Source organism: Amycolatopsis sp. NPDC006131 (assembly GCF_040614175.1).
Lineage (GTDB): Bacteria > Actinomycetota > Actinomycetes > Mycobacteriales > Pseudonocardiaceae > Amycolatopsis_E > Amycolatopsis_E tucumanensis.
Window position 1 is genome coordinate 1 of sequence record NZ_JBEXTX010000038.1, and the last position, 55637, is coordinate 55637.

General features: G+C 69.5%; 56 protein-coding genes, 2 tRNA genes and 1 pseudogene (1 of these 59 running past the window's edge). 22 read left to right on the forward strand and 37 right to left on the reverse strand.

What is annotated here, in order from left to right; genetic code table 11:
• Positions 1–98 precede the first annotated feature (98 nt).
• From ABZ215_RS20575 to ABZ215_RS20615, 9 genes are all read right to left on the reverse strand, one after another.
• Entirely contained in the window at positions 99–1346 is a 1248-nt protein-coding gene (locus tag ABZ215_RS20575) for an amino acid deaminase (protein WP_354950809.1), read from the reverse strand.
• 18 nt (positions 1347–1364) lie between these two features.
• Entirely contained in the window at positions 1365–2315 is a 951-nt protein-coding gene (locus ABZ215_RS20580; RefSeq protein ID WP_354950811.1) for a helix-turn-helix domain-containing protein, read from the reverse strand.
• Positions 2316–2352: 37 nt separating this feature from the next.
• Complete coding sequence (locus ABZ215_RS20585; protein WP_354950813.1) at positions 2353–3327, reverse strand: helix-turn-helix domain-containing protein; 975 nt, start codon at positions 3325–3327, stop codon at positions 2353–2355.
• Between the two features lie 106 nt (positions 3328–3433).
• Positions 3434–4528, reverse strand: coding sequence for a (Fe-S)-binding protein (locus tag ABZ215_RS20590; RefSeq protein WP_354950815.1), 1095 nt, complete (start codon positions 4526–4528; stop codon positions 3434–3436).
• Positions 4525–5907 (reverse strand): FAD-linked oxidase C-terminal domain-containing protein, encoded by a 1383-nt coding sequence (locus tag ABZ215_RS20595; RefSeq protein WP_354950817.1) that lies wholly within the window; start codon positions 5905–5907, stop codon positions 4525–4527. Before ABZ215_RS20595 ends, ABZ215_RS20590 begins: the two co-directional genes overlap by 4 nt.
• The gene (locus ABZ215_RS20600) at positions 5907–6755 is read right to left on the reverse strand and encodes a fumarylacetoacetate hydrolase family protein (protein WP_354950819.1); all 849 of its coding nucleotides are present in this window, start codon (positions 6753–6755) and stop codon (positions 5907–5909) included. Before ABZ215_RS20600 ends, ABZ215_RS20595 begins: the two co-directional genes overlap by 1 nt.
• Before the next feature lie 4 nt (positions 6756–6759).
• A complete protein-coding gene (locus tag ABZ215_RS20605; protein ID WP_354950821.1) occupies positions 6760–8241 on the reverse strand; it encodes a M81 family metallopeptidase in 1482 nt (493 codons plus the stop codon).
• Entirely contained in the window at positions 8241–8603 is a 363-nt protein-coding gene (locus tag ABZ215_RS20610; RefSeq protein WP_354950823.1) for a RidA family protein, read from the reverse strand. Before ABZ215_RS20610 ends, ABZ215_RS20605 begins: the two co-directional genes overlap by 1 nt.
• A complete protein-coding gene (locus ABZ215_RS20615; protein WP_354950825.1) occupies positions 8600–9880 on the reverse strand; it encodes an aspartate aminotransferase family protein in 1281 nt (426 codons plus the stop codon). The genes ABZ215_RS20610 and ABZ215_RS20615 overlap by 4 nt, the downstream gene beginning before the upstream one ends.
• A 309-nt stretch (positions 9881–10189) precedes the next feature.
• Between ABZ215_RS20615 and ABZ215_RS20620 the strand changes: the two genes are divergently transcribed.
• Positions 10190–10936, forward strand: coding sequence for an IclR family transcriptional regulator (locus ABZ215_RS20620; RefSeq protein WP_354950827.1), 747 nt, complete (start codon positions 10190–10192; stop codon positions 10934–10936).
• A gap of 8 nt (positions 10937–10944) precedes the next feature.
• Here the strand turns inward: ABZ215_RS20620 and ABZ215_RS20625 are convergent, their stop codons facing one another.
• The 9 genes from ABZ215_RS20625 to ABZ215_RS20665 form a co-directional block, all read right to left on the reverse strand.
• The gene (locus ABZ215_RS20625) at positions 10945–12540 is read right to left on the reverse strand and encodes an amidohydrolase family protein (protein WP_354950829.1); all 1596 of its coding nucleotides are present in this window, start codon (positions 12538–12540) and stop codon (positions 10945–10947) included.
• 10 nt (positions 12541–12550) lie between these two features.
• Complete coding sequence (locus ABZ215_RS20630; protein ID WP_354950831.1) at positions 12551–14500, reverse strand: family 20 glycosylhydrolase; 1950 nt, start codon at positions 14498–14500, stop codon at positions 12551–12553.
• A 76-nt stretch (positions 14501–14576) separates the two neighbouring features.
• Positions 14577–15494, reverse strand: a complete 918-nt coding sequence (locus tag ABZ215_RS20635) for a DUF4432 family protein (RefSeq protein ID WP_354950833.1) — start codon at positions 15492–15494, stop codon at positions 14577–14579.
• 47 nt (positions 15495–15541) lie between these two features.
• Positions 15542–16306: an SDR family oxidoreductase gene (locus tag ABZ215_RS20640; RefSeq protein ID WP_354950835.1), complete on the reverse strand. Its 765-nt coding sequence runs from the start codon at positions 16304–16306 to the stop codon at positions 15542–15544.
• A gap of 67 nt (positions 16307–16373) precedes the next feature.
• Positions 16374–17186, reverse strand: a complete 813-nt coding sequence (locus ABZ215_RS20645) for an ATP-binding cassette domain-containing protein (RefSeq protein WP_354950837.1) — start codon at positions 17184–17186, stop codon at positions 16374–16376.
• Between the two features lies 1 nt (position 17187).
• Positions 17188–18153: an ABC transporter ATP-binding protein gene (locus ABZ215_RS20650; protein ID WP_354950839.1), complete on the reverse strand. Its 966-nt coding sequence runs from the start codon at positions 18151–18153 to the stop codon at positions 17188–17190.
• Positions 18153–19007: an ABC transporter permease gene (locus tag ABZ215_RS20655; RefSeq protein ID WP_354950841.1), complete on the reverse strand. Its 855-nt coding sequence runs from the start codon at positions 19005–19007 to the stop codon at positions 18153–18155. The genes ABZ215_RS20650 and ABZ215_RS20655 overlap by 1 nt, the downstream gene beginning before the upstream one ends.
• Positions 19004–19930 (reverse strand): ABC transporter permease, encoded by a 927-nt coding sequence (locus ABZ215_RS20660; RefSeq protein ID WP_354950843.1) that lies wholly within the window; start codon positions 19928–19930, stop codon positions 19004–19006. The genes ABZ215_RS20655 and ABZ215_RS20660 overlap by 4 nt, the downstream gene beginning before the upstream one ends.
• Before the next feature lie 23 nt (positions 19931–19953).
• The gene (locus tag ABZ215_RS20665; RefSeq protein WP_354950845.1) at positions 19954–21576 is read right to left on the reverse strand and encodes an ABC transporter substrate-binding protein; all 1623 of its coding nucleotides are present in this window, start codon (positions 21574–21576) and stop codon (positions 19954–19956) included.
• A 411-nt stretch (positions 21577–21987) separates the two neighbouring features.
• Here ABZ215_RS20665 and ABZ215_RS20670 point away from each other — a divergent pair, with 411 nt between their 5' ends.
• From ABZ215_RS20670 to ABZ215_RS20690, 5 genes are all read left to right on the forward strand, one after another.
• Entirely contained in the window at positions 21988–23079 is a 1092-nt protein-coding gene (locus ABZ215_RS20670; protein ID WP_354950847.1) for a Zn-dependent alcohol dehydrogenase, read from the forward strand.
• A 66-nt stretch (positions 23080–23145) separates the two neighbouring features.
• Positions 23146–24204, forward strand: coding sequence for an SDR family NAD(P)-dependent oxidoreductase (locus ABZ215_RS20675; RefSeq protein ID WP_354950849.1), 1059 nt, complete (start codon positions 23146–23148; stop codon positions 24202–24204).
• Positions 24201–25343 carry a DegT/DnrJ/EryC1/StrS family aminotransferase gene (locus ABZ215_RS20680; RefSeq protein ID WP_354950851.1) on the forward strand — a complete coding sequence of 381 codons (1143 nt, stop codon included), beginning with the start codon at positions 24201–24203 and terminating at the stop codon, positions 25341–25343. Before ABZ215_RS20675 ends, ABZ215_RS20680 begins: the two co-directional genes overlap by 4 nt.
• Positions 25340–26518, forward strand: coding sequence for a UDP-N-acetylglucosamine 2-epimerase (neuC, locus tag ABZ215_RS20685; protein ID WP_354950853.1), 1179 nt, complete (start codon positions 25340–25342; stop codon positions 26516–26518). The genes ABZ215_RS20680 and neuC overlap by 4 nt, the downstream gene beginning before the upstream one ends.
• A gap of 11 nt (positions 26519–26529) precedes the next feature.
• On the forward strand, positions 26530–27561 hold the full coding sequence (locus tag ABZ215_RS20690; RefSeq protein WP_354950855.1) for an NAD(P)-dependent oxidoreductase: 1032 nt from the start codon (positions 26530–26532) through the stop codon (positions 27559–27561).
• 33 nt (positions 27562–27594) lie between these two features.
• Here the strand turns inward: ABZ215_RS20690 and ABZ215_RS20695 are convergent, their stop codons facing one another.
• The 3 genes from ABZ215_RS20695 to ABZ215_RS20705 are packed head-to-tail and all read right to left on the reverse strand — an operon-like array spanning position 27595 to position 30438.
• Positions 27595–28341, reverse strand: coding sequence for an SDR family NAD(P)-dependent oxidoreductase (locus tag ABZ215_RS20695; RefSeq protein ID WP_354950857.1), 747 nt, complete (start codon positions 28339–28341; stop codon positions 27595–27597).
• Positions 28332–29405 (reverse strand): beta-ketoacyl-ACP synthase III, encoded by a 1074-nt coding sequence (locus ABZ215_RS20700; RefSeq protein WP_354950859.1) that lies wholly within the window; start codon positions 29403–29405, stop codon positions 28332–28334. The genes ABZ215_RS20695 and ABZ215_RS20700 overlap by 10 nt, the downstream gene beginning before the upstream one ends.
• Positions 29392–30438: a nucleotidyltransferase family protein gene (locus ABZ215_RS20705; protein ID WP_354950861.1), complete on the reverse strand. Its 1047-nt coding sequence runs from the start codon at positions 30436–30438 to the stop codon at positions 29392–29394. Before ABZ215_RS20705 ends, ABZ215_RS20700 begins: the two co-directional genes overlap by 14 nt.
• Before the next feature lie 213 nt (positions 30439–30651).
• Here ABZ215_RS20705 and ABZ215_RS20710 point away from each other — a divergent pair, with 213 nt between their 5' ends.
• The 10 genes and pseudogenes from ABZ215_RS20710 (at position 30652) to ABZ215_RS20755 (ending at position 38985) form a co-directional block, all read left to right on the forward strand.
• Positions 30652–32031, forward strand: coding sequence for a hypothetical protein (locus tag ABZ215_RS20710; RefSeq protein ID WP_354711638.1), 1380 nt, complete (start codon positions 30652–30654; stop codon positions 32029–32031).
• A 104-nt stretch (positions 32032–32135) separates the two neighbouring features.
• A complete protein-coding gene (locus ABZ215_RS20715) occupies positions 32136–32900 on the forward strand; it encodes an alpha/beta fold hydrolase (RefSeq protein ID WP_354950863.1) in 765 nt (254 codons plus the stop codon).
• Between the two features lie 44 nt (positions 32901–32944).
• On the forward strand, positions 32945–33172 hold the full coding sequence (locus ABZ215_RS20720) for a hypothetical protein (protein ID WP_020419491.1): 228 nt from the start codon (positions 32945–32947) through the stop codon (positions 33170–33172).
• 36 nt (positions 33173–33208) lie between these two features.
• A complete protein-coding gene (locus ABZ215_RS20725) occupies positions 33209–33880 on the forward strand; it encodes a class I SAM-dependent methyltransferase (protein WP_354950865.1) in 672 nt (223 codons plus the stop codon).
• 36 nt (positions 33881–33916) lie between these two features.
• Positions 33917–34003, forward strand: a tRNA-Ser gene (locus ABZ215_RS20730).
• A gap of 199 nt (positions 34004–34202) precedes the next feature.
• Complete coding sequence (locus tag ABZ215_RS20735) at positions 34203–34463, forward strand: hypothetical protein (protein ID WP_017986316.1); 261 nt, start codon at positions 34203–34205, stop codon at positions 34461–34463.
• Positions 34464–34712, forward strand: a complete 249-nt coding sequence (locus tag ABZ215_RS20740; RefSeq protein ID WP_017986315.1) for a hypothetical protein — start codon at positions 34464–34466, stop codon at positions 34710–34712.
• A 7-nt stretch (positions 34713–34719) separates the two neighbouring features.
• The gene (locus ABZ215_RS20745) at positions 34720–37443 is read left to right on the forward strand and encodes an FtsK/SpoIIIE domain-containing protein (RefSeq protein WP_354950867.1); all 2724 of its coding nucleotides are present in this window, start codon (positions 34720–34722) and stop codon (positions 37441–37443) included.
• Entirely contained in the window at positions 37440–37796 is a 357-nt protein-coding gene (locus ABZ215_RS20750) for a hypothetical protein (protein WP_020419488.1), read from the forward strand. The genes ABZ215_RS20745 and ABZ215_RS20750 overlap by 4 nt, the downstream gene beginning before the upstream one ends.
• A 284-nt stretch (positions 37797–38080) precedes the next feature.
• Positions 38081–38985 (forward strand): annotated as a pseudogene (locus ABZ215_RS20755) (IS5 family transposase).
• Between the two features lie 8 nt (positions 38986–38993).
• Here ABZ215_RS20755 and ABZ215_RS20760 read toward each other — a convergent pair.
• Entirely contained in the window at positions 38994–39161 is a 168-nt protein-coding gene (locus ABZ215_RS20760) for a hypothetical protein (protein WP_237338389.1), read from the reverse strand.
• Between the two features lie 95 nt (positions 39162–39256).
• Here ABZ215_RS20760 and ABZ215_RS20765 point away from each other — a divergent pair, with 95 nt between their 5' ends.
• Positions 39257–39514, forward strand: coding sequence for a YbaB/EbfC family nucleoid-associated protein (locus ABZ215_RS20765; protein WP_020419486.1), 258 nt, complete (start codon positions 39257–39259; stop codon positions 39512–39514).
• Positions 39515–39550: 36 nt separating this feature from the next.
• Here the strand turns inward: ABZ215_RS20765 and ABZ215_RS20770 are convergent, their stop codons facing one another.
• Together ABZ215_RS20770 and ABZ215_RS20775 are read right to left on the reverse strand one after the other, a co-directional pair.
• Positions 39551–41932, reverse strand: coding sequence for an endonuclease/exonuclease/phosphatase family protein (locus ABZ215_RS20770; protein ID WP_354950869.1), 2382 nt, complete (start codon positions 41930–41932; stop codon positions 39551–39553).
• A gap of 124 nt (positions 41933–42056) precedes the next feature.
• Entirely contained in the window at positions 42057–42458 is a 402-nt protein-coding gene (locus ABZ215_RS20775) for a hypothetical protein (protein ID WP_020419484.1), read from the reverse strand.
• 226 nt (positions 42459–42684) lie between these two features.
• On the opposite strand from ABZ215_RS20775, the gene ABZ215_RS20780 reads away from it, so the two are divergent.
• Complete coding sequence (locus ABZ215_RS20780; RefSeq protein ID WP_354709153.1) at positions 42685–43152, forward strand: hypothetical protein; 468 nt, start codon at positions 42685–42687, stop codon at positions 43150–43152.
• Positions 43153–43203: 51 nt separating this feature from the next.
• Here the strand turns inward: ABZ215_RS20780 and ABZ215_RS20785 are convergent.
• The 4 genes from ABZ215_RS20785 to ABZ215_RS20800 form a co-directional block, all read right to left on the reverse strand.
• Positions 43204–43290: transfer RNA gene (locus tag ABZ215_RS20785), tRNA-Ser, on the reverse strand.
• 45 nt (positions 43291–43335) lie between these two features.
• Positions 43336–43548, reverse strand: coding sequence for a CsbD family protein (locus ABZ215_RS20790; protein ID WP_354950871.1), 213 nt, complete (start codon positions 43546–43548; stop codon positions 43336–43338).
• 50 nt (positions 43549–43598) lie between these two features.
• Positions 43599–44051, reverse strand: a complete 453-nt coding sequence (locus ABZ215_RS20795) for a nucleoside deaminase (protein WP_027932877.1) — start codon at positions 44049–44051, stop codon at positions 43599–43601.
• A gap of 1 nt (position 44052) precedes the next feature.
• Positions 44053–44535 carry a tRNA adenosine deaminase-associated protein gene (locus ABZ215_RS20800; protein WP_020419480.1) on the reverse strand — a complete coding sequence of 161 codons (483 nt, stop codon included), beginning with the start codon at positions 44533–44535 and terminating at the stop codon, positions 44053–44055.
• A 58-nt stretch (positions 44536–44593) separates the two neighbouring features.
• Here ABZ215_RS20800 and ABZ215_RS20805 point away from each other — a divergent pair, with 58 nt between their 5' ends.
• Entirely contained in the window at positions 44594–45820 is a 1227-nt protein-coding gene (locus tag ABZ215_RS20805; RefSeq protein WP_354950873.1) for a M20 family metallopeptidase, read from the forward strand.
• A 21-nt stretch (positions 45821–45841) separates the two neighbouring features.
• A complete protein-coding gene (locus ABZ215_RS20810; protein WP_354950904.1) occupies positions 45842–46795 on the forward strand; it encodes a prephenate dehydrogenase in 954 nt (317 codons plus the stop codon).
• A 3-nt stretch (positions 46796–46798) separates the two neighbouring features.
• Here the strand turns inward: ABZ215_RS20810 and ABZ215_RS20815 are convergent, their stop codons facing one another.
• Positions 46799–47113: an antitoxin gene (locus ABZ215_RS20815; RefSeq protein WP_354950875.1), complete on the reverse strand. Its 315-nt coding sequence runs from the start codon at positions 47111–47113 to the stop codon at positions 46799–46801.
• A gap of 91 nt (positions 47114–47204) precedes the next feature.
• On the opposite strand from ABZ215_RS20815, the gene ABZ215_RS20820 reads away from it, so the two are divergent.
• Positions 47205–47645, forward strand: a complete 441-nt coding sequence (locus tag ABZ215_RS20820) for an SRPBCC family protein (RefSeq protein ID WP_354950877.1) — start codon at positions 47205–47207, stop codon at positions 47643–47645.
• Here the strand turns inward: ABZ215_RS20820 and ABZ215_RS20825 are convergent.
• The 8 genes from ABZ215_RS20825 to ABZ215_RS20860 all read right to left on the reverse strand — a co-directional run bounded on the left by ABZ215_RS20825 (position 47642) and on the right by ABZ215_RS20860 (position 55118).
• Positions 47642–50224, reverse strand: coding sequence for a CHAT domain-containing tetratricopeptide repeat protein (locus tag ABZ215_RS20825; protein ID WP_354950879.1), 2583 nt, complete (start codon positions 50222–50224; stop codon positions 47642–47644). The genes ABZ215_RS20820 and ABZ215_RS20825 overlap by 4 nt on opposite strands.
• A gap of 43 nt (positions 50225–50267) precedes the next feature.
• Positions 50268–50750, reverse strand: coding sequence for a hypothetical protein (locus tag ABZ215_RS20830; protein WP_020419474.1), 483 nt, complete (start codon positions 50748–50750; stop codon positions 50268–50270).
• Positions 50747–51352 (reverse strand): sigma-70 family RNA polymerase sigma factor, encoded by a 606-nt coding sequence (locus tag ABZ215_RS20835; RefSeq protein ID WP_026153712.1) that lies wholly within the window; start codon positions 51350–51352, stop codon positions 50747–50749. Before ABZ215_RS20835 ends, ABZ215_RS20830 begins: the two co-directional genes overlap by 4 nt.
• A 104-nt stretch (positions 51353–51456) precedes the next feature.
• Complete coding sequence (locus tag ABZ215_RS20840; RefSeq protein WP_354950882.1) at positions 51457–51795, reverse strand: protease inhibitor I42 family protein; 339 nt, start codon at positions 51793–51795, stop codon at positions 51457–51459.
• A gap of 72 nt (positions 51796–51867) precedes the next feature.
• Positions 51868–52467, reverse strand: coding sequence for a hypothetical protein (locus ABZ215_RS20845; protein ID WP_354950884.1), 600 nt, complete (start codon positions 52465–52467; stop codon positions 51868–51870).
• 13 nt (positions 52468–52480) lie between these two features.
• A complete protein-coding gene (locus ABZ215_RS20850; protein ID WP_354950906.1) occupies positions 52481–53566 on the reverse strand; it encodes a C1 family peptidase in 1086 nt (361 codons plus the stop codon).
• 181 nt (positions 53567–53747) lie between these two features.
• Positions 53748–54473, reverse strand: coding sequence for an SGNH/GDSL hydrolase family protein (locus ABZ215_RS20855; protein ID WP_354950886.1), 726 nt, complete (start codon positions 54471–54473; stop codon positions 53748–53750).
• 9 nt (positions 54474–54482) lie between these two features.
• Positions 54483–55118 carry an NAD(P)-binding oxidoreductase gene (locus tag ABZ215_RS20860; protein ID WP_354950888.1) on the reverse strand — a complete coding sequence of 212 codons (636 nt, stop codon included), beginning with the start codon at positions 55116–55118 and terminating at the stop codon, positions 54483–54485.
• A 90-nt stretch (positions 55119–55208) separates the two neighbouring features.
• On the opposite strand from ABZ215_RS20860, the gene ABZ215_RS20865 reads away from it, so the two are divergent.
• Positions 55209–55637, forward strand: partial view of a TetR/AcrR family transcriptional regulator gene (locus ABZ215_RS20865; RefSeq protein ID WP_354950890.1) — the 5' portion only. 135 nt of this gene lie beyond the right edge of the window; the window shows 429 of its 564 coding nt (coding positions 1–429); it begins with the start codon at positions 55209–55211; its stop codon lies beyond the right edge, outside the window.

A 55637-nucleotide genomic window follows, 5' to 3' on the forward strand; every position in this document is an offset into this window, starting at 1 on the left:
CCACCCGCTACGACAAGTTGGCCACGCTCTACCGCGCCGCCATCCTCATCCACGACGTCATCACCTGGACAAAGACATTGTCAGACACGGCCTAGTTGTCAGAACAGGGTTTGCGCGACCCCGGTCAGCACATACCTCTCGTCGACGATCGGCACCACCCGCCACTTGTCCCACGTGGTGCACGGGTGCGAGATGCCGAACCCGATGCGGTCGCCGACCGCGAGATCACCTCCGCCGCGGAAGTAGGCGTGCTGGTCGTTCATCGCCGCCACCTCGCCGGGCGGCGCCTCCTCCACGACCGTCCCACCGCGACGGATCCGGTGCAGCGGCACCGGAAATCCGGAGTCCGTCCCGGCGTCCCGCTTGCCGAAGTCCACAATGGCCAGATCCGGTTCCGGTGTGGACAGCACCCGCGACCACAGTTCCAGACTGGACCGCAACGGCATCACGGCGTACTCGGTCGCCAGCAGCCGCCGGTACTGCTCGTAGCCCAGCGCGTCGTGCGTGACGTAGCACCCGCTCCGCAGGACCACGCGGATCGGACGGCCGTTCCGCCAGCTCCGGCTCAGCTCGGTGGCGACCAGTTCGGGGTACTGCGTGCCCCCGGCGGTCACGACGAACTCGCCGGCGACGGCGTGCCGCGCCAGCACCCGGTCCGCCAGTCCCGCCAGTTCCCGGAGCCAGGCACGCACGTCGCCGAGCAACCGCGCGCCGAGCGAACCGGGAACGACACCCTCGAACCCGCCGACCCCGGCGAGCTCCAGGTGGGAGGACGCCGCCACGCGCTCGGCGACCGCCAGGGCCGCGCCGGCGCCACGGGCGCCGGTCCGCCCGCCGGGCACGCCGAGTTCCACGATCACGGGCAACGGGCAGGTGCGCGACGCCCTGGCGAGCTCCTTTTCCAGCACCTCCACGCCCTCGACCGAGTCGGCGTAGCAGTAGCAGGTGAAGGCCGGATCGGCATCCAGCTCGCCGCTGAGCCACTCGATGGCGGCCGGGTCGCACAACTCGTTGGCCAGCAACAGCCGATCCGCGCCCAGTCCACGGAACGCGGCGAGCTGGGTGGGAGTGGCGAGGGTGAGCGCCCAGGCGCCGTGCTCGATCTGCGCCTGCGCGATCTCCGGGGACATGGTGGTCTTCACGTGCGGCGCGAGCGACAGCCCGTGCTGCTCGCAGAACTGCTGCATCACGGCGAGGTTGTGGTCGAGCCCCGGCTGCCTGAGCACCAGCAACGGGGTGGGGAAATCCGCGGCCAGCACCTCCCGCCCACGCAGCTCGTCGACCCGCGACCCCACGGTGGAGGGCGGGAAACCCTTGTGGTGGCTGGCGATGACGACATCAGGCACCCGAAGCGGCCGCAACAGTCACTCCGATCGGTAGAGGGTGTCGAGCGGGGTCTCGCCGAACCGCCGCGTGTAGTGCAGCCGGAACTGCTCGTCGTCCCGGAAACCGCAACGCCGGGCGGCGTAGCCGACGCTCACCCGCGGCGGACGTCCCACCAGCAGGATCCGCCTGGCCTGTTCCAGGCGCAGCCCCAGCCGGAAGTCCTGCGGCCGGCACCCCTCGTGGTGGCGGAAAACCCGCACGAACTCCTCCTCGGTGAGCCCGGAGGCACGAGCCAGCTCGGTCACGCTCACCTCTTTCACCGGGTCCGTCGCCCGCAGCAGCACCTTCCCGAAGTCGCTGGCGAGCGGGCCGACCTCGGCCGCGCGCGGACCGATCGACTCGCTGTACTCGTGCGGCTGGTGCCGCAGCAGCCAGTTCACGAAGATCTCGTCCGAATGGCGCGCGAACCGCGATTTCGACCGGCCGAAGAACTGCTCCGCGCTGGTGATGAGGGGCTGGCCGCGGCCGCTGAGCCGGGTGATCACCGGGTGGAACCGGATCGGGGCGTTCGGCCACCTGCCGGTGATCCGCGCCAGCCGGACGTGCATCGCTCGCTGCTCCACGCGCACGAGCTTCAGGTAGCAGTTCGCCCCAGCCTGGAAGCCGAAGGCGTCGGCGGGGGACGCGGTGACGACGTCCCCGGTGGCCGCCTCGAGGTAGGTCGAGCCGATCCGGAACACGCAGCGGCCGCTCACCACCATGGTGGTCGTGTACGCGGTGCGCGGAACACCGAGGCGCACCACGACGTCGCGGCCGTAGGTGACGGTGGCCGAGGTCAGCTGGTCGCCCTCGTGCCGGTGCATCCGGAGGTCCATCTCCCTCGGACCGCCCTCCGGCAGGAGTTCGTGCAGTCCGAGGACCGGCTCGGCGGCTTCGACGGCGAGGGCGGGGTCGGCGGTGCGGATGTAGGCGAAGTGGTAGCCGCTCATTGCTCGGGGTCTCCGTTCTGGATATGGCGGCGGGACGTCATCGGTGGAGAGTCTGGTCGGGAGTCTCTCCGAATGTCGCGGTGTACTTGCTGGCGAAGCGGTACTGGTCGCGGAAGCCCCAGCACCGGGCCACGTCGCTCAGGCGGATCTCCCCCGGGTGCCCGTCCTGCAGGAGGTGGTAGACGGCACGCAGGCGCTCGCGGCAGAGGAAGTCCGTCACCGGCAGGCCGCGGTACCGCTGGAAGCCGGATTCCAGCCGTCCGGGCTCCACCCCGAGTGCCGCGGCGACGGAGCACGACGTCCACTCCGCCTGCGGATCGGCGCGCACCAGCTCGGTCGCCCGAGTGACCAGCCGGGCGGGCGCGGGGTGGGCGGCGATCCGGGACAGCCGTTCCGAGTAGTTGTTGTACTGCAGCACGAGCAGCTTGGTGACGAGCCATTCCTCGAACTGCGCCGACCACGGGCTCGCGGTCCACTGCCCGTGCTTGCCGAGGGACCCGATCTCCTGGATCAGCGTCCGGTACCAGTGCCGCGGCGCCCCGCCGACCACGTCCATGCCCAGCTCGAACCTGATGGGGCGGTCGGGCTCGGCGCCGAGCAGGGCCCGCAGGATCCGCTCGACCAGCCCGGTGCCGATCTTGACGAGGACGAGTTCGGTGTCGCCGGTCAGCGACATCCGCAGCGCTTCTTCCGGGGAGCTCACCACGATGCGCTTCGAGCTCGCGGCGATCTGTTCGCGGCCGGACCGGACGACGCCGCTTCCCCGCAGGTGCGCCTGCACCACGAAGAAGTCGCGCGTGCGGCCGGGATCGACGAGCACCGGCGCGCCGTATTCCACGTAGTTCAGGAGAACCTCGCTCAGGCGCGTCGAGTTCATCCGCGCGTCGAGCTGGGCGGTCGGATCGAGCACGTCGAGGTAGTGCTCGCACAGCACCCGGGACATCAGGTCGCGGGTTTGGTCGAGGTCGTGGGAACGGAAGATCTCGTACTGCTCCAAAGGTCGGCTCAACATGATCTGCGTTTCGTCTCTGGGGACTGAATGGTCGACATCGCGGGCCCGTAGGGAGAACCAGATGTCGCAGAAACTGAAACTCTTGTTTCAGCGTCGCCCATAGTACTCAGCAGCCGCTTTCAGACAAGTCTGTCTGCCGATCCGGCCGAACCTGTTTCGCGGCGATCTCGAGCAGTTCGGCCAGGTGCACGGCCCGCACTCGCGAGCGCCGTTTCCGCAGGCCGGCACGCAGTTGCCGAAGACAACCGGGATTCACGGCGACCACGTAGTCCACCCCGGCCGCCTCGATTTCGTCGATTTTCGCCGCCAGAATCTTCGCGCTGTCGCGCGGCCGCAAGATCGAATAGGTGCCCGCCGCGCCGCAGCACGCGGCCGCCGACGGCAGCTCCACGTACTCCGCCACCGCCCGGATCAGCTCGCGCGGCTGGCGCCACACACCGAGCCCGTTCCGCAGGTGACACGAGTCCTGCAGGGCCACCCGCGCCGGGCGGCCGTCGACCGACAGCGTGCCCAGCGGCAGGACATCGGCTTCGACGAAGAACTCGCTCGCCTCGCGAACCCGCGGACGGCCGATGTGCGCGGCCAGGTGCGCGGCGCAGCCGCCGGACGTTGTCACGATCGTGCCGGGGAGGGTTTCGCCGAGCTCCTTCGCCATCCGCTCGCCTGCCGCGGAATCGCCGTTGTGCGCGTGCAGCGCTCCGCAGCAGCCTTGCCGCGGCGGCGCGGCCAGCCCCGGCACCAGCTTCCGCGCCGCGCGGGAAACCCGTGGGAACAAAGCACGTTCCGCGCACCCGAGCATCAGCGACGGCCCGTCCGCGCTCGCGGCCGTCCGGGCGTGCCTGCGCACCAGGCCCGGCAACCGGAGCAGCCACGGGCGCGCCATGGCCGCCATCAGCAACCGCGCCCGCAGCGGCCGCCGTCCGCCGCGCCACTGGTGGTCCCGCCACTGCTCCAGCAGGTTGCCGTACTCGACGCCGGCCGGGCACACCGGTTCGCACGCCCGGCAGCCCAGGCAGAACGACGCCTGTTCGGCGAGCGTGCCGTCGTCCTCCGGCAGTTCTCCCGTTTCCAGCGCGCGCATCAGCGAGATCCGCCCGCGCGGTGAGGACGCCTCCTCCCCCGTCATCGCGTACGTCGGGCATGCCGGCAGGCAGTACCCGCAGGAGATGCACCGGTCCAGCAACGGTTTCGAGAAGATCATGAACCGAGCTTCCCGGGGTTGAGCACGCCGGCCGGGTCGAACGCGCTCTTGATCCGGCGCAGCAACCCGAGCTGAGCCGGGCCGAGCCGCTCGGCGAGGAACGGCAGTTTCGCCGCGCCCACGCCGTGCTCGCCGGTGATCGTGCCGTCCAGCCGGATCGCGGTGCGGAAGACCTCGGCGAACGCCTTGTGCGCCCGCTCCACCGCGGCCTCGTCGTCCGGGTCCAGCACGCACGTCGGGTGCAGGTTGCCGTCGCCCGCGTGCCCGAACGTCGCGATCTGCAGGTCGAACCGCTCGGCGATCTCGTCGATCCGGCCGACCATCTCCGGCATCCGCGGCCGCGGGACCGTGACGTCCTCCAGGATCGTGAGCGAGCCGAGCCGGGACAGCGCGGGCAGCGAGCACCGGCGCGCGGTCAGCAGCGCCTCGGCACGCGCGATGTCCGCCGCCACCGTCACTTCGAGCGCCCCGGACTCGGCGCAGATCTTGCGCATCCGCACCATGTTCCCGGCGACCACCTCGAGCGGGCCGTCCTCGCCGAACAGCAGCAGCGCGCCTGCGTCCAGCCGCAGCCCGAGACCGGCGTACTCCTCCACCACGGCGACGCACTTGCGGTCCAGGAACTCCAGGGTGGCCGGCACGATGCCGGAGGAGATGATGGCGCCGACCGCCCTGGACGCGTCGGCGAGCGACTCGAAGTAGGCCACGCCGGTGTTGCTCTCGGCCGGCGCGGGCAGCAGGGCCACCGTGGCTTCGGTGATGACCGCGAGCGTGCCCTCGGACCCGGTGAGCAGCCGCGTCAGGTCGTACCCGGCGACGTCCTTCCATAGTCGGCCGCCGGTCCGCACGACCTCGCCGGTCGGCAGCACCGCCTCCAGGCCGAGCACGTAGTTGCGGGTCACGCCGTACTTCAGGCCGCGCAGGCCGCCGGCGCAGGTGGCGATGTTGCCGCCGACCGTCGCGGTCGTCCGGCTGCCGGGATCGGGCGCGTACAACAGGTTCCGCGCCGCTGCGGCGTCGGCGAGCCGGGCCGTGGTCACGCCCGGCTGCACGCGCGCGAGCAGCTCCTCGGAGCTGACCTCCAGGACCTGCGTCATCCGTGTCAGCGCGAGGATGATCCCGCCGCGCAGCGGAACGGTGGCGGCGCAGAGGTTCGAGCCGGATCCCCTCGGCACGACCGGGACGCGGTACGCGGTGGCCAGCTGCAGGACGCGGGCGACCTGGTCGGTGGTGGCCGGGAACACGACCGCGTCCGGCGGGTGGTGGAACAGCGGCGTCGCGTCGCGCGCGTAGACCGCGAGGTCGCCCGGCGCCTGGCGGACGTGGTCGGCCCCGACCACCTCGGCCAGGGCGGCGGCGAAGTCGCGGTCCAGTGCCATCAGGCCTGCCCGCACACGTTGCGCTGGCGGCCGAGCCCGACCACCTCGGTCTCCACGACGTCGCCCGGCCGCAGGTAGCCGAACCGCCCGGACAGCGCGACGCCCTCGGGGGTGCCGGTGTTCACGAGGTCGCCGGGCTCGAGCACGAGGAATTGGCTGAGGTGCCAGATGATCTCGTCGACCGTGAAGATCATGTCGGAGGTCTTCGAGTCCTGGCGCGGCCTGCCGTTGACCCACGACCGGAGTTCGAGCACCTGCGGGTCCGGCACCTCGTCGGCGGGGACCAGCCACGGCCCGAGCGGGTTGAACGTCTCGCACGACTTGCCCTTGGACCACTGCCCGCCGGGCCTGCCGAGCTGGAAGGCGCGTTCCGAGACGTCGTCGGAGGTGACGTACCCGGCGATGCAGGCCCGCGCGTCGCCGAGCGTTTCGAGGTACCGGGCGCGCTTGCCGATGACGACGCCGAGTTCCACCTCCCAGTCCGTGCGTTCCGAACCGCGCGGAATCAGCACCTCGTCGTACGGACCGACCACGGTGTTCGGCGACTTGTGGAAGAGGATCGGCTCGGCGGGCGGCGGGTCCCCTGTCTCGGCCGCGTGGGCGGCGTAGTTCTGCCCGATGCACAGGATGGCGCCCGGCCGGGCGATCGGCGAGCCGATCCGCACGCCGACGATGTCGATCTCGTGCAGGACGCCGTCGTCGAGCGCTTCTCGCACCCGCCGCAGCCCACCCCGCTCCAGGAAGGAGCCGTCGATGGCGTGCGTCAGCGGGGACAGGTCGTAGCGGCGACCGTCCTCCAGCACCACGGGGCGCTCCCGGCCGGGAGCGCCCACCTGCATCAGTTTCATCCGTCTACTCCGGGAATTCCGCTGCTTCGAAGGGGTACAAGGGCTTGCGCCGGTGCCGGTAGGTGAAGCGGTCGAGGTTCATCGCGGTGACGCCGTCGGTGTCGACGACGAGCATCAGCCGGGCGATCGCCCCGTACGCCGCGCGCGGCGAGTTCACGCCCTTGGCCACGACGATGTGGTAGCGCGCCGGGTCGACGCCCACGCTGAGCAACTGCTGCAGGCTGGAGTTCATGACCGCCTTGGAGCCGATCACGAGCGTGTGCCCGTCGACGGTGTCCAGGACGGCTGTCGGGCCCTGGTCGAAGAAGCGGAACCCGCCGTGCGTGGCGGTGGGCTCCTCGAAGCGGCCGTCGGACACGGTGCGGACCGTCCCGTGCACCGGCACCGGCCGCCCGGCGGAGTGCACGTGCTTCGCCCCCACGCGAAGGTGCACCTCGGCGCCCTCCCCGGCCTCGATGCACTGCCGCGCCGAGTCCGGATCCCACAAGGTCTGCACGAGCGGCGGAACACCCCGCCGCAGGGCCGCGTCGAGGATGACGGTGGAGTCCCCTGGCGCCCCACCACCGATGTTGTCCCCGACGTCCAGCAGTACGACCGGCCCCGCTGGTTCTCCTGCCGCCAGGTCCAGCGCCTCGTCCACCGTGCGCTCCCGCGCCTGCAGCTCGGCGCGGTGTTTCCAGACGTAACCGGCGAGTTCCTGTGCGGCGACCGCGGCCTCGAACTCGTCACCGTCGTGAATCGCGACGCACGACATGCCCATGTGTGGGACGTCCGCGTACGGGAACCCCTCCGAGACCCGGACCGACAGCATGCCGGGCCGGTCGCCGAGTTCGCGGGCCCTGGCCACGAGAGCCGCCATCGGTTGTTCGCTGGTGTCCTGCCTCGCGATGTTGACCACCAGCGGCAGCTGCACCAGCGCCTGACGTGGCCGGATCTCCCCCCTGGCCGTGGCGGCGATCAGCTCGGCGCACCGGACACCCTGCTCCCGCACGTCGACGTGCGGGTTCGTCTCGTACACCAGCGTCACGGTCAGCGCGTCCACCAGGCGCTGCGAGATGTTGGCGTGCATGTCCAGCACCGCGCCGACGGGCACGTCCGGCCCCACGACCTGCCGGACGCGCGCAGCGATCTCACCGTCGGCGTCCAGCACGTGCTCGGCCACCGCCGCGCCGTGGATGTTGAGCAGGACGCCGTCCCACGGGCCGCGCGCCTCCAGTTCGACCAGCATTTCGCCGAGCAGCCACTCGAACGCGTCTTCGGTGAAGGGCCCGGCGGGCGTGACGAAGGCGAACAAGATCGATTCCAGATCGACACCGAGCCGCTCGGCGGCCGAGAAGTACCCGCCCAAGGCGGTCGAGGAGTTCGCGTACTCCTCGACGATCTCCTGACCGCGCGTTACCCCGCCGCGTTCGAACATGCGCCGGTCAGCACGCAGCGGGGAGAACGTGTTGGCTTCGTGGAACAAGCCACAGGTCGCGAAGCGCATCAGTCCCCCGCGTAAGCGATCACGTCGAGCTCGAACTTGACGATGCCGCCGAGGCAGCTCGTCAGGGTCGTGCGCGCCGGGGCGTGGGGGAAGTACTCCGGGTAGATCCGGTTGTACTCCGGCAGGTCAGCCGGGTCCTCGACGTACGCGCCGACCTTGACCACATCGGACAGCGCGAGACCGGCCTGCGAGAGAACCCGCCGGACGTTGTCGATGGAGCGACGCAATTCCTCTTCGAAGGTACCCGGGACGAGCCGGCCGTCCTCGTCGACCGCAGCCTGCCCGGAGACGAAGACGTAGTCGCCGGCACGGACGAACGGCGTGAACAACACCTTGGCCGGCGGTGCGGCGGAACCGGTCACCGTCCGGCCTCCCCGGCAACAGCAGCCGCGAACCTGGTGAGGGCGGCATCGAGTTCGTCCTCACCGTGGGCGGCGGAGACGTACCAGACACCTCGCCCGGCCACCCACAAACCGTGCTCGAGGAGAGCCTTGGACAACCGCTCGTACCGAGCCAGGTCCAGCTGCTGAAGGGAGCGGTAGTCGGTGACCGTAGCATCGCCGAAGGCGACGTGGAACGCCGGTGGCAGCCCGGCCACCCGCAGCGGCAGACCGTACTCCTGGCCGATGTCACGGAGCCCGATCATCAAGGTGTTGCCGTGCTTGGCGACCCTCTCGTAAGGCGGGTCCTCGAAGAGGCTGGTCAAGGTCGCGACCACGGCCGCGGTCGCCATGACCGAACCGTTGAAGGTGCCCGAGTGGTTCACCTCCCCGGTGCCGAGGCGGCTCATGAGGCCTTCGCGCCCGGCCAGTGCCGACACCGGGAAGCCGCCGGCGATGGCCTTGCCGTAGGTGGCCAGGTCGGGTTCGACCCCGTACCTCTCGGCCGCGCCACCGAGTCCAAGCCGGAATCCCGAAATAACCTCGTCGAAGATCAGCACGGCGCCGTGCCGGGTGCAGAGTTCACGCATGCGCTCGAGGTAGCCGGACAACGGCTCGATCACGCCGGCGTTGATCATCACCGGCTCGGTGATGACGGCGGCGATCTGATCCCCTTCCTCCTCGAACACCGCGGCCAGCCGGTCCGCGTCGTTCCATGGCAGCACGATGAAGTCGTCGAGGTGGCTGGAGAGCTGTCCCGCGCTGGCCGCGCCCCAGCTGCCGTCGCGCACCGCGGTGAGGACGTTGTCGAGCCAGCCGTGGTAGTGCCCCTCGAACCGGACGACCTTGGTCCGTCCCGTCGCACCGCGAGCGAGCCGGAGTGCGCCCTGCACGGATTCCGTCCCGGAAACGCCGAAGCGGACCATCTCGGCCCAGCCGAGCGCGCGGCACACCAATTCGGAGGCGCGCACCTCGAGCTCGTGCTGCCCGCCGTAGATCACCCCACGACGGCACGCCTCAGCGACGGCTTCGACAACCTGTTCCGGTGCGTGCCCCAGGAAGTTGGGTCCCTGTCCGAGCAGGTAATCGACGAAGTCGCGGCCGTCGACGCTGTAGAGCCAAGCCCCCTTTGCTCTCGCGATGAAGTCGTGGGCGCCGCTCAGCCGGACGTTGGAATGCACACCCCCCGGAGTCCGCTTCAACGCGCGTTCCCTGAGTTCCTCCGACCGCGGCAACAGCCGCGACGAGTCGCTGGACATCGACGAATCCCTCCTGCGGCCGGGCTCGGTCGAGAATCAGCTCCGGCGCCGTTTCATTGAGTGAAACTCAGAGTCTATCTTTCAATTACGGTAGGACTGACCGCGCCCAGCGTCAAGAGGTGTTCTCCACCTCCCGGTGCCGCGCGTGGCCCCCTGACAAGCGAATTCGAGCCCGACTAAGATCTGAAACATCGACATTGCCCGCCGAAACGAGGAGGAGCCGTGGCTCGCGGCCGGAAACAAGATCCTGAAGACAGCCCGTCGGGAGCCGGATCCCCGGAAGAGGAGCGCGATTACTCCGTCCGCGCAGTGGAACGGGTTTGCCTGATCCTCAACCTGTTGCAGGAGTCGGTCGACGGGATCACCCTCAACGAGGTCGCCCAGACGACGGGCCTGCCGAAGTCTTCGGCGTTCCGGTACCTCTGGACCCTGGAGAACCACCGGTACGTCGAGCGGGACGAGGAACACGGGCTGTTCCGGCTTGGCCTCGGTTTCGTCGGCATGCAGTCCCGGCACCTGGAGATCCTGCGCGAGCGGGCACGGCCGACCCTGGAAAGCCTGCGCGACGAGTTCGGCGAGACGGCGAACCTCGGCCTCCTCGACGGCGACCGCATCATCTACATCGAGATCGTCGAAAGCCGGCGGGGCGTCCGGCTGGCCGCCGCCCGCGGCGATCACGACTACCTGCACAGCACCGCCCTCGGCAAGGCGATCGCTGCCCACCTGCCCGAGGACCGGGTCCGGCAGTTGCTGGAGAACACCGGCCTGCCCGCACGGACCGCCAACACGATCACCTCGATCGACGACTACCTGGACGAACTGGCGAAGGTCCGCCGCGTGGGGTACGCCGTCGACAACGGCGAGAACGAGATCGACGGCCGGTGCGTCGCCGCGCCGCTCCTGGCAACCCACCTCCCGGCGGCGATCAGCGTCAGCGGGCCGGCTTCCCGCTTCACCATGCAGGACGTGAAGAAGGTCGCGAAGACCCTGATCGACATGGCAGCCGAGATCGCGACCAACCCCGTTTCCGCAGATCTGGAAGCGCGGAAGGCCTGACCCCGCGATCACCGTCCGCGGAGCAGGAACCGGCCAGCGCGGGCACCTGTCCTCCGTCCGTCAGCCACGACCTGCCGACCGTTGATCCAGACATGCCGCACGCCCTCCGCGTAGCGGCACGGATCGGTCCAGGTCGACCTCTCCCTGACCGCGGCTAGGTCCAGTACCGCGATGTCCGCCTTCGTGCCCGCGGCGATGCGGCCACGGTCGATCAGGCCGAGCCGCTCGGCCGCGGCGAGGGTGCTCTTGTGCACGGCGGTGGGGAGGTCCACTACGGATCGCGCGCGAACGTAGCGTTCGATGAGACGTGCGTGTGCACCGAAGTTGCGTGGGTGCGGTTTTCCCGGCGCATCCTCGGTCATCGCACTGCCGTCGCTACCGATGATCGACAGCGGATCCGAGAGGAAGAACTCGACGTCGGCTTCGTCGCGGTAAAAAAGGACGACCTGAACCCGGTTGCCATACCGGGCGCAGAAATCGAGGCACAGTTCCTCGGGGCCCGTATCGAGGGACTCGACCGCCTGCGCCACGCTCTGGCCCGCCAGTTCCGGCCGCCCGGGATCCACGAAGGAGAACACCACACGGCTCCAGTCCCACGGAATGGTGCCGAACAGGCCGCGCGACAGCTCGCGCCGCGCCCGGTCGTACAGGCGCCCCGATGACAGCTGTTCCCGAATGCCCGCCTCCCCCGACTCCTGCAACCACCCTGGCAAATACTGCGTGAGGGCCGATGCGGAAGCGTGGTAGGGATACACGTCGTAACGGACGTCGAGCCCCTGGTCCGCGGCCGCGCGAAACAGTGCGACCACCTCCGGTGCCCGTCTCCACATCTTGGGGTCGTTCAAGGCCACGTGCGAAAATTGCAACTTGACGGCGGCAGCACGACAAACGGCAATCGCCTCCTCGAACGGTTCCGTCCCAGGACTCGCCCTGGCATGGGTCGCGTACACGGCATCGTGCTCGGCCAGCACCCGGCCCAGTCGCACGAGTTCATCGAGATTTGCAAACTTCGAGGGGACGTAAGTGAGGCCGCTCGACATACCGAACGCGCCTTGCTCTAGCGATTTGCCCAAGCTCGTCGCCAGCCGTTCCAGGTCAGCCCGGTCGAGGTGGACATCGGCCGAACCCGTGCAGGCTATTCGCAACGCGCCGTGCCCGACCAGCGGCACGACGTTCATCACCGGCCCGCTCGCGGTTACAGCCTCAGCGAATCCCGCCAGGTCATCCCACCAGACGCGCTGCCGGGGGAAACCGATTCCGGTGATGAACTCCTCGAGTGCGTCTCGCCGAGACCGCGCGACGGGAAAAGGTGAAAAGCCGCAGTTACCGATGACTTCGGTGGTCACGCCCTGCGCAACCTTGCTTCCCGCCCCCGGCTCGTGGAGGAAACTGACGTCCGAGTGCGTGTGGATGTCGATGAACCCGGGGACGATCGTCAGGCCGGTGCAATCGATGCGGTCCCTCCCAGCCACCTCATCTACCGAAGCGGAAACCGCTTTGATCTCATCGCCAGCCAACAGCACGTTCCCGGTGAACGGGGGACGCCCGGTTCCGTCGACGACCGTGCCGTTGCACAGCCAGGTTCCATTTTCCGCAGCTCTCACCTGTGACCCGTCAAACGATCCACGCATGCCATTGTTCCTCGCCTTGCAGGCCCGATCCGGTGCGCAAGCGGTCGAGCGACTTCTCAATCTCCCGGACGAAACCCCAGTGCTCGCGCACGACCAGGGGCGCGAGGTACGCCGGCTTTGTCGCGGCCGCCATCTTCAACAGGTCGCGGCCATCTGCGTACAACCGTTCAACCTCCTGGCCGGTCAGTGAAGGCCGCCGAGCCGCTCCGATGACAGCGAGGAAAAGATCGGCGGTCGCCGCAAGCCGGCCCGACTCGGCTTTCCACTGCGCGACGGGGTCCGGCCAGAAGCGGACCGCCCGTCCTTCGGGCATGATCGAAACCGCGTCTCGCAACGTCGCCGCGACCTGCCGGAGGACGTCCGCCATCGGTGGCTGGACGATCGCGAACGAACGCAACAGGTCGTCCGGGTACTGGGTGCTTCCCGCAGCAGCGGTCGAAAAGTAAGGCAGCAGGTGGTGGACGATGTACATCATCAACGGGTAACTGGCGGTCACCGAGCCGGCCGATCGGATGGCCTGCAGAGCCAGGTCGTGTTCGTCGTTCGCGAGGTACCGCGCCCACCTCTGCTGGAAGCCCCCGGCGCCGCCGGAGTATTCGAGGTTCCACGAGAGATCGGCGAAACACGCATAGTTGGCGTGATCGGCGGGATCTGGCAAACCGTAGGCGAAAGAACCCAGTGCGCCGGCGCCATGGCCGCGGCGCAACACGGCCTCGATGTTCCCGGAGAAGTCCTGTTGGAACACGTGCGGGAACAGCCCGGTCGTTGGACAGCACCACGTCTCCGCGCGCTCGGTGTTCGTCGGTCTCGGGGCAGGATCGTTGTACTTCCACCAGGCGATCACCGGCGCCGGCAGGCCACGCTCTTCGATCGCGTCGAGGTACCGGTCGAGGACATCCTCACGCACGAGCGTGTCGTGCCAGTGCACCATGGCAACGCCTTCGCCTGCGAGCACTTCACCCACGCACAGGAGGTACTCGATGAGCATGTCCCCGGGCGAGAGCGACCGGCAACCCTCACAGCGGCAGTACGGACTGACTACGCGCCGGCGATCGGTTGGATCGACGTTGCGAATCGGGTAGTACTCGTCGCCGGCGACGTGCAGCCGGGATAACCCGTTGGGACGCAGGTGTTCTGCGACGACGCAGCGCACGAAGTGGGCCAGCTCCGCACGCGCCTCCGCTCGCGAGACGCAATACCCGTAGCCAGTGGGCGCTCCCTCGTCGTCCAACGCGGACAGCGCCGGCAGGGCGCGTGGAACCAGGGTGGAGTGACCTGGGCCGCCGAGGTGAGGGATGATCTGGACGCCCCGGCTCTCCGCGTACCGGACCACCTCGCCGAAGAAGCGGTCGGCGAACATCGCCGGCAGGTAGTCCAGGTCGACCTCGCGCTCTGTCTCCGCACTCCAAGTGGTCACGTGTTGGGGCGACTCGAGTTGCGGGTACCCCTGCAACGGGGTGAAGAGGTATTCACTTGGAGTTCCGTCATGACGGATGTCCCAGCAGCCGTAGATCGAGACACCGACTGTGTTGATCTTCAGCTGGGACATCCGGTCAAGGAACTGGTGCCAGTCCTCGACCGACATGCGGTCCGTTCCGGCGAAGGATTCGACGAACACACCCCGGACCGCGAAGGTCGGCCAATCCGCAACCTCGCCCTCGGGCAGTGATGCGTGTCCGCCCCAGTCCCAAACGTCGAGCAGTGTGCGTACAGCGTGCAGAGCACCAAGGCCGTCCCCGGCTGACACGCGCACTCCGGTCTCGTCGAGCTGAATCTCGTAAGCCTCTCTGCTGAGCCCTGCTCTACGGAGCGTAACGGGCAGGGCAGGCAGCGACGGATCACCGGACACAAGGCCGGCCATCCTCCGGATGTGGTCTTCGTACTTTCGCAACCCCTCGTCGATCTCGGCGATGAACAAGGTGCCGACGCGCACAATTCGTTCGGTCCAAGAAGCGTGCTTGGGTTGTGGAAGCAAAACCGGCCCCGCCACGGAACTCACCGCCAAGTCGTCAATCCGAATCCAGGGACACAGGTGGTGGAGACCGTAATCCAGTTTCCGGCACACGCCCCAGAGGACGACTTTCGCTCGAACGAAGCTCTGCGCACTCGACCTCCAGATGGATTGTCTTGCTGGCACCAGGAGCAAGGACGAGCTCCGGCGCGGGAACCAGGGGGGGCACGCCGGGCAGCGGAGCGGTGGCCGGCTCCACCGCCAGCAACCCACCGTGCGGTGTGTCGCAGCGCCAAAGGTGACCGAAGGGCAATTCATCGCCACTCCAGGCGACCTTGATCTCCATCCTCCGCGCGTGATCTCGAAGTACCGCTTCCGCGCGTTGTCCGGCCGGCGGCCGGGGCAGCGCGATGGTCTGGTAGGCGCGCTCGAGATGCGGGTCACCGAGCCCCTGCCCATGCAGGAGGAACACCGTGTCTTGTCCGGGGAGCAGGAGGTTCACGTGGTACAGCAGGCGGACCCGCTCGGCCTGGCAACCGCGGTTGGTGATGACGTCGGAGAGCAGGAACCGGCCTCGGCCCCCCTCGGTGCTGATTTGCCGCTCAATCTCGAGGAACGCACCGAGACCGTCCACCTCACCGATCCGAGCGCGAGCCGAACCTCCCGGTCCGGTGGCGACCACCTGCGCACGCCGGTGCGAAAAAGTTCCGTGCAGGCCACGTTCGTGCACCGGCCGACCGATGTGGAACAGCCCGCACGTGGTGACGAGACCGCCGCTGAACCCGCTGATCCAGTCGTGACCCCTTAGCGCTGTCAGCGGCGGAACGTCACGGTTCTCGTCATACCAGGCCAGCGGCTTGCTCCGCCACCACGCCTGCCCCACGTCGAACCCGCGGTCCGGGAGAACCCGGATGTCGAGTCCGTCTTCGGCACGGATCTCCAACTGCCGGGTCCCCGTGGCGGGGCCGTTCGTCACGACCGACTCGCGGACTTCACACCGCCTCACAGCGGAGTCACGAGCGCTCACATCAACGTCCAGCCACCATCCACACCGACCGCCTGCCCCGTCATGAAACGGCTGTCAGGACCGACGAGGAAACTGACGACACCTGCCACGTCGTCAGCGGTACCACGCCGCTCGATCACCTGGTGCCGGAGCGCAGCGCGATCGGTCTGGACACGATCAGCGAAGCTCTCCTCTTCCTCTTCGGTGCGGATAGCACCGGGGACGACGCAGTTCACCCTGATACCCCGTGGTCCCAGCTCACGAGCGAGCGAACGGGTGAAGCCGATGACTCCTGCCTTGCTCGTCCCGTAGTGCAGCGAGCTCGGAGCACCGGTACGGGCCAGGACACTGCTCACCGTCACGATGCAGCCGTCCCGGATCTCCGCAGACCCGAACGCCCGCTGACTGCACAGGAACGCGCCGCGGAGGTTCACACCGATGATCCTGTCCCATTCCTCGGGACCGATCTCGGTCCAACTCCGCCGAACGGTCGCCGCGGCGTTCAGCACAAGAGCTCCGACCGGGCCAAGTTCACGTTCACATTCCTCGAAGAGGAACTGCACGTCCGCAGGCTCAGCGACGTCTGCCGGGATGACGAGCGCGGTACCACCAGCGTCCACGATGTCCTCGGCGACCTGCTTGGCAAGGGTGACCATACGTTCATCGGGATGGCTGTTCAACGCTACAGCCATCCCCTCCGCCGCGAGGCGGCGTGCAATCGCTGCCCCGATGCCTCGCGAGGCACCCGTGACGAGGGCAACGCGCCGTTCCCCAGCAGTCACAGTCTTCCTCCTCAGCTGCGTTTCAGTAAATGAACAGGATATATCATTACGGCCCGAGAGCTTGTGTTCAACCCAGAGCCAGTTCCTGCTCGCCGGCCCCCAAGCCGAGTTCGGCATGCCGGGAGGCTCGGACGAGGCCGGTCACGTAGGGGTCGTGCGCCAGATTTTCGTCGAGCAAGTCGTTCACCGCCCCGTAGAACAACGACTTGCCGTGACGTAGTACGAGCACGTCATCAGCGAGCACCTTTGCCACTGCGAGGTCGTGCGTTACCACGATGGCAGCGAACCCGTGCTCCTTCTGCAACTTCAGCAGGAGGTTGATGATCTGCGCCTGCACGGACACGTCGAGTGCCGAGGTCGGCTCGTCGCACAGGAGAACCGAAGGCTCGGGCGCCAGCGCGCGGGCGATGACGATCCGTTGCAACTGGCCGCCGGAAAATGAACGAGGACGGTCCTTGGCACGCGCTGGGTTGATGCCGACCAGTGACAAGAGTTCGGCCACCCGCGCCCGCCTCGCCGCACGCGACCTGCCACGCAGTGGCTCAGCGATGCTCGAGCCGACACTTCGCATCGAATCGAGCGCATCGGACGGGTTCTGGAACACCATCTGCACGGGACTGACCCGGCCGGCGCGGCACGCGTGCGGTGCGCCGTGGATGAGAGTCTCGCCGGCCGTAGGGGTCTCGAGGCCGGCTATGCAACGCACCAGCGTGCTCTTGCCCGCACCGCTTTCGCCCACTATCGCGAGTGTCCGGCCTCGTTCGACCGAGAACGTGATCTCGGCAAGGGCTTCGCGTTTGACCCGTCCACGCCCGCCGAAGGTCTTTCCGAGGCCAATCGCTTCAATGGCCGGGGCAGTTCCTATCACTGAGGTGGTCACGTCAATCCTCCAGATCAGCGAAGTGGCAGGCGGCGCCGCGAGTTCCGGCTGTGACGTAGACCGGCGTCTGTTCCCTGCATTTCTCCCGCGCCGCAGGGCACCTCGGGTGGAAGTAGCACCCCGATGGCCAGTCGCCCGGCAACGGCGGTTCACCGCCGACCGTGGGTAGCACAACCCGGTTCGGGCTGTTCAACCGCAGAGAGCACGAGACGAGCGTCCGCGTGTAAGGATGTGCGGGCTTGCGAAGAACGGTGGTCGTCGGTCCCAGTTCTGCCAAGTGCCCGGCGTACAAGATGCCGATCTCGTCGCAGAAATGGCTCACCAACCCGAGATCATGGGAGATCAGCAGCATCCCGGTGTTCACCTCACCAGCGATGTCGCGAAGCAACCTGAGTGCATCCACACGCAGGTTGGCATCCAGGGCGGATGTCGGTTCATCGACGACCAGGAGCTCCGGAGCCGGCATGAGCGTCATGGCGAGGGCAACGCGCTGGCTCATACCACCGGAGAGTTCGTGCGGGAACAGCCGGAACAAACTGGCCGGCTCTGGCAGGCTGAGCTTCGCGCAAAGCTCCTCGGCGCGAGCCACGGCTTCCGGCTTGCTCATCAGCCGGTTCCGCACCACCGACTCGATCAACTGGGGCCCGATCCGCTGCACCGGATCGAACGCGCTCGCGGGGTCCTGCAGCATGAGACCGGCCATCCTGCCCAGGAGTGGCACAACGGTCTCCGGCTTCGACAGGTCAAACCACTGTCCACGGCCGAAACGAACGCGTCCGGCAGCTTTGAGCCCCCGTGGCAACAAGCCGAGCATCGCACGAGCCGTGACGGTCTTGCCCGCGCCGGTCTCGCCGAGGAGCCCCACCATTCGTCCGCTGTCAACCACCAGGTTCACCCCGGACACCACTTCCGCTCCGCTCGCCGTCCTGACGGACAGGTCCTCGACGACAACCGCTGGGGCGTTCATCAATGGCCTCCGTTGTCGACGTGGAAACGGTCGCGAAGACCATCCCCAATCAAGTTCGCAGCCAGGATGAGCACAACGATGAACAGACCGGGCACCGTCGCGATCCACCAAGAACTGCCGAGCTGGTCGCGCCCTTGCGCGATCATGTAACCGAGGCTCGCCGTAGGCGGTTCCAAACCGAGACCGAGGAACGACAAACCCGCTTCGTACAACATCACACCACCGACCTCCAGCGAACTGAACACGACGATGGGAGTCGCCGCCGCCGGAACCAGGTGGCTGATCAAGATGTTGCCCTTCCGCGCGCCCGCCAACCGCGCTGCCGCGATGTACCCGCGCTCGCGCTCGACGAGCGTGTGCGTCCGGAGGAGTCGCGCGAACGGCACCCACGCGACGGAGGACAACAGCAGCACCATCGTCACGATGTTCCGCGGCACCACCATGGCGGCAGCGAGGAACACGAGGATCGGCGGCACGGCCAGCTGGAGATCGACGATCCGCATGAGCACGGCGTCCACCCAGCCCCCGACGTAACCGGAAAGAGTACCGATCGTGACGCCTACAACCGCGCTGAGCAGCGTGACCGTTACGCTGATCATCAGTGACGTCACGATCCCGTGCGCGCACCAGTTCAAGAGGTCTCGGCCGAGCACGTCCGTGCCGAGGGGATGTCCCGGGGAGAACGGGGGGAGGCCGCCCTCCGACAGCTCCTGCGTGTTCGGGTCTTCAAGCCAGAACACCGCGAACAGCGCGAGTGCGATCATGGCACCCAGCAGGGTTGCACCCGCTCGCAGAGAAGTGGCTCCCGCGCTCGCCCGCGGATGACGCGAAATCCTGTCCGCGATGGCAATCATGCCGTCCCCTTCCGCGTCCGAGGATCGATGAGCAGGACGACGACATCGGCCACCAGGTTGAGCAGGACGTAGAAGGCGGCGACGACGATGATGATCGCCTGCACCACGGCGAAATCACGCGCCTGTACGGCTGACACGACGAGGTTGCCGATCCCCGGCCAGGAGAACACCGTCTCCACCACCAGGCTGCCGCCGATCAGATAACCGAGTTGCAATGCGGTCAGAGTCACCGCGGGACCGACTATGTTCCGCAGCCCGTGGCGGTAGACGATGCTTCGCTCACTCAAGCCTCTAGCCCGCATCGCTTCGACGAAGTTCTTCCCCATCACGTCGAGCAGTTGTCCCCGGAAGATGCGGAACTGGATCGGCACGATCGGGATCGCCATCGCCAGCATCGGAAGCACCAGCGCGGCCGGTTCGTAGAAGCCGAAGCTCGGCAGTAGCGGGATCTGAACAGACAAGAGCAGGATCAGCATCAGCGCGAGCCAGAAGTTCGGCATACCCTGGAAAACACCAACTGAACGACGCAGCGCTCGGTCCGCCACGCCTTCCCGGTGCCGCACGCTGAAGATCGCCAGCACCAATGAGATCGCTGACGCCAGCAGCAGTGCGGAGAGAACCAGCACCAGGGTGTTCGGCAGCGTGGACATGACCACTGTCATGGCATTCTCGTTGGACCGATATGACACACCGAAGTCACCGGTGACAAGATTGACGATGAAATTGCCGAACCTCGCCAGCAACGGCTGGTCGTACCCGAGCTGGGCATTGAGCGCAGCGCGCTGTTCAGCGGTCATGAACGGGCCACCGAGAACATCCGCCGGCTTGCCGATCAGGTTCGTCAGGGCGAATGAGATTGCCACCGCGCCGAAAAGCACGATCAGGCTCTGCCCCAGCCTGCTACCGACGTATCTGTACAACATCTGACCTCCTAGCAGGCACGGGTTCAGGCGCTGAGGTACACCTCTCCCAGTCGCGGCAAGAAGCCGTCACGGGGAACGGAGTAACCCTGAACCGCAGACCGGTGCACGTCGATCTCGGTCACGGTGTAGAGGGGGATCATGGGCAGCTGCCGGGCGAAGAGCTCCTGGATGTCTGCCACCACCTGGAGCCGCTCCGGCCCATCCGCCGTGCTGACCATCTTTTCCTTGAGGGGCTTAAGCTCCTCGAATCCGGCGACGGTCTCGAAATAGCCAGTGGTGAGGAACAGCGGAGCTCCGTTCAGCCAGCCCATATCGCCCATCACCGACTGGTACGGCTTCTGCATAGTCGTGTCGAAGATCTGTTTCGCGATTTCACCGATCGGCTTTTGCGTGACCTTCAGTTCGACACCAATTTTCTTCACCATTCCGCTTATCGCGAACGCCATCTTGTCGAGGCTCGCACCGAGCTCGGGTGCCCAGATTATCTCGGCGTGAACAGGCGTGGGCAATCCACATTCAGCGATGAGTTGCTGCGCTTTTCCAAGGTCGTACGAGTACTTGGTCGCAGGCACCTGGTATCCGTACACCCCCGGCGGGAGCACACTCTCGGCAGGCGTGCCGACACCGTTCTGGATCGATTTAATCAATGCCTGCTTGTCGATCGCATGCGCGACGGCCTGCCGCACCTTGAGATTGTCCGAAATCGGCGTCTTCAGGAAGAAGATCACTTCGCTTTGCGACCAAGTCGGCGCCTCTTGGACCACCAGGTTCCGATCGGAGCGCAAAGCGACCGCGTCAGCCGGCGACACCTTGGGGACCAGGTCGATGCTGCCGGATCGCAGGGCGGACGCGCGAGCCGACGCATCGGGGATGATCTGGAACTGCACCTCTTGCACATACGGACCTGGGCCGCGATAGTCCGAGTTGGCCGCAAGGACGATCGATTTCGCGGCCGTGTAACTGACGAACCTGAAGGGCCCCGTGCCGACCGCTGTCGTCTTGACGACGTCGACTCCCTGTGCGACGAGCTTCGGCGAGATGATACCGATCAGCGTGGTGTTCCGCGCCATGTCCGGCGCGGGTTTTGCCGACTTGACGCGGAAAACCGCAGGGTCGGAGTCGTCGAAGACCGCTCCGGTCGGGATCAGCAGCGAAAGGCCGGCATCCTCCCGGCTGTAGTACTCGAACGTCTTCCGCACCGCCGTCGAGTTCAACACCTCCCCGTCGTGGAACTTGACGCCTTCCTTGAGCCGGAACGTCCACTCACGAGCATCAGGGGACGATTCGTAACTTTCCGCCAGCAGTCCTTCCACGTCAGAGGTCCCTTGTTTGAAACGCAGCAGCCCCTCGTACACATGGTTGGAGAGCACCGAGAGGGTCGCACCGTCGAAGGCAACCGACGGGTCGAGGCTCGATGGGTCCGCGGGGTGTCCAACACGGAGCACGCCGGTCGGGGTTGCCGGCGGGCTGCCCTGCTGACCGCCCGCAGACTGCTGACTACCGATGGAACAACCGGACAAGACGGGAAGACCGACGACCAGACCCGCCCCCGCGCCGATCCCCCAGCGCAACGCCTCTCGCCGGCCGATACCACCCCGTTCTGCAGCGAGCGCCGGCGGAGCGGTACGAGATGCGGGATTTCTCATGATGTCTCCTCTGAACCGTGGTCAATGCCCCCGGGAGCTCAGTATCGCCAACAAGCTCGGTTCTACTGGGTGAGATTGCTGTTTCAAACAAGGTACCCCACGGGTTGGCGTCCAACAAGAAGCGGAACCGGAGCGCGCCGCACGACCGGCGCGCCGCTCCAGGTCACTTTCCGCTAACGGTGGACAACGGCTGGACCAGCCGTTTTCCATCCCCGCAGACCGCGATGAGGCGGGATTGTGGTGCACGGTAGGCCATCCGGGCCAGGACTACTCCTCGTCATTATGAAACTGTTGTATCGTTGCCCGGAACCAGCGGGGCGCCGGTCCGGCTGCGGCAAGGATTCGCCGAGCCGGCCCTGGCGCCCAGAGGAAGCGCGGCGCCGGTCCGCCCGTTCGAGCAAGGAGCTGACAGTGGACGTTCTCGCCCCCGTGCTGCGACACCCCAACGAGCCACAGAAGGTCGAACTCGTCTCAGTGGGCGACCCGAGGACTGGCGAGGTGCTCGTCCGAATGGTCGCGGCCGGGGTTTGCCACAGCTGTCTCAGCGTCGAAAAGGGGGCTTACCCGGACGTGCCCCTGCCCATGATCCTCGGCGATGAAGGCGCGGGCGTCGTCGAAGCCGTGGGGCCAGGATGTGACTCACTGCGGCCCGGCGATCACGTCATCCTCTCCTGGGCTCCGGTGTGCGGTCGATGTCATTCGTGCGCGGCCGGGCTTCCCGCCCTGTGCTCGAATACGTCCCCGTTCCAGATGCGGGACGGGACGACCCGTTTCGAATCTGGCGGCACCCCAATCCAGCACTTCGGCCCCTCTACGTACAGCTCGTACGTGGTGGTGGACGCCACCGCAGCGGTCAAGATCCGTGCCGACATGCCGCTCGACAAGGCGGCGCTCATCGGCTGCGCCGTGACAACAGGCGTCGGAGCGGTGTTGAACACCGCCCAAGTACGCCCTGGCCAGAGCGCGGTCGTCTTCGGGTGCGGGGGCATCGGCTTGAACGCAATTCAAGGAGCTGCGCTCGCAGGAGCTCAGCCGGTGATCGCGGTCGACCTCGCCGAGCACAAGCTGGAAGCCGCCAAAACCCTCGGCGCAGACGTTCAAATCAACGCACAGCAAACCGATCCGATCGGCGAAGTCCTCGCCCACTCGGCCGGCGGAGTCGATTGCGCCGTCGTGGCGGTCGGCTCGACGGCGGTCATGGAACAGGCACTGGCGGTTCTCCGGCCGCGGGGCGTGTGCGTCCTCGTAGGCGCGCCCCGTCCTGGCGACTTGGTCCGCGTCGACCCCGGGCTGCTCACCTCGGGCGAGCGGCGGATCGTCGGGTCGAAATACGGTTCGTCGAACCCGCACCAAGCGTTTCCCGAACTGGTCGAGCTCTACCTGGCGGGCAAGTTGAGACTCGACGAGCTGATCGGTCACCGCTACCGCCTCGACCAAATCAACGAGGCCTCCGCCGCGCTCGACGAGGGTCGGGACCTCCGTGGGCTCATCGTCTTCGACTGACTCTGCGCGCCGCAGCGTAACTCGCTCTCTGGGAGCACCGCGGCGACGGTTGATAGCAACGTAGGTGTGACTGAACAGTCTGCACAGACGAGAAAAGAGCCATTGCCGACGCGAGCTGGGGGTGGCCGCCCGGCCGCCCTCCTGAACCGCCCGGTCCTGGTCACCGGTGCCGACGGATTCATCGGGAGCCACCTGGTCGAGCGCCTCCTCGCCGAAGGCGCGGACGTCCGTGCGTTGTGCGTGTACAACTCGAACGGGTCGTACGGCTGGCTGGACGAGCTCGACCGGGACCTCTCTGAGCGTTTGGACCTCCGGCTCGGCGACATCCGGGACGGGCGATTCGTGCACGAAATCGTCGAAGGCGTCGACATCGTGTTCCACCTCGCCGCTCTGATCGCCATCCCCTACAGCTACCAGGCACCGGCCTCTTTCGTTGAGACGAACGTAACCGGCACCCTCAACGTCCTGGAAGCGGCCAGAGCGCTTGGCGGCGTGACGGTTGTGAACACCTCGACCAGCGAGGTCTACGGAACCCCCAGCACAGTGCCCATCCGGGAGTCCCACCCGCTGCGGGCTCAGTCCCCTTATGCCGCATCGAAGATCGCTGCGGATCAGCTCTGCGAAGCGTACGCACGGTCATTCGACCTCGACGTAAGGACCCTGCGCCCGTTCAACACCTTCGGCCCCCGGCAATCGGCGCGCGCGATCATCCCCACCATCCTCGGGCAGTTGCTCGCCGGACACTCACGAGTACGGCTGGGTAGCCTCACCCCCCGGCGCGACTTCACCTACGTCTCCGACACCGTCGACGGCTTCGTCCGGATGGGGCTCGCCGATCTGGCTCCAGGAACCTTGGTCCAGCTCGGCACCGGAGAAGACATTTCCATCGGTGAGCTCTTCGACGTCTGTTGCCGGGTCACCGGCGCCGACGCGGTCCCGGAAACTCAATCGATACGGGTCCGGCCCAAAGCCAGCGAGGTCGAGATCCTGCGATCTGATCCCGGGAACGCGCAGTCGGTACTCGGTTGGCGGGCCGAAACCGCGCTGATGGACGGTATCAAGAGAACAGCCGCATGGCTGCAGCCGAGAACCGATCCCCACCGCGCCGTGAGGTACGCCCGATGACCGGCGGATCAGATCGCATTCCCCTGGCGGAACCCGAACTCTCCGGCAACGAGAAGCGTTACGTACAGGAATGCCTCGAGACGGGTTACGTGTCGTCGGTGGGACCGTTCGTCGACCGGTTCGAGCGCGAGTTCGCGGAAAGCATCGGTGGGGCGCACACGGTGGCGTGCGCGAGTGGCACCGCAGCGCTCCACGTAGCGCTCAGGCTGGCCGGAGCGGGTACTGGCTCGCTGGTCGCCGTGTCCACGCTCACCTTCATCGCCTCGGCGAACGCCGCGGCGTACACCGGTGCAGATCTGTGGCTTGTCGACAGCGAGCCACGAACCTGGAACATGGACACCCACCTACTCCACGACGAGGTCGTGCGAGCCGCACGAGCAGGGCGTCGCTTCCCCGACGTCGTCGAGGTGGTCCACCTCCTCGGCCATCCCGCTGACATCGAGCCACTCCTGGACCTCCGCGAAAGGTTTGGCGTGCGCATCGTCGAGGACGCGGCCGAGGCGCTGGGGGCGGGGTGGAGCGCAGGACCGCTGGCCGGCCGACATGTCGGCACCGTCGGTGACTACGGTTGCTTTTCCTTCAACGGCAACAAGATGATCACTTCCGGCGGCGGTGGCATGATCACCACCGCTGACGGTCGCGCAGCGGCGAAAGCACGGCACCTCACCACGCAAGCGCGATTGCCCGAACGCGGCTACTGGCACGACGAAGTGGGCTACAACTACCGAATGACCAACGTCGCGGCAGCGATCGGTCTGGCTCAGCTGGAGCAGCTCCCGAAGAAGCTCGCGGCGAAGCAACGGATTGCCGCGCGCTACAACGCGCGTCTCGAGCAGCTAGCCGTGGAGCTTTGCCCTCACGAACCATGGGCAACGCCCTCCCACTGGATCTATTCGATCCTCACATCCGAGCCCGATCCGCTGATCGACGCCCTCGCCGAGAAGAACATCGAGGCGCGGCGCCTGTGGCCACCAGTTCACCGGCAACCTCCGTACCTCTCGTCACACCGGCTGGGCCGGGGTGTCGCAGACTCCCTGTACCAGCGGGCCGTCTCGCTGCCCAGCTCGGTGCACCTGAGCGAGATCGACCAGGACCGCGTGCTCCACGAGGTCGTCCAGACCGTGAACCGAAGCCGATGACCCAGCTGCGGAAAGTGTGTGCGTTCACCGGATCCCGGGCGGACTACAGCCCGATGATCCCCATATTGGAGTGCCTGCACACCGATCCCGGGATCGACTTGGTGTTGCTGGTGTCCGGCGGTCATCTGGTGCCAGACCAGGGAACAACCGTTGATGAGGTTCGCGAAGACGGCTTCACGATCGCAGACGAGATCGATGTCGTGCTTTCCGGGGACCACCCGGCTGCCATGGCGAAGTCGCTGGGTCTGGGAGTGATCGGGATGTCCGACGCGCTGCGCAGGATCAGGCCTGACGTGCTACTCGTACCGGGAGACAGGTACGAAGCGCTCGCCGTCGCCGTGGCCGCACTCCCACAGGACATCGTGATCGCTCATCTCGGCGGCGGTCAGCTCACCTACGGCGTGGTGGATGAACGGATCCGCCATGCCATCACGAAGATCGCACACCTTCATTTCGTGCTGAGCACGACCGACAAGGGCCGCTTGGTGCGCATGGGTGAGGACCCAGCCCACGTGCACGTCGTCAACAGCGCTCTTCTCCGTGGGCGGGTCACCGGCAGGACCTTGGACCGGGCCGAGCTCGCGCAGCAATTGGGCATCCCACTCGATCCACCGGTCTTCACCATCACCTACCACCCGGTCACCAGCGACGAAAACGAATCTGTCAAAGGACTCGCGGCAATGCTGGACGCTCTGGATTCCCATCCCGATGCCACCCTCGTGTTCACCGCCCCCAACGTCGACCGCGGTGGGCCGCAGATTCTCGCTCAGATCCGCAATTACGTGCGGCGGAACAGGAACAGGGCGCTCTTGGTGCCCTCACTCGGCTGGCGGCGGTATCAAAGCCTCCTGGCCTGCAGCGCGGTCGTTATCGGGAATTCGTCCAGCGGTCTGGTCGACGCGCCGGTCGCCGGGGTCCCGAGCGTCAACATCGGCTCGCGTCAAGAGGGGCGCGATCGGGCGGCTTCGGTTCTCGACTGCCTGCCAGAGCCGGCCGCGATCTCGGCGGCGATCACCAAAGCTCGCGCCGCCCCGCGCAAAGCGGCACCCGAATCCGGACGGTCAACGTACGACGACCTGAGCCGTTCCGTGGCAGCACCGCTCAAAAGTGCCGAGTTCCATGTTTTCCAGAAGAAACGATTCTACGAGAGCAACCCCGGAGGCGTTGACCAATGACTATGGTGTGTGTGACCGGAGCTGCCGGCCGGGTGGGTTCGACGCTCGTGCAGAGGCTCAGGATGGACGGCTATGACGTGCGTGCAGTGGTCCGCCCTGGTACCAAGAAGATTCCGAGGCCGTCCGAGGTCGAGGTGGCCGAGGCCGACCTGACTGACGGCCGCGCACTCAGCACCGCGCTCGAAGGTGCCGACGTGGTGATCCACTTAGCAGCCCAGATGCCGTTGGGCGACAGCACAGTCGAGCAATACTACGACATCAACGTCCTGGGAACACTGCGCGTGCTGGAGGCGTCAGTCGGCGCAGGCCGCGGGGTCCGGCGCTTCGTCTTCGCCAGCACCGACAACACCTACGGTCCCGCGGATCCGAACGTCGTGTCGCTGACTGAAGAGTCCGAACAGCTTCCCGGCGACTACTACGGAACTTCGAAGGTCTTGTGCGAGCACCTCGTCCGCAACTACCAAAAGATCCATGGACTCGATTACAGCATCCTCCGGTACGGATCAGTACTTGCTCCGAACGAGGCAGCTTCGCTCTTCCGAATGAGCTGGGTGAAAGGTTTCCTCGAAACACACTCGGCGTTGGGGCCGCGGAGCAACCTGTGGCCGTTGTTCAAGCTTGTGCACGGCCTCGCCGCCCTGCTGCCCGCGCCGGACCAGGCGGACGACCCAGCCGTCTGCCTCGTCGGACCCGACAGTGCGCCTTGGTCCATCCACCTCACCGACGTCCGGGACACCGTAGACGGGACGATCCGGTGCATCGAGAGCCGGGCCGCTGCGAACGAGTGCTTCAACCTCGTGGGACCGCGGGCTACCAGTTTTGCCGAAGGTGCCGAGGTGATCGCGAAGCACCGCGAAGTCGCCCTCGTCAACGCTCACATGCCGGTTCGGCTGGCGTTCGAACTGTCGAACGCAAAGGCTGAACGGCTCCTCGGCTACCGTCCGCGTCACGACTTCGAATCGACGTTGCTCGCCGGCATCGGCGACGCGAGCGATGCGGACTATGTTCCGGTAGGAGCCGGCTGGACCGCACCGACGTCGTGAACTGGTGGGGCACCGGCGATTGCCGGTGCCCCATCAGACTCCCAGCCCATACCCTCCATCGACTCCGACGACCTGCCCGCTGACGTAGGCAGCGGCGTCGCTGGCGAGGAACCGCACAACACCTGCGATGTCCTGCGGCTCGCCGAAGCGGCCCAACACGGTGCGGGCAATCACCTGGTCACGAAGGCGCTCCCCGGCCTCGAAAGCGGCTCCCATTCCGAGCCCGAAGAACCCGGGAGCCACGGCGTTCACGCAGATGCCATCCCTCGCCCAGTCGGCGGCGAGTGCGCGGGTCAGGCCTTCGATCCCAGCTTTTGATGCAGCGTAAGCACTCAGACCGGGACGCGGTTGCCGCGCCATCACCGATGACGTCAGGACGAGGCGTCCTCGTCCGGAGGACGCGAGGTAGGGGTAGGCGGCGCGGGCCGTGAGGAACGGTCCCGTGAGGTTCGTCTCGAGGGTGCGGATCCAAGTCTCTGTCCGCACCTTGTGGGCTCGTCCCGATTCCAGTGCGACACCCGCGTTGGCGACTACGGAATCGACAGCGCCGAAGTGCTCTGCCACCTTCCGGCACGCCGCTCCCAGAGCCTCCTCGTCCCGGATGTCACATGGTATGGACAACGCATCAGAAGGCAACTCGGCGGCGAGTTCGGCGAGCGCCTCGGCGTTCCGCGCGGCCAGGCCGAGCCGCGCTCCGTGCGCAGCGAAATCGCGCGCCAGTTCGGCACCGATTCCCCGGCTTGCGCCGGTGATGAAAACCACCCGGTCCTTCAGGTCCATTCGGGGTCCTTCCGGTATCGCGCCGAACCGTGCCACTGCAGGGCCGCTCCTGCCCAGGTCATCCCTCCACCGAACGCGACGAGGAGGATCGTGCTGTCCGGCGTCAGGCGTCCGCTCCGCGCAGCATCGTCGAGCGTCACCGGAACTGATGCCGCCCCCGTGTTCCCGTACTTGTCGACGGTCAGGTGCATGAGGTCTTCTGGCAGTTCCAGCGACGCCGCCATCGCCTCGAGAATCACGCCGTTGGCCTGGTGGGGCACGATGAGCCCGACATCGCGCAGATCGATGCCTGCGGACTCGGTCAGCCGGACGACGACCTCGGGCAGCACCTGTTCAGCCATCTTGCGCACTTCGCGTCCCTTCATCGCGAAGTAGTGCTCGCCGTGGCGCACGGTCTCGTGGCTGGCGGGGCGGCGGCTACCACCGGCGGGAACCTGGACGTAATCAGCGGCGGCGCCGTCCGCGCCGAGCAGGCTGGCCATCAGTCCGCGTCCATGCGGGACTTTTCCCAGTACGACGGCACCCGCACCGTCACCGAACAGCACCGCGGTCTTGCGGTCGGTGTAGTCGAGCACACGTGAATAGGTGTCGGCCCCGATGACCAGCGCCGTGTGCGGGCCGGCGTCCGCGACCAGCATCGCGTGCGCGATCACCAGCGCGTAGACGAAGCCGGAACACACTGCTTCGACATCGAACGCCGCCGCCCGCCAAGCCCCGAGATTCGCTTGGACAAGACATGCCGAAGCGGGCATCGGCTGGTCGGGGGTCGACGTGGCGACGATGATGAGATCGATGTCGGCTGCGGTCAACCCGGCGTCCTGGATCGCCTGGTTTGCAGCCTGCGTCGCCAGGTCCGACGTTGCTTCGTCCGGTGCGGCCACGCGGCGCTCACGGATCCTCGTCCGGTCGATGATCCACTGCTCCCCGACGCCCAGCCGATCTCCCAGTTCGGCGCTCGTGAGCACTTCCCGGGGCAGGTACGAACCGGTTCCGAGGATGGCGGTATTCATTTCGCGCGTTTTCCTTCCGCTGTTCTTCATCCGTTCCGCGTCACCGTTCGCCACGGGCGAGGGAAAGCTCCTCCGGGCGCCCGATGTCCTGCCAATCGCTCGCCATGTCCCACAAACCGACCCGCTCACCCCGGTTCAGGCAGTTCTCGATCAGCTTCGTGATCGGGTAATCGCATGCCTTCGGGATGCGCGAGAAGAGCGACGGATCGAAGACGTAGATGCCGGCGTTGACCGGCCACCGGTGCGTCGGCTTCTCGATGATTTGGACAAGGCGCTGGTCGCTCTCCTCGAGGACCCCGAAGGGAACCTCGTGCTTGTACTCGGCGGTCGCCACCGTCGCGACGGCCGACTGCTGCGCATGCGCTTCGAGGATCGCTCGGACCGAGAACTGCGTGATGAGATCGCCGTTCATGACCAGCACGGGATCGACCGGCTCGTACCCGAGGTCCTCGATCAGCCCGAGGGACCCACCGGTTCCGAGCGGCTGGTCGGGGTCCTCGCGCAGGTAGTCGATCGTGCACCCGAACTGCGCGCCGTCACCGAAATGTTTCTCGATCACGGTGGCCATGTAGTTGACCGACAGGAAAACACGATCCACGCCCGACCCGACCAGGTGCAGCAGAATCCGTTCCAGAATGGGGCGCCCCGCGACCGGCAACATCGGCTTGGGCGTCGATTTCGTCAGCGCACCCAGCCTGGTTCCCTTCCCGCCGGCCATGATCACGGCCCAATTCGGCAGGCGCCGCACTCCGATAACCTTCTGATCGGAATGCAGGCCGACCACCCGCCCGTTCTCGTCGACGATCGGCACTTGGTGGATCCCCAGGGCCTGCATCAGGTCGACCACCTCGGCGCGACCGGACCCCGGTGTCACCTTCACCCGCGGTTCCCTGCACAGCGGATGGACCTCGTCATCCAGGGAGGCGCCGCTGAGCAACGCGCGGCGGAGGTCCTGCTCGGTGATCACGCCCAGCAGGCGGTCGCCGTCGTCCACCACCGGAACGTTGTCGACACCGTGCATGTCGATGACCGTCAAAGCGTCCCGGAGGCGGGCTCCTCGGGTGATCAGGAAATCATGAAGACACATGGCTCACTCATTCGTCAGCTTCTCGGCCAGGAACGGTGATCTCAGACTCGCCCAATCGGAAAAACCCCAACCAGGGGACGAGTTCACCCAGCAGCGGGCTCAGCGCGCCGGGGGCGCAAAACAGATGAAAGCGTGCGCGAAACGTACGGTGCGGGGGCCAGGGGCGGAGCTACGGTCGTGGCCCAATCGGCGGAACTAGGAGCCCTGAAGATCATGGAAGTGGACCTGAACCAGCCCATCTCGCACCTGATCCGGGCCGCTCGGCGGGAGCGGAAGCTCAGTCAGTACACCCTGGCACGCGAACTGGCGACCGTTTCGGGGCGGCCGACCGTCACGCGTGATCTGGTGGCCCGGTGGGAACGCGGGCACCAGATCCCGCGGCTGGGCACGCGACGATGGCTGTCCGTCGTCCTGCAGGTGCCCCAGGAACGGCTCGACCAGGCGGCCGCGGCCGCCCGCCGGCGAAATCGGCTCGGGCACGCCGTCGTCACCGACAACGCGCCCGCCACGCCCGGGCCCGCGCGCCGCGCGCAGGGCACCCCGGCCCTCCTCCCGGTCTTCCGGTCGCGCGTGCAAGCCGGCATCCTCGCGGCCACGCTGCTGAACCCGGACCGCTCGTTCAGCCTCACCGAACTGGCCGAGCACTCCGGCAGCTCCCTCGCCTCCGTGGACAAGGAGAACAAGCTCCTCGAGAAGGCCGGCATCCTCACCAGCCGCCGCGAGGGCACGATCCGCCTGATGCGCGCGTCCGGGGACGGGCCGCTCGCGCGCCCGCTCGCCGAGCTGCTGCGCCTCACCTACGGCGTCCCCCAGATCCTCGGCGAGGAGTTCGGCAACGTGCGCGGCGTGCTGCGCATCCTGGTCGGCGGCGTGTGGGCGGACCGGTTCGCCGGCCTGCCGGGCCCGGCCCCGGAGAGCATCGAACTGCTGGTGTCCCTGCAGCCCGGCGCACCCGCCGACGAGCAGGGCCTGCACACCGCCGCGCGGCGCGCCGAGCAGCGGCTCAAGCGCCCGGTGAGCTTCTCGATCGCCGCGCCCGAGCGTGGTCTGGACGGCCTGCAGATCCCGCGGCAGCGGCCGGGCCACCCGGTCGTCGAGATCGCGCCCATCCCGCCCCGGCAGGTGCCGCTGGCCTCCGGCGTCGGCCTCAACGGGCACGACGTCGTCATCCAGCTGGTGCGGGCCGGTCACCTCGACCTCGTCGGCGGACCCGCGGCCAACGGGCAGCCGTTCCTGGACCTCGCGGCCAAGCACATCTCCTCGGCCGAACGCCTCGCGGAGGTGTCGCCGGACTCGGCGTTCCTGCTGCTGGCCAAGGCCGCGCAGCTGATCGGCTCGGGCCTGCTCGCCCGGCAGGGGCTGCGGCCCGCGCTGTCCGCGCCGGAGCAGGTGGTCGGCACGGCCGTGGCGGCCCAGTTCGGGCACCAGTTCTCGCAGATCGAGCTGCTCCGCCAGCGTGCGCGGGAACTGGACATGCCCACCAGCCGGGACAGCCACATCCTGCCCTCGGAGGCCAAGACCTACCTGGGCACCGTGCGCACCCTGCTCGCGGCCGCCCGCGAGGTCGCCGGCAAGCTCGCCCTGTTCCACTGATCGGGGTCGAAACGAAACCGATACCGGGGCGGCGAAACGAAAATGTCGGTACCCACGGCTAACCTCGCAGCAAGTGGACGACCACCTCGACGGGGAGGTGTGCGATGACGGTTCTGCGTACGGTCGCGGGTGAGATCGCGAGTGTGGTGACGCACGCGGTCCGGTACCCGGCGGGCATCGGACGGCGCTGGGCGATCCACCCGGTCCGCCGGAGCGTGCCGGCGCCGGTATCGGGCCGCCCGCTGGTGGTGCTGCCCGGTCTGGCCGACAACACCGCGATCTTCACCGACCTGAAGCTCGCGCTCGACCGCTGCGGCGCCGGGCCGGTCGTCTCGTTCAGCTACAGCCTGCTGCTGCGGGACGTCCGGTCCGCCGCCGCGCGGCTGGCCGGGCAGATCGAGCAGCTGTGCGAGGTCACCGGCGCGGCGAAGCTCGACCTGGTCGGCCACAGCCTCGGCGGCCTCATCGCCCGCTACTACGTGCAGCGGCTCGGCGGGCACGAGCGGGTCAGCACCGTGGTCACCGTCGGCACGCCGCACGGCGGCACGGTCGCGGCCTGGCTGTTCTCGCCGATCCCGCTGGCGCGCCAGCTGCGCCCGGGCAGCGACCTGCTGGCCGAGCTGGACCGGCCGGCGCCGGAGGTCGCGACGAAGTTCGTCACGTTCTCCAGCGACGGCGACGAGCTGGTGCTGCCCAGCCGCCACGGCCGCATCGAACACCCCGACCTCGACGTGCGCAACGTGGTGCTGCCCGGGGTCGGTCACCTGGCGCTCGCCGCGCACCGCCAGGTCGTGGACGAGATCTGCGCACTGTCCGCGCCCGTCGCCGCCCCGGACGACGACGGGGAGACACTCACCCGGTCGGCCTGACGGGGGCGACAATGGAACAACGACGAAACCTCTCCCGCCGCGCGATGGCGATGCTGCGTGCCGTGAGCGCCGGCCGCGCGGAGATGACGTGCAGCTCGGAGCCGGACCTGTTCATCGACGGGCTCCCCTGCTGCGACCAGGTCACGGCCCACCTGCTCGCGCACGCCGGGTTCGTGTGCCCGTCGCGGCCGGGCCTGCTCGGCCAGCGGGTGGGCGTGCGGCTGACCGAGGCCGGCCGCGAGATCCTCGCCGCCCCACCCGAAGCGGCCTGAAAAAAACCGCTGGCCACGGCCGACACAATCAGGGGCATGACCGGACCGTGGATGCTCGACGAGCTCGACCATGCCGGGCCCGAACACCTCGACCCCGGCTTCGTCGCCGGTTTCGACCGCAAGCAGGGCCGGCCGGACCCGTCGGAGGACCTCGCCCTGCTGGACGGCCGCACCGTCGTCGACCTGGGAGCGGGCACCGGCCGCTTCGCCATCGCCGCCGCGGAGCGGTTCGACCGGGTGGTGGCGGTCGACGTGTCGCCGGCGATGCTCGCCGTGATCCGGTCCGCGGGGCTGCCGAACGTCGAGTGCGTCCAGGCCGGGTTCCTCACCTACGAGCACCGGGGCGAGCCGGCGGACGCGGTGTTCACGCGGCACGCGCTGCACCAGCTGCCGGACTTCTGGAAGGCGATAGCGCTGCGCCGCATCGCCGGGATGCTCCGGCCGGGCGGGCTGCTCCGGCTGCGGGACCTGATCTACGACTTCCAGCCGGGCGAGACGGAATCGGTTCTGCGGGACTGGTTCGACCAGGCGGCCACCGATCCGGAGACCGGCTACACCCGCGACGACCTGGCCGAACACGTGCGGACCGAGCACAGCACCTTCCGGTGGCTGCTCGAGCCGATGCTGGACGCCGCCGGGTTCGAGGTCCTGGACGTGCAGTTCACCGGCCGGGTCTACGGGGCCTACACCTGCCAGAAGCGGGTCTAGGCGGAGCGCGCCGAGGCCTGCTGTACCCTTCTCAGCGGAGGATTGGCCGAGCGGCCTAAGGCGCACGATTGGAAATCGTGTTGGGTGTAACAGCCCTCACGGGTTCGAATCCCGTATCCTCCGCTCTTCGCACGACGCCGGGCACCCCACAGGGGCCCGGCGTTCTGCGTTCAGGGCGCACACGGCCGTGTGAACCGGCTCCGCGCTTCACCCGGATGCACCAGTGACCAGGCTCATGCTCTGGTCCGCTCTACCGATAGTTTGTTGACAGGCCGCACACGCGGCCGTACTAACCGCTAGCTCGAGGAGAACCCGCGTCACTATGGCCGGAGTGGAAGAGATCCGCGCTGGGATCGCGATGGCGAACGAGAAGTGCAACGCCAGCGTCGCAGCCCTCCAGCAGGCCGCTCAGGCACTCGAGGAGGCCCAGCAGATCCTGGGCCAGGTCACCTCGGGAAGCACGCAGCCGGAGGTGACCCAGGCGAACAGCATGCTCGCCGAGGCGTTGCAGGGCATCAGCGGTCAGCAGAACACCATCCAGGCGGCGGTGTCGTCGGCCGAGTCGTACGCCGCCCGCCTCTAGATGTTCTCGCTCCCCGAACTGCAGGCGCAGCTGACCGCGTTCCGTGCGAAACTGGCCGAGGCAAGCGAACACACCAACCGTGCGGTGGAGCTGTTGGACGAAGCGCGCGAAGTGATCGTGAACGCCCATGAACAGGCCGACGCGTGGGTGCCGCCGGAGCTGGCGGCGGCGGTCGACCGGCTCGGCAAGGACGCCGACCGGCTGCGCGCCGCCGACGATCTGGTGAACACCTACCTGGCCCGGCTGTAGGCGCGCCATGGCGAAGGCCAACGAGCAGAAACGCCGGGTCGTGACGGCACTGGGCACCATGCGCGAGAAGCTCGGCATGGTGCTCGGCGCCGCGCAGGCGGGCCGCCAGATCGCCGAGACCGAGCTGGCCCGGCTCCAGCTGGAGCAGCAGATCGTGCGGGTCGGCATCGACAACGCGGCCGGGGACGAGGAGCTCACTGCCGCGCTCCGCAGCCCAGTGATGGCCGGGGTGCGGGACAAGCTCAACGCGCAGCACGCCGCGTTCTACACCGACGCCGCGACGGTGCCCGCGCGGCTGCGGGACCTGGTCGCGCGCGTCGCGCCGGGGCCGGCGAGCCTGCCGCCCAGCGCGTGGCTCGGCCGTGCGGGCCGGGAACCGCTGAAACCGCCGCCGCTGTGGCGCATCGGCTCGTCCACAATGGACGACTCCGGGCCGTTCCCGGTGGTGGTGCCGCTGCTGGACGACTCGCACCTGGCGATCACCACGGCCGTCCGCGGCCGGGCCGCCGTCGAATCGCTCATCGAGGGCCTGCTGCTGCGCGTGCTCAGCACGATGGAGCTGGGCTCGGTGCGGATCCACCTGTGGGACGTCGCGCAGCTGACCGCCGTGCTGCCCAACCTGTACCCGCTGTCCCGCACGTCCGCGGTCACGTTGTACGACCCGGACCAGCTCGGCGTCCTGCTCGACGAGGTGACCGGGCACATCCGCCGCATCCACGCGCACACCATGCAGGCCGGCCACACCTCGCTGCGCGGCCTGCGCGACCAGCTCGGGCAACGCGTCGAGCCGTGGCGGATCGTCGTGTTGTTCGGCAACGGCGAGACGTGGGCGCCGGAACCGCTGCGGGAGCTCAAGCGCATCGCAGGCGCCGCGCTGGCCGCCGGGATCTCGCTGATCACCGTCGACATCCCGACGATCCTCGGCGGCGCGTTCGAGAACATCCGGATGCTCGACGAGCACCACGCGGCGACCAGCATGACCGGGCCCAACCTGGTCGTCGACCTGGACCCGCCGATCCCGTCGACCGAGGTCAGCGCCGCGGCGAGCAGGCTGGCCGACGCGATCGTGGAGAAGCAGGGCGGCCCGCGGTCGTTCCGCGACCTGCTGCCCGCCGAGCTGGGCCAGGAGAACTCCGCGCGCGAACTGCGGGCGCCGGTCGGGTTCTTCGAGGGCGATCCGGTCGAGGTCGTCATCGGCGACGCCAGCCCGCACGCGCTGATCGGCGGCCCGAGCGGCTCGGGCAAGACCAACTTCCTCTACGCCCTGCTCGGCAGCCTCGCCGCGCGCTACCCGCCGGACGAGCTCGCGCTGTACCTGCTGGACTTCAAGGAGGGCGTGTCCTTCGCCGGGCTCGCGCCGGGCCGCCGCGACGCGAGCTGGCTGCCGCACGCGCGCCTGATCGGGGTCAACGTCAACACCGACCGCGAGTTCGGCCTGGCGCTGCTACGGTTCCTCGCCGACGAGCTGCGCCGCCGGTCGGCCGCGGCCAAGGAGCACGAGGTCACCGACCTGGCCGGGCTGCGCCAGCAAGACCCGGACGGGCACTGGCCGCGGATCGTCGCGGTGATCGACGAGTTCCAGTACCTGTTCGCGGGTCGCGACGGCGTCACCAACCAGGCGACCGCGTTGCTGGAGGACATCGCCCGCCGTGGCCGCGCCCAGGGCATCCACCTGATCCTGGCGAGCCAGGACATCGCGGGCATCGACGCGTTCTGGGGCAAGCCGGCGGTGTTCGAGCAGTGCACGCTGCGCATCGCCATGCCCAAGGCGCGGCGCGTGCTGGCCGAGACCAACAACGCGGCCGTTGCCGCGCCGAAGTGGCACGCGGTGGTCAACCACGACTCGGGTGTCGCGCACGGCAACCAGCTCGCACACGTGCCGGACGCCAGCAGCAAGGACATCTTCTCGTCGCTGCAACGGGAACTGTGGGAGCGCTACGCCCAGGAGCACCAGCGGCCACGGCTGTTCGACGGCGCGCACTCGCCGGTGCTGGAGCACTCGGCCGCGTTCGCCGGGCTCACGCCGGGCGGGCCGCCGCGGGCATTGCTGGGTCAGTCGATCGACGTCGAGGACACGGCGTGCGCGGTGGAGCTGACTGGGGCGCCGGGCCGCAACCTGGCGATCATGGGCACCGCGATCGCCGAGGCACTGTCCATCATGGACGCGGCCGCCCGCTCGCTGGCGAAGCAGTACCCGCCGCACGAGGTGGAGTTCCTGGTGGCGTGCCTGGTCGACCGGTGCGCGTCCGCGGTCGGCGAGCTGGCCGACGGGCTGGAGTCGGACGGGCACCGCGTGGTGCGGTTGAGCGACGTCGAACTGGGCGAGCACATGGCCAAGCTCGCCGAGGAGCCGCCCGAGCACGCGCGGATCCTGCTGCTGTACGGCGTCGACGCGGCGCTGCCGATCCTGGAGCAGAAGCAACCCGGTCAGCTCAAGAGCGGGCTGGACCACTTCCGGGTGGTTCTCAAGCAGGGACCAGGCAAGGGCACTCACACGATCGGGTGGTGGCGCAGCACGGCGCGGCTGAAGGACACGCTCGGGTTCGCCGGCACCGACGACATCGGGGCGTGGGCGGCGCTGGACGTGCAGGGCGCGGAGCTGAGCCAGTTCGCGGCCGGGCAGGTCGTGCACTGGTCGCCGCGGCCGGGGCGGGCGCTGTTCTTCGACCGCAGCACGCACGTCTCGCCCGAGGTGATGATCCCCTTCGACCGGCCGGAGCACCAGGCATGAACGCGGCGATGGAGTACAAGCAGATCGTCGGGCTGGCCGGCAAGGCGGCCGAGGAGCTGCGGGCGTGGGAGCGGCGGCGGGCCGAGGAGCTGGACGCCGAGATCGCGGCCGCGGAGGCCGCCGTGGCGGAGGCGAAGGAACGCGAGGCCCGCACGGTGCAGGGCGCGCAGCACTGGTGGCGGATGGCGCAGGACAACGTCAGCAGGTTGCCGTGGCTGGAGGTCGGGGCCGACCCGGCGCCCGCACCACACGCGTACGCCGGACGGCTGGATCTTTACCTGCGCGAGGTCAAGGAGACCTACCAGGAGCTGGTCGACGCGGTGCTGTCGCTGGGGTGGCGCGCGCGGCGCTGAGCGTGGGTGCCGCCGCCGGCCGGCGGCGCACCGCTCGGCACGCCGCGGTGGCGACCACGGGATCCTGGCGGCGGGGCAAGCAGTGCGACGCCGGATCGCGGGGCGCTGCCGCTCGTCGGTGGTCGGCGCCCACTCTGCCGAGCGCTGCGACTAGCGCCTGTTTCGATGTACTGACCTGCGTAGTTTCTGGTCGGCGTTGTGGGTACGGCGTGCCTTGGATCAAATAGTCGAGGTCTCCGGTAGACCGATCAACGACCAAGCTGATCAAGAACACCGGAGACCTCGTGCCCAGCCTAGCGGCGACGGGACGAGCCGATCTGACCGATGCGCAGTGGGCAATCCTGGAACCGCTGCTGCCCGTCGGCAAGAAGCCCGGCCGCCCGCCACTGTGGAGTAAAAACGTCAACTTCTGGACGGCATCCGCTGGCGGGTTCGTGTCGGTTCGCCGTGGCGTGACGTCCCACCTGTGTATGGCTGCTGGCAAACCGTCTATGGCTTGTTCCGGCAGTGGCAGCGCGCTGGTGTGTGGGCGCTGATCGTGCCGGCGTTGCAGACCCGGGCCGACGCCGCCGGGCTGATCACCTGGGAGGTGAGCGTGGATTCCACGATCAACCGGCCACACCAGCATGCCGCAGGCGCCCGCATCGACGGCGACCTGCAGAAAGAACCGCCAGGCGGTATCGGCGGGCCCGAACCGGCCGACCACGCGCTGGGCCGGTCGCGGGGAGGCTGGACGACCAAGCTGCACCTGGCCACCGAGCAAGGCCAGAAACCGTTGTCGTTGCTGGTGACCGCCGGTCAACGTGGTGATTCACCGCAGTTTGAGGCGGTGCTGGCCAGGGTCCGGGTCGCCCGGATTGGTGGTGGGCGAACCCGGACCCGGCCGGATCGTGTCCTGGCGGACAAGGCCTACAGTTCCCGCGCCAACCGGGCCTATCTGCGGCGGCGCGGGATCGCGTGCACGATTCCCCAGCCCTCTGATCAGGTCCGGCATAGCCGCAACCGCGGCCGGGCCGGTGGGCGGCCACCGGCATTCGACCCAGAGATCTACAAGCAACGGCACGCGGCCGAGTGCGGCATCAACCGCCTCAAACGCAACCGAGGCGTCGCCACACGGTTCGACAAACTCGCGGTTCGCTACGAGGCGACCGTGCACATCGCGGTGATCAACGAGTGGCTACGCCATTGAAACAGGCTCTAGTTCGCCGGGCGGAGCCAGCTCTCCGGCTCCAGGGTGTCCGGCTTCGGCATCTCGCGGCGGACATACGCCCGCGCCCAGCTCAGGTCGCCGCGCAGGGTCGCCGGCACCACGGGTGAGACCTCGCGGCGGGACAGGTGGTCGACGGTCGCGCGTACCCAGTTCATGATCTTTCCGACGTTGCGCGCCTGTGGTTGGTTCCCCACGGAACCGGTGGGGAGTCGGTCACGTCGTAGCAGCCAGGTGAGAGGAAGAGGATCCGGTGAACCGCGAGTTGACCACCCAGTCCGAGGCCGTGGAGGAGCGCCAGGCCGCCCGGCGACGCCAGGCCGCCCAGCAGGTCGTAACCGCCCAGGACGACTGGGGTCTGGTCGAGGTCGGGGTCGCCGGCAACGGGGAGGTCCTCGAAGTCGCGATCAACTCCGCCCTCTTCGAGCACGTGAAGCCGTCGGACCTGGCCGAGGCGATGCTGCAGGCCGCCCGCGCCGCTCAACGTCGCGCCCGCCAGCTGCACCGCTGACCGCCGCCGCCCGGGAGGGCGACGGCGGCCCCGGCGTCAGAGGATCGGGCGGTACCGGATGATCTGCGGGTCGTGGTCGCTCGCCTGCTCGGCGAACTCGGCGTTGATGTGCACCACGTCGTAGTCGACCCACCACAGCGCCCGCGAGGTCAGGATGTGGTCCAGCACCTGCGAGTTGCCCTCGTAGACGTAGCTGTACCGCTCGTCGGCGGGCAGCCGGTCGATCTGGTCGGTCAACGCGCCGCCCGCGGTGAGCGTCTTCAGCGCGGGCGAGAACTGGTAGTCGTTCAGGTCGCCGGCCACGATGACGTCCGCCCAGGGATCCGCCTTCAGCAGCTCCTCGACGAACCCGCGCAGCACCTGCGCCTGCTGCCCGCGCTGCACCTCCGAACTCCGCGTCGGCGGCTGGTACCGGCCGTGCGTCGGCTGGTCGCCGCCCTTCGAGTTGAAGTGGTTGGCGATCACGAACACCGTGTGGCCGTGGAAGACGAACTCCCCGGCCAGCGGCTTGCGGCTGTTCGCCCACGCCGGGTTGCCCGGGTCGACACGCCCCGGCGACACCGACAGGTGCGGCTTGCCGCGCTCCTTCACCACGGACACCGCGGTGGTCGCGTCGCCGCCCGGACGGTCCACGAAGGACACCCGGCGCGGGTTGAACAGGAACCCGACGCGGATGTTGCCGCCCGGCTCGCCGCCGTCGGTGAGGTCCTGCGGGTCGATCTGCCGCCACTCGTAACGCGGCCCGCCTGCGGCGGCGATCGCGTCGGTGAACCGCTTCAGCGTCTGGTCGGCGGCCACTACGCCGTCGCCCTCGCCCTCGGGGCCGTTGTTGTCCTGGATCTCCTCCAGCGTCACGATGTCCGGTGACGCCAGGTTCTCCACGACGCCGCGCGCCAGCTGGTCGAACTTGGCCTGGTCGTCCACGGCGGACAGGTTCTCGACGTTGTAGGTGGCCACGGCCAGCTCGCTCGGCGACTGCTTGCGCGTCACCTCGCGCTGGATGCCGCCGTCCTTGACCTCGCCCAGCGTGGTGGCCTGCAGCGTGTACCCGCCGAAGCTGTCGTACTCGACCGGGCCCGCGGTGAGGCCGGTCAGCGTGTCGCCGGTGTTCGCCTGCGGGAACGGGCGCTGCGCGAACGGGATCAGCGACTCGATCTTGAGGATGCCGGTGTTCGGGTTGTCGTAGCCGGTGTAGATCGTGCCGCCGCGGTCGGTCCGGTTCTCCCGCGGCTTGGTGGTCACGTACAGCTCGTAGTACTCGGTGGACGGCCCGACCACGCGGACGTCCTGCACGCTGACGACCTCGCCCTCGTGCGACTCCCAGAAGTCCAGCGAGTACTTCGCCGGCTCCAGCGGCAGGGCTTCGGTGTTGCCGCCGGCGTTCGGGGCGAGGGTGCCGGGCACGGTGGCCGGCGTGACCGCGGTCGCGGCCGGCAGCGGGTTGCCACTCGACTGGACGGTCCACTTCGGACCGGTGATCTCGGTGGTGGACTGGTAGATCGAGCCGGTCTGGCTGTCCGGGTAGTACTCGGTGACGGTGCCGGACACCGTGACCGCGTCGCCGACGGCCACCGCGGGCGTGGTCGAGCCGGTGAACACCAGCACGCCCTCGCTGGTGCGCGGGTCGGCGTCGGGCCGCGGATCGGTCATCCAGAACCCGCGCGCGGAGCCGAAGGTGCGCAGCGCGGTGACGACCCCGGTCACGTCGGTGACCTTCTTGCCTGCCAGGGGCGACAGCCGGGTCGTGCCCTGGATGTCGTGGATCTTGGCCGGCGTGCCGCCCGCGTCGCCGCCGGTGGTCTCGCCCTTGGTGTTGACCGGGGTCGGGGCGCCTGCCGCGAAGTCGGTGGAGTTGTTGTCGGTGTCGGTCAGCGTCGCGCGCGCGACCGACGTGGTGTTGCTCGGCGCGGGCGCCGGGCTGCCTTCGCGCACGGCCGCCGAGCCGTATCCGACGAGGTCGCGGACCCGCGGGTCGGCGGCGCAGTCGGCCGCGGTGAGGCAGGTGAGGGCAGTGGTGCCCTGGACGAGGGCGACCGTGCCGGACCCCGCGGCCATCGAGATCGATCCGGCGGCGTCGGCGGTGGGCAGCGAGACCGTGCCACCCGATCCGGTGGCCTCGGCTACCAGGTACCGGCCGCCCGCCGCGACGGAGCCGGTCAGCGTGGTCACCTGCCACCTGCTCGACGCGCTGGGCGAACCGGGCAGGTACTGCACGCTCCAGCCGTCCAGGGCGAAGCTGCCGCCCACCGTGGCGATCTCGATGAAGTCGCTGGTCAGCGTGGCGCCGCTGTTGCCACCACCGCCGTAGACCTCGGCGATCACGACGTCCGGGCTCGCCGCCGACGCCGGTGCGGCGGCGACGGTCGCGCCCGCCAGAGCAGCAGCGGCGAGCACGCCGATTCTTCGACTGGTCGTCACCCTGAGTCCCCTCGTCTGATCAACAGTCGAGGCATCTTCCCTCTATGAGGTGAGACGAAGGAAGACTCAGCGGCAACAACCGGTAACGGTTCGTCCGCCCGGCCTACGACCTACGGAGGGTGCCTCAGTGGTCGTTGACGTACGTGCTCCTGGTGGCGTAACCGGTGCTGACGCCCTTGTAGTAGAGCTCGATGAACGCACCCTCCGGCAGGTTGTAGGCACCGCCCTCGCTCGCCGAGTGCGTCACGCAGCTCCCGAAGCCGCCACTGGCGACGGCCTTGTAACGCCACCCGCCGTCAGCCCAGACGTTGACCTGCGCGCTGGAGCCGTTCGCCGCGCTGTCGCAGACGGAGATCCGGTCGCCGTACTCCTCGACGTAGACGGTGACGCCGGGGGCCGTGAAGGTGTGGTCCCAGCTGTCGCCCGGCGGGTCGGGCATGGCGGCCGCGGTGCCGGCCGGCACCAGCACGCCGGCGGCCGCGACAGCCGCCGCGGCGGACAGGGTGCGGACGTTGAGCAGTCTCATCGGGAACCCCCAGCAGAAGAAGTGACCAAGAGGGTGAACCTACGACCTGGCGCTGGCGGATCCCACGCACGCCGGCGGGCTGTTCCCGCAGGCGGGGAGCGGCCGGTACGGATCGTCTGCGGGCACTCCAGCGGGCGAACCGTGCCACCCGTCCGCGTGAGCGCGCTGCCGCCGGGGGCCGGGCGAGCCGAGACTGGGCTCCCCGACCATTCCGAAAGGCAAGCAGATGAGGCGGATGCTCGGCGTCCTCGCGGGCGCGCTCGCCGTCGCGGCGCTCGCCGCGCCGGCGCAGGCGGACAACGGTCACTTCGTCACCGGCAGCGCGGCCTGCAGCGACACCGGCGCCGGCTTCGAGTGCACCGGCGAGGTGGCCGGCCTCGGCGGCACGACCTTCGAGATCACCGCCAAGGCGACCGGCACCGCCCGGGTGGAGTGCGTCAACCCGGCCGGGCACCGGGTCACCGGGCAGGACACCGAGGTCGAAGTCACGGCTACCAGCGGGCGGCAGCAGACCCCGCACCACGGGCGGTCCGCCTTCCAGCTCACGAGCACAGCGGTGGGCGTCGGACCCGTGCCTGCCTGCCCGAACCCGATCTGGGCGGCGAAGGTCCTCGACGTCACCTTCGGCACCGCCACCCTGACCCTGTCCGCGAACGGCGCCGCCGCGGCCGAGACCACCGTCGAGGTGCGGTAGCGGAAACGACGAACGCCGGGCCTCCCTGGAGAGACCCGGCGTTCGATCCGGCGGTAGCGGTGGGATTTGAACCCACGGACGGGGTCAACCGTCACACGATTTCGAGTCGTGCTCCTTCGGCCGCTCGGACACGCTACCGCCGACTAGGTTACTAGACGCCCAAGAGCGGCTTGCAGGCACTCCTCACCTGGAGCGGAAGCGGCGCTGCGCGTCCCGCGCGGCGGTGGCCGCCCAGTCCGCCACCTCGGCCGTCGTCTCGCGCACGACACCGCGGATCCGCTCGGCACGACCGGCGCTCTGGTGGCGGCGGTTGCCGGTGAGGCGGCCGAACAGCTCCCGCGCCCCGCCCTTGGCCTGGCGGGACCGGCTCGTCATCCGGTTCTTCACGACGTTCATCGACCCTCCTTCGACGCGGTCGACTGAGGGCTACCCCGCCTCGCGCGGCGTCACACGTCCCGGTGACCGGTGAAGAACTCGGCGAGCAGCGCGGCGCACTCGGCCTCCAGGACCCCGCCGCGGACCTCCGGCCGGTGGTTGAGCCGCCGGTCGCGCACCACGTCCCACAGCGAACCGACCGCCCCGGTGCGCGGCTCCCACGCCCCGAACACGACCCGGGCCACGCGCGCGAGCACCAGCGCGCCGGCGCACATCGTGCACGGCTCGACCGTCACCGCGAGCGTGCAGCCGTCCAGCCGCCAGCCGTCGCCGAACTCGCGGGCAGCCTCCCGCAGCGCGATGACCTCGGCGTGCGCCGTCGGGTCGCCCAGCTCCTCGCGCGCGTTGTGGGCGCGGGCGAGCAGCCGGCCGTCGGGTGCGAACACGGCGGCGCCGATCGGCACGTCCGGGCCCGCCTCCCGCGCCGCGGCCAGCGCCACGGACACCAGGTCGGCGTCGGACACGTCAGATCTCGTCGAGCAGCGCGGTGAACTCGCCGCCGAACCCGCAGCGCTGCGCGATCATCTGCAGCTGCTCGTCCGGGTAGAGGTCGACCTCGCCCGCGATCACCTCGAGCTCGGGCCCGGGCAGGCCGACGTCGGCGAGGATGTCGAGGTCGCCCTCCGGCCAGATGGAGTCGTCCTCCTCGTCCGGCGGATCGACCCGCAGCACGTCGAGCACGTCGGCGGCGATGTCGTAGTCCAGCGCCGCCGCCGCGTCCGAGAGCAGCAGGGATGGTCCGCGCGGGCTCGGCCGCACGATCACGAAGAACTCGTCGTCCACCGCGAGCAGGCCGAACACGGCCCCCGTGGACCGCAACTTGGCCAGCTCGGTGATGGCGGCGTCCAACCCCGTGAGTGCGCCGGCGTCGAGCGCGCTGCAGCGCCACTTGCCGTCCTCCCGGACCACGGCCACCGCGAATCCCGCAACCGGCTCCTTCACCGACATAGCGCACACCGTATACCTGGACGGATCATCGGTGCAGTCGCTCTGCGAGGATCGGAAGATGACGGGACCCACGGAGTTGCCCCCTTTGCCGGACACCCGGCTCGCCGCGTTGCTCTCCGAGGCCGAGGCTCTGCAACCGGCCACCGTCGCGCTGCGCCGGGAGATCCACCGGAGGCCGGAGCAGGGCCTCCACCTGCCGCACACGCAGGCCGCGGTCCGGCGGGCGCTGGAGGGCCTCCCGCTGGAGATCGTCGAGGGGAAGTCGACCTCCGCGCTGACCGCTGTGCTGCGCGGCGCGCAGGACGGGCCCGCGGTGCTGCTGCGCGGGGACATGGACGCGCTGCCGCTGCAGGAGGACACCGGGCTGGAGTTCGCCTCCGAAGTGGACGGGACCATGCACGCGTGCGGCCACGACGGCCACACCGCGATGCTCGCCTCAGCCGCGCGGCTGCTCGCGGCCCACCGGCACGAGCTGGCCGGGTCGGTCGTGTTCATGTTCCAGCCGGGCGAGGAGGGCTACCACGGCGCGCGGCACATGATCCACGAAGGCGTGCTGGACGCCGCCGGGTCCCGAGCCGAGAAGGCCTTCGGCATCCACCTGCTGTCCCACGTCGAGTCCGGGCTGATCACCACGCGGCCCGGTCCGCTGATGGCGTCGAACGACACGTTCACGGTCCAGGTCACCGGCAAGGGCGGGCACGGGTCCAGCCCGCACAACGCGATCGACCCGGTGCCGGCGGCCGCGGCGATGGTCGGCGCGCTGCAGACGATGGTGACGCGGCGGGTCAGCGTGTTCGACCCGGCGGTGGTGTCGGTGACCCGCATCCAGGCCGGCACGACGACCAACATCATCCCGGAGACCGCGGAGCTCGCCGGCACGATCCGCACGCTGTCCGAGTCCACCCGCGCGCTGGTGAAGGCCGAGCTGCCGAAGGTGTGCGAAGCGGTCGGCGAGGCGCACGGCTGCCGCGTGCTGGTCGACATCGAGCCCGGCTACCCGGTCACCGTGAACGACCCGGACCAGGCGCTGCGGGTGCTGGACCTCGCCCAGCGCGTGCTCGGCCGCGCGGAGCTGATGCCCGACCCGATCATGGGCGCCGAGGACTTCTCCTACGTGCTGCAGCGGGTTCCGGGCGCGTTCGCGTTCCTCGGCGCGTGCCCGCCGGACGTGGATCCGGCACAGGCGCCGACCAACCACTCCAACCGGGTGCGCCACCACGAAGGCGCTTTCCCGGCGGGAGTCGCGATGTACGCGGCCTTCGCGCTCGACGCCCTGGCAGGATGACGCCCCGTGCGAGACGTATGCGTGATCGGGCTCGGGTTGATCGGCGGCTCGGTGCTGCGCGCGGCCGCCGCGGTGGGGCGCGAGGTGTGGGGCGCCACGACCTCGGCGGCCGACGCCGAGGCGGCGGCCGCTGACGGGTTCGACGCCTCGACCGACGTGGCAGCCGCGCTGCGGCGGGCCGCCGACCGGGACGCGCTGGTGGTGCTGGCCGTACCGCTGACCGCCGTCGAGGAGGTGCTGCGGACGGTCGACGAGTGCGCGCCGTCGTGCCTGCTCACCGACGTGACCAGCGTGAAGACGGGGGTGCTGACCGCCGCGCGGGCGTTCGCGCCGAACGCCCGGTACGTCGGCGGGCACCCGATGGCGGGCACCGCCGAGTCCGGATGGCGGGCAGGCAACGCGGCGCTGTTCGACGGCGCGGCGTGGGTGGTGTGCGTCGAGGACGACACCGATCTCGGCGCGTGGGCCGAGGTGGCCCGGCTGGCGATCGACCTCGGCTCGCACGTGGTTCCGCTGACCGCGGCCACGCACGACGAGGCGGTCGCCCGGATCTCCCACCTGCCGCACCTGCTGGCCGCGGTGCTCGCGGCCGTGGGGGCGGACGGCGGGCCGGTCGCGATGGCGCTGGCCGCAGGCTCCTACACCGACGGCACCCGCGTGGCCGCCACCCGGCCGGCGCTGGTGCGCGCGATGACCGAGGGCAACCGCGAAGCGCTGCTGCCGGTGATCGACGAGGCCCTCGGCCGGCTGGGCGCCCTGCGCGGGTCGCTGGCCTCGACCGGCGGCCTCGCCGTCAGCATCGACTCGGGTCACCAGGGCGCGCAAGCGCTTGCGGCCGCCAGGCAGGCCACACTGTCGGGTGTCCGCGTCGCGCTGGGCGCGCCGGACGCCCGGGACGGCCTGCGTGCGCTCGGCGAGCGCGGCGGCCGCATCACCTCCCTCACCGAGGACACCGCCATCGGCGAGGTGCCGTAACAGTTACGGCTGGCTGGTCGGCCCCGTGGGTCCGGTCGGTCCGCTCTGGGGTCCGGTCTCGGGTCCACCCTGTGGTCCGGTCTGGGGGCCGGCCGGTCCGGGGCCGCCCTGCGGACCGGGCTCGCCGTGCCCGCCGCCGGACTGCTTGTGCAGGAAGTCCTTCGCCTTCGACGTGACGTTGTCGATCTTGCTGGAGTGCTGGCCGAACTTCGACTTGGCGAAGCCGCTCGCCTTGTCCAGGCCTTGTTCGATCTTGCCGGCGTTGTGGCCGAGCGCCTCTTGCGCCTTTTTCTTGATCTCGTTGAAGTCGATGCCCATGAACCCATGAAACCCCAAGGTCAGGCCCCCCGCATCCGGTAAGCCCCTGGTTTACTGCTCGGTAACCCCTACCCGAGCGGAAAGGTCACCGATGCCCGCCAGGACGTTCTCCTTCGAGGTCACCCGCACCAGCAGCGCCCCGCCCGCGACCCTCTTCCGGCTGGAGACCGACGGCGCCCGCTGGTCCGACTGGGCGAAACCGCTCATCGTCGTGTCCCGCTGGGACCGGTGGGCCGATCCGGCAGGCGGGGTGGGCGCCATCCGGGCCGTCGGGGCGTGGCCGCTGCTCATGCGTGAGGAGACGCTCGAGTACGAGCAGGACCGCCGCCACGTCTACACCTTCGCCGAGCCCGCCCCGGTGCGCGGCTACCGCGGCGAAGTGACCTTCGAGCCGAACGGCACCGGCACGCGGCTGACCTGGCGCGGCTCGTTCCAGGAGAAAATCCCCGGCACCGGGCCGGTCGTGCGCGTCGCGCTCGCGGGGGCGATCAAGTTCCTGTCCGCGAAGCTGGTCAAGGCCGCCGAGCGTTAACCGGCGCCGAGGCAGAGGAACGGGCGGCGCAGCGGATCGGCGGCGGTCGCGTGCGCCAGCGCCAGCGCCGGGGAGATCCCCGACGCGAGCCGCTGGTGCAGGTCGGTCATCGCCTCCGCCGCCGCCCGGTCGCCGACCCGCGCGATCGCCCCGACGATCGTGCGGGACCCGCTCGCCAGCAGCGCGCCGGCGAACCCCAGCGCCTCCTCGCCTGGCCGGATGTGGCTCATCGCCAGCTCGCACGTGGCCAGCACCACCCGGTCCGGCGGGCGCCGCAGCCGCGCGGTTTCGTGCGCGAACAGCGGCCCGTCGACGAGTTCCAGCCGCGAGAACAACGCGTTCGCCGGTTCGTGCGCGCCGTGGGCGACCAGGTGCGCCAGGCCCGACCCGTCGAGCGCTTCCAGCACCGCGGAACTGGTCGCTGCCGGGCCGTCGACCAGCGTCGCCGTCGGGTAGACCGCGCGCAGCTGCCGCACCTCGCCGATCGCGCCCGGCACGTCCGGCCCGCCGACCAGCACCACCGGGTCGATCAGCTCGCGGCGCATCGCGGTCACCCACGCGGTCGCCGACGGCGCGATCGACAGCGGACGGCCACGCAGCGACGGCAGGGCCGGCCACGGCAGCGCGTACAGCGGCCCGGTCGGCACGATCACCAGCTCGCGGTCGCCGATCGCGTCCGCGAGCGGCCGCACGACCCGCTCGTCGAGCAGGCGGGCACGCTTCTCCGCGGACACCGTGACGGCCGCGACCAGTGGCGACGGCAGGTGGTCCGGAGCCAGCGCGTTCAGGTCGGCGTGCAGCTGCTTGGTGATCTCCACGACCTCGTCCAGCCCGCCCAGCCGCACCAGCCGGAACCGGCCGTCCCGCACGACCACCGCGGACAGCTCGCCGTCCTGGCCGATCAGGCTGACCAGCACGCGGTCGCCCAGCTCGGCGGCCACCTCCTCGGGTGAGCTGACCGGACGCGGCCTGCCCCACGGGCTGGTGTACCAGCCGAGACGGCCCGCCTCCCGCTGCAGCCGGGCGTACCGCTGCTCCAGCGCCGCCACCGGCCTGCCGTCGAGGCGGTTCTGCTGCGCGAGCCGCTGCACCTGCCGCATCTCGGTGATGAGCCGGGCCAGCACCGGGTCGTCGATCGCGGGCAGCGGCTCGTACCGGTAGACCTGCGCCCGCGTCCGCTCCTGCCAGGCGAACAGCCTGCGCGCGCCGGCGTGGCCGCGGGTCGTGCCGAGCACCAGCCCGACCGCGAGACGGCCCAGCTCCTGGCCGTGCACCGCGGTCCCGCACACCAGGTCCAGCCCGCCCATCCGGTCGCGCACCCGGCTCAGCTCGGCGAAGCCGCTGCGCGCCTGCGCCAGCGCCGCACGCGGACGGCCGGTCGCCACGGCGAGTTCGGCCCGGCACAGCCGCAGCAGCATGACGTGGTCGATCGGCGTGGTGCGGCGCGGCCGCGGCACCCGCGCGAGCAGCTCCTCGGCCGCACCGACGTCCCCACGGCGGAGCAGCAGCCGCACCGCGAGCAGCCGGGCGACCGCCGCCTCGTCGCGCAGCCCCAGCTCCGCGAGGCGGTCGGCGTGCCCGGTGAGCCCCCTGACCAGCCGCGACGGCGGGCGTCGCGTGCCGCCGAGGACCTCGGTGGCGTCGGCACGCAGCCGGGTCAGCGCGGCGACCGCGGCCCAGCGTTCGTTGCCGCGCCGGAGAAACCGCCGCCGCGCGAGCTCGGCCAGCTCACGGGCCCGGCCGTGGTCGTTGTCGAGGATCGCGGCCGCGGCGCGGGCGACCTCGGCCTCGGCGATGTCCTGCACGTTGCGGGTCGAATACAGCTCGGGCAGGACCTCGTCGAGGTGCCGCGCCGCGTCCTCGGCGAGACCGGCGACGAGCAGCGCTCTGGCCTGGTCGACGCGCAGCCGGGCGAGCCAGCCGGGAGCGGCGTCCTCGTAGATCCGCGCGGCCTGCTCGTAGTGCCGCAACGCGCCGGGGATGTCGCCGAGGAGCTGCCCCTGCTCGCCCAGCAGGTGCCGGACCTTGCCCTCCAGCCGGGTCAGGCCGTGCTCGGTGGCCAGTTCGAGGCAGCGCCGCAGGTCCGCCAGCGCCGCCGCGGGCCGCTGCAGCTCGACGTTGATGTTGGCGCGGTTCATCAGGTTGCGGGTCAACGACAGCGCATTGTCGTCGGCCTCGCTTTCCAGCACCGGCAGGATCTCGTCGAACAGCGCCAGTGCTTCGGACAGCCGGCCGATCCGGCCGAGCACCAGCGCGCGCTGGGCGCCGACCAGCGCACGCAGGACCCGCTGGGGCGGCCCGGACGGCAGCCGATCGGTCAGCCGCAGGGCGTCGTCGAGGTGGCGCAGACCGGCCGCCGCCGAACCGGTCTCGGCCTCGGACATCGCGAGGCCGAGCAGGACCCGCGCCCGCAGCGTGATCCACTCGACGTCGTCCGGCCCGTCCGCGAGCACCCGCAACGCGCGGTTGAACAGCCGCACCGCCTCCACGTTGCGGAAGTTGCCCGCGGCGTCCGCGGCCCGCCCGCGCAGCTCCGATGCCCGGCCCAGCGCACGCCGGGACTCACGCTGAGCTGACACGTGGTCTATCTGAGCACATGCGGGGGCCGGGGCGAGCAGCCGGTCAGAGGACGACCGCGGGCGTGACGACGGTGCGGCGGCTGCTGGCCCCGCCGACCGAGATCACGATCTGCGTGGTCCCGCGCGGCACGTCGTCGAGCACGAACCGGCCGCCCTCGTCGGCCACCGTCGACGACGAGCCGTGTTCGGCCACCCGCACCTCGACCCCGTGCGCGGCCGCGGGCACCAGCCAGCCGTCGATCCGATGGCAGTGCCCGACCCTGGTCAGGTTGATCATCACGGTGAGGTCGCTGACCGTGAACGTGATCGTGCCCTCGTCGGTGATGCTGCGGACGCCGGCCAGCGCCGGGTCGGCCCGCTCCCACTGGGCGATCTCGAAGTCGAGGTTCTCCAGTTCGAGGGCGAACTGCACGCGCTCGACCAGGCCGTCCGGGGGCGGGTCGACGGCGGCCAGCACCCGGCCCAGATCGGCCAGCAGGTCTTCGTCGCCGGGGTGCGCCCCACCCCCTGGCAGATTGTCGTTCATGCGCTGCCCCCTTCGATGTCCAGCAGTTCGCGCATCGTCTTCAGGCAGCGGCCGCGGTTGGGTCCGATGCTGCCGCGCGGCATCTGCAGCGCTTCGGCGACGAGCCGGTACTCGGCGCGACCGGCGAGCACGGTGAGCCGCAGCAGTTCCTGGCACCGCTGCGGAAGCCTGCGGAAGGCGCGCCAGAGCCGCTGGTCGCGCTCGGTGCGCAGCACCTCGGCCTCGGGCGCGGGCTCGGTGCTCGCCACGGTCTCGGCCAGTTCGTCGGTCAACGGCACCGGCGGCGGTTTCCGCCCCCGCACGCGCTGCGATTCGTGCCGGGCCGTGACGACCAGCCAGCCGGCCAGCGCCTTCGGCTCCCGCAGCCGGTCGAGGTGGCTGACCAGCGCCAGCCACACGGTCTGCACCACGTCCTCAGCCGAGTGGCTGTCCAGCCCCTGGCCGCGCGCCACGTTCCACACCAGCGGGGTCAGCTCGGCGACCAGCCGGTTCAGCGCGCGTTTGTCCCCCGCCCGCGCCGCCGCCAGGCACGCCTCGAACAGCTCCGGTCCGCGGAGTCCCTCCCAGGACGGATCCGCCTCGGCGGTCCTCGCTTCCGTCACCGCGTTCGCCCCCACTTCGCGTGGTTCTCCTCGGGTCAGCGCTAGGCAGTATCTCCGGCTCCGTCACCGTGCAGAGCACGAAGGCGGACGCCAGATACACAACATCACTCGTTCGGAGCAGTCACGGCGAGCACGAACGTGACGGAGCGGCGCGGCTCCACCTCCCACGGCCGCGCCAGCTCCGCCCGGAGCAGGTGCCGGCCGGGCTCGACGACGTCGAGCGCCAGCCGGCGCACACCCCCCTCGCCCGGTGGCCCCTCCCCGTGGGCCACCCCCCTGGACCGGACGTGCTCGTCCGCCACCACGCGGACCGCGTCCGGCAACCGCCAGCGCCACCGGTAACCCGACGCGCGGATCTCCGGCAGGCGCAGCTCCACCGTGTCCCCCACGTGGAGCCGCGCCGTCTCCCCCGAATCCGCCTGCGCGAGCCGGATCTGTGCCACTGGAAGCTCCCCAGGGTGGCGGTGGCCGGCGGCCCCCTCGGCTGCCGGCCACCGCCGGTCTGTGTGCCGTCGTCAGACCAGGATCTGGTCGATCTGCCCGGCGGCGTTCTCGTGGAAGGACACCGGCAGCCCGTGGTTGCGGGCCAGCAGTGCCAGCGTCGTCAGGGAGCTGCGCCCGTCCGCGGTGGCGGCGAGCCGCTTCCAGCCCAGGCCCGCGATGTCCACCCAGACGCCCGGGTTGGCGCTCGTCGACCACAGCCGCGCGACCTGCCGGCCGTGCACCCAGACGCCCTGCGCCTGCGGCGCCGGGTGGGCCGGCTGGGCCGGCGTGCCGTTGCCGTTCGGCGGGGTGTTCGGGTCGTACACACCGCTCGGCGGCGGGGTGTTCGGGTCATAAACCCCCGTCGGCGGCGGCGTGTTCGGGTCGTAAACACCCGTCGGCGGCGGCGTGTTCGGGTCATAAACACCCGTCGGCGGCGGGGTGTTCGGGTCGTACACGCCCGTGGGCGGCGGCGTGTTCGGGTCGTAAACCCCCGTCGGCGGCGGGGTGTTCGGGTCGTAGACCCCGGCCGGGCCGTCGGAGCCGGACGTCTCCCTGGTCAGTTCGGCGAGTTCGGCGTTCGGGTCGTCCTGCGGGCCGGTGTCCGGCGTCTCGCTCTTGCTCGTGGTCATGCTTCGCTCCCCATCAGTAGGTGGTGGCAACCTCGGTCAGCACGCCCTGGTCGAGGAACGGGCTGACGGGATGCCCGCCCGCCCGAGCCTCGGCGAGCAGCGCGAGCTGGCGGCTCACGCCCGCGGCGTCCCCCGCGAGCCGGACCCAGCCCAGCTGCTCCAGGCACACCCATTCACCGGCACCGGCCGAGAACAGGCGCAGCGCGCGCTGCGGCGGTAGCCACGCGCGCAGGGTGACCCCGGTGCAGCCGAGGGTCGTCGGCCGCGGTTCCGGGTAGTCCTCGATGAAGGCCTCGCCGTAGGCGATCCGGAAGAACCCGCCCTCGCCCCAGTCGGTGCCCCAGGAGTTCTTGCCGATCCAGCAGTTCTGCTCGTCGTCCCAGCCGATGAGCGCGACGCAGTGCCCGCCGTTGCTCTCCGTCGTGGTGGCGCGGTAGATGCCGCCGGTGTAGTGGAAGAAGTCGTCGTAGATCACCATGCACGCGGTGACCGGGCCGTAGCCGTAGATGTGGTGCTTGATCGCGGCCGGGTCCTGGGTGAGGTCGACGACGCCCTCCGCGCGCGCGACGCGGTTCACCCAGTTCGGGTGCAGCGAGCCGGTGCCCTCGTCCGAGTAGGGCCAGTAGTCCTCGAAGGTAACGCCCTTGGACGCGCAGTCCCCCATCAGGTCGTCCGGCCAGGACCCGGTGTCACCCGGCTTGCGGTGTGCCGGCGCGAACCCGAAGAACAGGTGCGCCTCCGACAGGTCGAGTCGCATGCCGGTGTTGCGGCGCGTGTACGCGGCGGTCCCCTCGAGCGCCGCGATGGTGCCGAACGCGCTGCAGGACCCCGATTCCCCCTGGTCCTTCACCGGCGTGACGTAGCTGCGGCCGCACACGTCGCGGAGGTCGAACTTGGCCGGCAGCGTGCTGCCCGGCGCGTGCAGCGCGGTGCAGGGCTGGCCGGCGGCCCCGAGCGCGACCTCGAGCATCCGCCCCGGCAACTCGGCCCGGGCTTCCACTTCGGCCGCGCTCGGGGCCGGCACCCCCAGTCGCACCCTGCGCGACTCGCCCGCCAGCCGGCTGAGCACCGTCTCCCCCGCCTGCCACGGATCCCCCATCGTGGCAAGGGAATCGCGCACGGCGCGGATTTCCTCGGCGAAAGGCCGGGGAGAGCTCATGCGTTCCTCCAGTCGGTGTGCAACCAGCCAACGCCCCTATGACGCGGGGAGGCCCTCGCCAGATACACAGCGACAGAAGTTTTTCCAAAGCACCTGGTCGGCGGCGGCCGGTTTCACCCGATCAGCCCAATGCGACGGCCTCCGCCAGCTTGTCCGCCCACAGCCGGTAGCCGGCCGGCCCGGGGTGGAACCCGTCCGCCGCGAACAGCTCCGGGTCGACCACCTCCCGCGGCACCGGGCAGTGGGTGACCCCCGGCAGTTCCGCGAGCGTCGCCGCCGCCGCGTCCAGCGCCTCACCCCGCAGGCCGAGCACGAGGCGCAACGGCTGCGGCAGCGACGGGAACGCGGCGAGCGGCGGGACGCCGGCGAGCAGCACCGGGACCGGCCCGAGCGCCCGCCGCGCCGTCACCACCAGTTCCAGCAGGTCGCGCCGGTAGCGGGCGGGTGAGCGCATCTCGATGGTGTCGTTCACCCCGAGCGCCACCACGACCAGGTCCGCCCGTTCCCGGCACGCCTCGCCGAGCAGCTCCGTCCGGACGGTGCGCGCGTTGGCGCCCGTCCGCCCGGCCACGCGCCAGTCGATCCCGCGCCCCAGCCTGCGGGCCAGCGCCGCGGCCAGCTGCCCGGTCAGCGCCTCCTCGTGCGTCTCCGCGCCGACGCCATCCACAGTGGACTCGCCGATCACCAGCAACCGCAACGGGCCCGGCCCGGGCACCGAGCCTCGCAGCGGTCCGGACGCGCCCGGCAGCCGCGGTGTCGTCCGGCGCACGTGCAGGCCCTGGGCGACCAGCACCGGGGCGAGTCCGACGGTGGCAGCGAGAGTCAGGGCAGCACGTGAAGTTGACACCCGTTCACATTAGCCCTTGGCTATCGACACGGCCATCCTCGCCAGCTCCGGATCCGCGGCCGCGCGCAGCACGTAGTCGGCCAGGTCCGCGCGGGAGATGCTGAAGCTGCCGCGCACGTTTCCCCTGGTCTCGCTCGCGATGCGGCCGGTGTGACGGCCGTCGTTGAGCTTCGGCGGGCGCACGATCGTCCAGTCGAGCCCGGACTCGATCACCCGGCGCTCCATCTCGCCCATGTCGGCGTACCCCTCGCGCAACATGCGGATCAGCAGCGGCTTGACCACCAGCCGCGTGAACCACCCGTCCCCCTCGCGGTGCATGCCGCTGTTGCTCACCACGACCAGCCGCCGCACGCCGGCCGCGGCCATGGCGGTCATGATGGCGCTCGTCCCGTCCCGGCAGATCACGCTCGGCCCCCGGTCGCGCGGCCCCAGCGCGGAGAGCACGGCCTCGCGGCCGGTGATGGCGGGCACCAGCGAATCCGCGTCGAACACGTCCGCGGTCACGACCTCCAGCCGCGCCTGCGCCGGCACGTCCAGCCGCGCCGGATCACGCACCACCGCCGTCACCTGGTGACCCGCGGCGAGCGCCTGCCGCACGACCTCCACACCCGTCCCGCCGGTCGCGCCGAACACCGTCAGCTTCATGCTTCCTCCCTGGTTAGTGTTCACTCACCTGCTATGGTGGGTGAGCACTCACTAACCGTCAAGCGAGCACTGAGAGAACGCTGAGGACGCATGGGAACTCGGGAGAAGATCCTGGCCGCGGCCGCGGAGGTGATGCGCGAGCAGGGCTACGCGCGCGCCACCACCAAGGAGATCGCCCGCGCCGCCGGGTTTTCGGAAGCGGCGCTGTACAAGCACTTCGCGGACAAGACCGAGATCTTCCTCGGCGTGATGACCTCGCAGCTACCCGGGCTGAACGCGGTGCTCGGCGACCTCACGCCCGGACGTCACACGGTGCGCGGCAACCTGATCCGGATCACCAGCACGGCGATCGACTTCTACACCGAGAGCTTCCCGATCGGCGCTTCCCTGTTCTCCTCGCGGGAACTGCTGGCGGCCCACCGCGCCGCGATACATGAGCACGGCGCCGGGCCGCGCACCCCCGTGACCCGGCTGGCGAACTACCTCCGCGCGGAACGGGAACTGGGCCGCCTGCCGTCC

What these genes read in the sequence shown, in the direction of transcription:
- ABZ215_RS20790 (WP_354950871.1), bottom strand. Translation starts at nt 43,548, where the DNA reads ATGAACGTCGTGAAGAACCGGATGACGAGCCGGTCCCGCCAGGCCAAG.
- ABZ215_RS20845 (WP_354950884.1), bottom strand. Translation starts at nt 52,467, where the DNA reads ATGACCACGAGCAAGAGCGAGACGCCGGACACCGGCCCGCAGGACGAC.
- ABZ215_RS20760 (WP_237338389.1), bottom strand. Translation starts at nt 39,161, where the DNA reads ATGAACTGGGTACGCGCGACCGTCGACCACCTGTCCCGCCGCGAGGTC.
- ABZ215_RS20710 (WP_354711638.1), top strand. Translation starts at nt 30,652, where the DNA reads ATGGAAGTGGACCTGAACCAGCCCATCTCGCACCTGATCCGGGCCGCT.
- ABZ215_RS20695 (WP_354950857.1), bottom strand. Translation starts at nt 28,341, where the DNA reads ATGGACCTGAAGGACCGGGTGGTTTTCATCACCGGCGCAAGCCGGGGA.
- ABZ215_RS20740 (WP_017986315.1), top strand. Translation starts at nt 34,464, where the DNA reads ATGTTCTCGCTCCCCGAACTGCAGGCGCAGCTGACCGCGTTCCGTGCG.
- ABZ215_RS20665 (WP_354950845.1), bottom strand. Translation starts at nt 21,576, where the DNA reads ATGAGAAATCCCGCATCTCGTACCGCTCCGCCGGCGCTCGCTGCAGAA.
- ABZ215_RS20805 (WP_354950873.1), top strand. Translation starts at nt 44,594, where the DNA reads ATGACGGGACCCACGGAGTTGCCCCCTTTGCCGGACACCCGGCTCGCC.
- ABZ215_RS20585 (WP_354950813.1), bottom strand. Translation starts at nt 3,327, where the DNA reads ATGTTGAGCCGACCTTTGGAGCAGTACGAGATCTTCCGTTCCCACGAC.
- ABZ215_RS20735 (WP_017986316.1), top strand. Translation starts at nt 34,203, where the DNA reads ATGGCCGGAGTGGAAGAGATCCGCGCTGGGATCGCGATGGCGAACGAG.
- ABZ215_RS20580 (WP_354950811.1), bottom strand. Translation starts at nt 2,315, where the DNA reads ATGAGCGGCTACCACTTCGCCTACATCCGCACCGCCGACCCCGCCCTC.
- ABZ215_RS20650 (WP_354950839.1), bottom strand. Translation starts at nt 18,153, where the DNA reads ATGAACGCCCCAGCGGTTGTCGTCGAGGACCTGTCCGTCAGGACGGCG.
- neuC (WP_354950853.1), top strand. Translation starts at nt 25,340, where the DNA reads ATGACCCAGCTGCGGAAAGTGTGTGCGTTCACCGGATCCCGGGCGGAC.
- ABZ215_RS20600 (WP_354950819.1), bottom strand. Translation starts at nt 6,755, where the DNA reads ATGAAACTGATGCAGGTGGGCGCTCCCGGCCGGGAGCGCCCCGTGGTG.
- ABZ215_RS20800 (WP_020419480.1), bottom strand. Translation starts at nt 44,535, where the DNA reads ATGTCGGTGAAGGAGCCGGTTGCGGGATTCGCGGTGGCCGTGGTCCGG.
- ABZ215_RS20720 (WP_020419491.1), top strand. Translation starts at nt 32,945, where the DNA reads ATGGCGATGCTGCGTGCCGTGAGCGCCGGCCGCGCGGAGATGACGTGC.
- ABZ215_RS20725 (WP_354950865.1), top strand. Translation starts at nt 33,209, where the DNA reads ATGACCGGACCGTGGATGCTCGACGAGCTCGACCATGCCGGGCCCGAA.
- ABZ215_RS20615 (WP_354950825.1), bottom strand. Translation starts at nt 9,880, where the DNA reads ATGTCCAGCGACTCGTCGCGGCTGTTGCCGCGGTCGGAGGAACTCAGG.
- ABZ215_RS20655 (WP_354950841.1), bottom strand. Translation starts at nt 19,007, where the DNA reads ATGATTGCCATCGCGGACAGGATTTCGCGTCATCCGCGGGCGAGCGCG.
- ABZ215_RS20830 (WP_020419474.1), bottom strand. Translation starts at nt 50,750, where the DNA reads ATGAACGACAATCTGCCAGGGGGTGGGGCGCACCCCGGCGACGAAGAC.
- ABZ215_RS20705 (WP_354950861.1), bottom strand. Translation starts at nt 30,438, where the DNA reads ATGTGTCTTCATGATTTCCTGATCACCCGAGGAGCCCGCCTCCGGGAC.
- ABZ215_RS20775 (WP_020419484.1), bottom strand. Translation starts at nt 42,458, where the DNA reads ATGAGACTGCTCAACGTCCGCACCCTGTCCGCCGCGGCGGCTGTCGCG.
- ABZ215_RS20780 (WP_354709153.1), top strand. Translation starts at nt 42,685, where the DNA reads ATGAGGCGGATGCTCGGCGTCCTCGCGGGCGCGCTCGCCGTCGCGGCG.
- ABZ215_RS20715 (WP_354950863.1), top strand. Translation starts at nt 32,136, where the DNA reads ATGACGGTTCTGCGTACGGTCGCGGGTGAGATCGCGAGTGTGGTGACG.
- ABZ215_RS20815 (WP_354950875.1), bottom strand. Translation starts at nt 47,113, where the DNA reads ATGGGCATCGACTTCAACGAGATCAAGAAAAAGGCGCAAGAGGCGCTC.
- ABZ215_RS20860 (WP_354950888.1), bottom strand. Translation starts at nt 55,118, where the DNA reads ATGAAGCTGACGGTGTTCGGCGCGACCGGCGGGACGGGTGTGGAGGTC.
- ABZ215_RS20680 (WP_354950851.1), top strand. Translation starts at nt 24,201, where the DNA reads ATGACCGGCGGATCAGATCGCATTCCCCTGGCGGAACCCGAACTCTCC.
- ABZ215_RS20750 (WP_020419488.1), top strand. Translation starts at nt 37,440, where the DNA reads ATGAACGCGGCGATGGAGTACAAGCAGATCGTCGGGCTGGCCGGCAAG.
- ABZ215_RS20595 (WP_354950817.1), bottom strand. Translation starts at nt 5,907, where the DNA reads ATGGCACTGGACCGCGACTTCGCCGCCGCCCTGGCCGAGGTGGTCGGG.
- ABZ215_RS20850 (WP_354950906.1), bottom strand. Translation starts at nt 53,566, where the DNA reads ATGGGGGATCCGTGGCAGGCGGGGGAGACGGTGCTCAGCCGGCTGGCG.
- ABZ215_RS20745 (WP_354950867.1), top strand. Translation starts at nt 34,720, where the DNA reads ATGGCGAAGGCCAACGAGCAGAAACGCCGGGTCGTGACGGCACTGGGC.
- ABZ215_RS20605 (WP_354950821.1), bottom strand. Translation starts at nt 8,241, where the DNA reads ATGCGCTTCGCGACCTGTGGCTTGTTCCACGAAGCCAACACGTTCTCC.
- ABZ215_RS20820 (WP_354950877.1), top strand. Translation starts at nt 47,205, where the DNA reads ATGCCCGCCAGGACGTTCTCCTTCGAGGTCACCCGCACCAGCAGCGCC.
- ABZ215_RS20660 (WP_354950843.1), bottom strand. Translation starts at nt 19,930, where the DNA reads ATGTTGTACAGATACGTCGGTAGCAGGCTGGGGCAGAGCCTGATCGTG.
- ABZ215_RS20590 (WP_354950815.1), bottom strand. Translation starts at nt 4,528, where the DNA reads ATGATCTTCTCGAAACCGTTGCTGGACCGGTGCATCTCCTGCGGGTAC.